Below are 55,008 nucleotides of genomic sequence, written 5' to 3'. Positions count from 1 at the left end.
GCTCTCTGGCGAAGTCGGGCCGCGCGCCCGTCATGTAGAACTGCAGCTCGTCGCGCACCGGACCGCCCAGCAGCGCGTGGACGGGCTCCTTGCGGACCTTGGCCAGCAGATCCCACAACGCAAGGTCCACGCCAGAGATGGTGTTGAGGACGATGCCCTTGCGGCCGTAGTAGAGCGTCGCGTTGAACATCTGGTCCCAGATCTTCTCGATGTCCGTCACCTTCTGGCCCTCGATGAAGCGGGCAAGGTGCTTCTCGACAATCCAGCAGCCAAGGTCGCCGCCAGTCGTGACCGAGAAGCCCACGGTGCCATCGCTCGCCTCGATCTCGACCACCAGCGTGCCAAGGACGTTGATGCCGAAACTCTGGCGGCTCTGCCGGTACTCGGGATACTTCGACATGGGCGTGGCGATGTGATCGTCGATCCAGTGACCATCGCCCTGGTCATGGTAGTCAGCGCCCGCGCCGCGCAGCGTGAAGGCGCGAACGTGCTTGATGGTAGGCATGGACATTTTGGGGACTCCTGCAAAAAGCTCGGATTGTTGGGTCGGAGATATTCGGGGCGAACCGCCTGGGTTCAGGCCGAGCGTGTTCCAGGATTCGCCACCGGAGCGGCAGCACCCGGGCTTCGGAGTTTCAGGAACAGCAGTGCGCCGATCGCGGTGGTCACGGCGAGAATGTTCAGTCCCGCACTCGGCGATGCAAAGGCATGCTCCGCCCACGTCTTGACGTTCGGCGCGACAAATCCGCCGAGCGCGCCGAGCGAATTGATCAGGGCGATGCCGCCAGCCGCCGCGGCACCACCGAGGTAGTTGGTCGGGAAGGTCCAGAACAGCGGCTGCACGCCGATGAAGCCAGCCGCCGCCAGACACAGGGCGAACAGCGCGACGACCGGAGATGCCGTATTGACGGAGAGCGCGATGCCGGCGGCGGCCACGGCCAGCGTGGCGAGTGCGATGCGCTCATGGTGGCCGTGCCGCTCGGCCATCCGGGGCAGGAAGTAGGCCGCCGCGAGCGCGCAGACCCAGGGGATCGCCGTGACCAGGCCGACTTCGAAGCCGACTTTCTTGCCCAGCAGCGCCGCCACTTGCGTCGGCAGATAGAACACCACGCCGTACACGCTGACCTGAATCAGGAAGTAGATGAGCGACAGGAACAGCACCCGGCCATTGCCCAACGCGCGCAATACCGTGCTCGGTCCGTGCGAGGACTTGATGTGCTCTTCGCTTTCGATGGCCGAAGCGAGGACCTCGCGCTCGGCGGGGGACAGCCATTTCGCATCGCGTGGAGCATTGTCGAGATACCAGTACGCCCACACGCCCACGATGCTCGCGAGCAGCCCTTCGACCATGAAAAGCCATTGCCAGCCCTTGAAGCCCAGCAAGCCATCGAGTTCGAGCAGCATGCCGGAGAGGGGGCTGCCGAAGATGAACGCCAGGGGCGCGCCGAAGTAGAACATCCCCATCACGCGGGTGCGTGCGCTCGCCGGAAACCACTTGGTCAGGAAGTAGATGACGCCGGGGAAGAATCCCGCCTCCGCAACCCCCAGGAGGAAGCGCAGCACATAGAAGGCGATCTCGCCGTGGACGAACATCAGGGCCGCGGAAACCATGCCCCACGTCACCATGATGCGGCACATCCAGATGCGGGCGCCCACGCGGTGCAGGATCAGATTGCTCGGCACTTCGAGCAACGCGTAGCCCAGGAAGAACACACCGGCACCGAGCGCGAACATGGCATCGGAGATGCCGGTGTCGAGCTGGAACGCCTTCTTTGCGAAGCCCACGTTGGCGCGGTCCAGAAAGGCAAGCACGTACATCAGCAGCAGAAATGGCACCAGGCGGACGATCGCCTTGGCGGTCACCGACTCAAGGGTCGGGCGATGGGCATTCATGATGGGTGTCTCCGGGGCGCGCGGGCCTTGCAGGCAGGCGCGCCCTTTTTATGATGTCGGGTCCGTGGCGTCGCGGCCTGTCTGATGCAGGCCTGCGTCCAGGCTCGGTAGTTGGCTCAGTACGTGGCGCGCCCGCCTGAGAGATCGAATACGGCGCCGGTGCTGAACGCGCAGTCTTCGGTGCCTAGCCAGGTGATCATCGAGGCCGCCTCGTCCACCTCGAGGAAGCGCCCCATGGGGATCTTGGACAGCATGAACTCGATGTGCTCGGCTTTCATCGAGTTGAAGATTGGCGTCCTGGCGGCGGCGGGCGTCACCGCGTTGACCAGTACGCCGCTCTTGGCCAACTCCTTGCCGAGCGACTTGGTCAGCCCGATCAGGCCAGCCTTGGAGGCGCTGTAGTGCGAGGCGTTGGGGTTGCCCTCCTTGCCGGCGACGGACGCGATGTTGACGATGCGTCCGTAGGCCTGCTTGATCATCTGGGGCACGACGGCGCGGCACGTCAGGTAGCTGCCGATCAGGTTCACCTCGATCACGCGGCGCCACACGTCGGGTTCCAGTTCCCACGTCGTGCCGTTGCCGCCCGTGATGCCGGCGCTGTTGACCAGCACATCGATGTGGCCGAGCTTGCTCAGCGTCGCTTTGGTGGCGGCGTCAACGGAAGCTTCGTCGGTCAGCTCCACCACTTCGGTGGTGACCTTGCCAAACTCGGCCAGGGCGCTGCGCGCCGTGGCGAGCTGGACTTCGTTGATATCCCACAGCGCCACCTCGGCGCCCGACCTGAGCATGCGTTCCGCCACGGCGTATCCGATGCCCTGTGCGCCGCCCGTGATGATGGCCACGCGACCTTTCATGTCGAGCTGGTTCATTGTGCGGCTCCCACGTTGGCCGGCACGGTGCGCTGGCGCTGCTCGCCGAGCCCGGTGATGCCGAGGCGCATGACCTGGCCCACGCCCAGATAGACCGGATGCGGCTTCTGGCCGAGACCCACGCCCGGCGGCGTGCCGGTGGAGATCACATCGCCCGGCTGCAGGCTCATGAACTGGCTGATATAGGACACCAGCGTCGGCACGTCGAAGATCATCGTGCTGGTGTTGCCGTTCTGGTAGCGCTTGCCGTCTACCTCCAGCCAGAGTGCGAGCGCCTGCGCGTCGGGGATTTCGTCCCGGGTCACCAGCCACGGGCCCAGCGGGCCGAAGGTGTCGCAACCCTTGCCTTTGTCCCACTGGCCACCGCGTTCAAGCTGGTAGGCGCGCTCCGAAACATCGTTCACGACGCAATAGCCGGCCACGTGGTCCAGCGCATCGGCCTTCGACACGTAGCCTGCGGTCTTTCCAATCACCACGCCGAGTTCCACTTCCCAGTCGACCTTCTCCGCGCGGGGCGGGATTTCGACGTCGTCATTGGGGCCGACGATTGCACTGGTGGCTTTCATGAACAGCACCGGCTCGGTCGGTATCGCCATATTGGATTCCGCCGCATGGTCGGAATAGTTCAGGCCCACGCAGATCATCTTGCCCACCGCGCCAACGCAGGCGCCGATGCGGGGCGAGCCTTCCACCAGCGGGAGCGTCGCCGGATCGATGGCGGCCAGGCGTGCCACCGATGCCGGGGAGAGGGTGTCGCCCGTGACATCGGGAATATGGGCGGAAAGGTCGCGGATGCGGCCCTCGGCATCGACCATCCCTGGCCGTTCCTGCCCTGCGGCGCCATAGCGGATCAGCTTCATCGTGTCTCCTGTCTTGTCTGTGTGGAATGCGTTGAACTGTATGCGGGCGCGCTATATCATTCCAATCAAAATTTACGAGGAAGCAATTCCATATTGGAATAGGAAGGGGGCTGGAAATGTCGCTGACGCCGCGTCTGGTGAACCGTCTCAAGCTCAAGCACTGGGCTTTGCTGAGTGCCTTAAGCGACACGCCGACGCTGAATCAGGCTGCGGCGCTCATCAATGTGACCCAGCCTTCCGCCACGAAAATGTTGGCGGATATCGAGCAAGCCTTTGGCTTCCCCATTTTCGAGCGTCACGCGCGCGGCATGCGGGCGACGCCGCTCGGGCAGGAAGTGGTGACGTATGCGCGGCAAACGCAGGCTGGCCTTTCCCGCTTTCTCGAAGATCTCGACACCAAGCGGCGGGGCGGGCATGGCCAGCTTGTTTTCGGCGCGATCATGGGGGCGGCCCCGGATCTCGTCGCCGCCGCGGTGGCGGATATCAAGCGCGAACGGCCCCGTTTGAATGTGCGAATCCTTGGCGAGACCAGCGACCAGATTGGCGTTCTGCTGGAGCGGCACGAGATCGAACTCGCCGTGGGCCGATTCACTGGCCCGCTGGATCACAACAAGTTCGACTTCTCGGCACTGTCCGACGAACCGCTACGCATCGTCGTACGCAATGGGCATCCGCTCGCGCAGAGGGAGCAACTGGATTGGGAAGAGCTGGTGCGCTGGCCGTGGGTGCTGCAGACGCTGACCAGCCCGGCGCGCCTGATGCTGGAAGGGCAGTTCGCGCAGGCGCACGTGTCGACGCCGGAAGACGTGATCGAGTGCTCTTCGATTTTTGCAACCTTGCAGCTCCTGCAGTCCGGTGACGCCGTCGCGATGTTGCCGGAGTCGGTCGTGCGGGATCACGTCAGGGCGAGCCTGCTGGTCACGCTGCCGATCGTCATCGGGCTGGACTTGCAGGCGTTCGGCATGCTGACCCGCAAGAACGAGCCACTGTCGGAAGTGGCGGAAAGTTTCATCTCGCATCTTCAACGCCGGGCGCAGTCGAAGGCGGCCGCGAGGGACCATGAGGGGCGAGGCGGGGCGCCGGCACCTGCAAGCGAGGATGCTCACCAGGCTCAGTGAATCTCCAGGGGCGGAGCGCCACCGGTAGTTGGAAAGACGCGGATTGGGCTCACGTCAGAACGTATAGCCGGCAGCCAGATAGATGAAGCTGGTGTTGTGCCCGCCGACGGCCCGCAGCAACTTGCTCTCGTCGACGTAGACGACGCCAGCATTGACCGCGACGTGACGGCTTGCCTGCCAGAAGATATCCAGTGAAATCTGGCTGCTGCTGTACTTGCCCGGTTGTCCCGCAGTACCTGCAACGGGAATGCCGACAGACGTGTAGACAGCGTCGTTGGTGGTCTCTCGCCAGATGAAGTCGCACGCAAGCGTCAGCCTGACGCTTGCAGCCGGATGCAAGGTCAGCGAAGGTTGGATGTCGATCACATTCGATGCCCCAATGAGGCCTGCCTGATTGAAGTAGGCCAGTTTCGGAAACAGCCCGTTGTAGGTGCCGACCGTGCCGTCATGGGGATCCTTGTCGCCACTACCGGCGGTGGCCTTGAAGCCGCCGCGGATCTTCCAGTCCGAGTTGGGGAGCGTATAGCCAGTATCCGTTGAAAATCCCCATGCCCGGATAGCCTGTTGTCCGAAGCTGCCGAATTGCACCAGGGTCTCCCAGTCCCAGTCGAAGCCGGCCGCCTGGCCAAAGACGCGGGTGCCGATGGAGTGGCGTCTTTCGACACCGCTGCTGGCACCAAAGAGTGCGTGACTGTTCTCGAATCCCAGATAGTAGAGGTCCATGCCGGAAGCGGGGATGATGCTTCTCGGCAAGGTGGCGTAGAGGCCCCAGAACCCTTGAGATTGGTTGGGCCGGTCATCGAAGTTCCCCGATTTCAGGAGGACCGGGCGCGTGGCGAATGCGTCGAGGCGAACCTGATCGACGGTGCCGCTCAGGCGAGCGCCATCGAATGCGCGGCGAACGTTAGGCGCGTCCCGGATCGAAACCACTCGCTGCGATCCGAATGCCATTTCCTGGCGGCCAAATCGCAAGACGGGGTCGGCGCTGGCGGGGTCGTTCAGCGGCATCCGCACGTCAAGAAAGGCTTGCTGCACGTCGACGCGATCGAGGTATGGGGGCGCCGCGGCGGTCTTTCCCGGGGCCAGCTGATTGCCGAGCTGGACGAATCCACGCAGATAGTCGCCGGCATGCAAATCGGCATGCAGGAGGATGCGATGCAGCAGGTAGCTGTCCGCCGATTTTCCCGGCACGCCGAAATTGGCGGCCGAGTAGTCCTCGAAGCGCTCTCGTACTTCCCCGCCAAGGTTCAGGAACCACCCATGCGGGCCTGCCGGAATGTGCTTGATGCGATCCGAGGCATCCTGCCTCTTCGAGGTGTCCTCCAGGTAGCTGTAGTCCTCGTCATAGCGCAGCAGCTTGTACGGTGGCGCGCTGCCAGCCGATGTCGGCGGCGATTGCGCGAGCGCATCGCTGCTGCCTGTCAACATTGCAAGGCAAACGAGCGATGATGGCGCAATGCAGCTAGCGGCCTTCCTGACCGGGAATCGGCGCGACTTGCCGATGAGGAGGGTGAGGGGCGCGGGAAGCATTGCAGGGGGCAGGGCCATCTTGAGGCGGTTGGCACGCTCGACACGACAGCGGCGTCCCACAGCGGACGACCGTCGGGAACGGGGGCAAAGCCCCGTTCCCGACGCAGATCGCCAGTTGCAGAGCGATTGGCGGGGTCTACTTGGCGGCCTTCGCCATCGTGTAGGCCGTTATCAGGTTCCGGTAGTCCGGGATATGGTTCGAGAACAGCGTACCGAGCCCTTCGATATCGTTACGCCAGTCGCGATGCAGCTCGCATGCCACGCCGAACCAGGTCATCAGTTGCGCACCGGCTTCGGCCATGCGGTTCCATGCGGAATGCCGCGTTACCTCATTGAACGTACCGGATGCGTCGGTCACCACGAACACGTCAAAGCCCTCGGCGATGGCCGACAGTGCGGGAAACGCAACGCAGACCTCGGTCACCACGCCGGCGATCAGCAGCTGCTTCTTGCCCGTGGCCTTGACCGCCTTGACGAAATCCTCGTTGTCCCACGCATTGATCTGGCCGGGCCGGGGAATAAACGGTGCCTGCGGAAAGATTGCCTTCAATTCCGGCACCAGCGGGCCATTCGGACCGTCTTCGAAACTGGTGGTCAGCACCGTGGGAAGCTTGAAGTACTTGGCCAGGTCAGCCAGTGCCAGCACGTTGTTCTTGAACTTGTCCGGCTCGATGTCCCGCACCAGCGAAAGCAATCCAGCCTGGTGGTCCACCATCAGGACGGCGACGTCGTTCTTGTCCAGTCGCTTGTAGGTCTTGGTCATCATCAACTCCTAGGGAAGGATCTTTTGATTAGCGTTGCGAGTCGAGAATCTCGTGATGAGTCACGACGTCCTGCGCTTTCGCGTAACTCTCGATCAGCAACTGGTAGGCGGGGAAGATCCGGGTATAGACATCCGCCCATTCCTGCGCGTCCGGCCGGTTCCAGGTCTGCTGCAATTCGGAGGCGACCGCGGCGGTGTCCATCGGCACCACCCCCGCCTGCACGACTCGGGCCAGCGTGATTTCCTGCGCCATCTTCGAGTATGTGCCGGAAGCATCCACCACGGCAAAGACCCGATAGCCATCCGCCACCGCGCTGATGGAGGGGAACGCCATGCAGACACTGGTAATCGTGCCGGCAATGATCAGCGACTTGCGGCCGGTCTCCCGGACCGCCGCGACGAACTCCGGGTTGTCCCAGGCATTGATCTCGCCCTTGCGTGCGACGTAGCGTGCGTGGGGCGCGTTCTCGTGGATCTCCGGAATCAGCGGGCCGTTGGGCCCTTGCGGCACCGACGCCGTGGTGATGACGGGGAGTTTGGACAAGGTGGCCATCTTGGCCAGTGCGGCGGCGCGTGCGCGCAACTCTGGCATGGGCATGTCGCCCACGGTCTGGAACAGACCGCTCTGGTGATCGATCAGCAGCATGGCGGTATCTGCAGGGTCGATCTTCGGAACCTTGCCGTTGAAGTTGACTGGAGCGCTCATGGTAAATCTCCTGGAACTGCGTTGTTTGGCATGCCGGAAACGGGCCGGCTGCCAGGTGATGGCGCGCGACGAGCCGCCGCGCGCCAGGACGTGGGTTGACCTCGGCGGCGATATCAGGCGATGCCGGCGGGAATGCGCCCGAACTGACCGCTGCGATAGTCCGACAGGGCCTGCTCGATCTCCTGCTGTGTGTTCATGACAAACGGCCCGTAGCTCACCACCGGTTCGGCGATCGGCTCACCGGAGAGCAGCAGGATCGTGGCGTCGCTGTCGGCTTCGAGCGTGAAACCGGTGCCCGCCTGTTCAAGCACGACCAACTGGGCCTCATGTGCCGACTGCGTGCCGTTGACCGTTACGTTGCCGTGCAGCACGGTCATCAGCGCGGTGCGCCCGGCCGGGACCGTGAACTCGGCACGACTCCCTTGCAGCAGGCGGACATCCCACACGTCGATCGGCGTGAACGTACGCGCTGGCCCGCGGGCGCCACCAAATTCGCCCGCAATCACTCGCACCGATCCCGCGCCGCGAGGCAGCGCAACTTGGGGGATGCTTGCGTCAAGCAGCGTCTGGTAGCCCGGATCGCTCATTTTTTCGCGCGCCGGCAGGTTGACCCAGAGCTGCACCATCTCAAGCGTGCCGCCCTGTCTTGCGAACGCCTCCGAGTGGAATTCCTCGTGAAGAATCCCTGCCGCGGCGGTCATCCATTGCACGTCGCCAGGGCCGATCTTTCCGCCTTGGCCGGTGGAGTCGCGGTGCTCCAGTTCGCCTTGATAAACAATGGTGACCGTCTCGAATCCGCGATGCGGATGCTCGCCGACACCGCGACGCGCGGCCGTCGGCGCAAAGTGAGCCGGGCCCGCGTAGTCCAGCATGAGGAAAGGGCTGGCGCGATTGCCGAGGTTTGCTTGCGAAAACAGCGTGCGTACGGGGAAGCCATCGCCGACCCAGTGGCCATGTGGACTGCTATAGATACCCAGAATCTTCTTCATCCGATGCTCCTGATTGGTCGGCCGGTTTGTCCGGTGGCGGTGATCAAAAGCATAGGCATGCAATGCGCATATCGGTAGACCGCGTCAGCTATCCTCTGTGTTCTATCCATAGGACGATGACGATGCCGCGATGCAACAGGACCTGAACGATCTCTTCTACTTTGCGCAGGTGGTGGACCATCAAGGCTTCGCGCCCGCCAGCCGCGCACTCGGCATCCCGAAGTCCAAGCTCAGCCGTCGCATTGCCCTGCTGGAGGAGCGACTCGGTGTGCGCCTGATCCAGCGCTCCACGCGGCGCTTTTCGGTGACCGAGATCGGGCGCAGTTACTACGGGCATTGCAAGGCGGTGCTGGTGGAAGCCGAAGCGGCACAGCAGGCGATCGACCAGACGCGATCGGAGCCAACGGGCATTGTCCGGGTCACCTGCCCCGTGGCGCTGCTTCACGCGAGAGTCGGCGACATGGTGGCGGAGTTCATGGCGGCGTGCCCCAAGGTGACTGTGCATCTCGAGGCCACGAACCGGCGCGTCGACGTGATTGCAGAGCGCATCGATGTGGCCATCCGGGTACGGGTGCCGCCGCTGGACGACAGCGATCTCGTGATGAAGGTGCTGGCCGAGCGGGCATGGTGCGTGGTGGCCGCCCCCAGCCTCCTCGCGGGCCAGGCCGATCTGCGGTCTCCGGCGGATCTGGCACACCTGCCCACGCTCGACCTGGGTCCGGCGCAGCCCAGCCACGTATGGCGACTGGAAGGCCCGGAAGGCGCCTCCGCCGAAGTGCGGCATGTACCCAGGCTTGTGACAGATGACATGCTCACGCTGCTTCGCGCGGCCATGGCGGGGGTCGGCACCGTGTGCTTGCCGTCCATGCTGATCACGGATCAGCTCAGGCAAGGAAGCCTTGTCCATCTCGTCCCCGCGTGGCAGCCGCGGGGTGGCGTCATCCATGCCGTGTATCCGTCGCGCCGCGGCCTCTTGCCGTCCGTTCGTGCGCTGATCGATTTCCTCGCCGCCCGCTTCCTCGAGATCGACGAGGCATAGTCGTGCGGCGCAACGCCGTGCGCGCAGACCCGAAGGCCAAGGGTGCCAACCGGCTATCGGGGTCTCCGGCCGAACCCGGGTGACGTGACGGCGTCAGGCGCGGACGGCGACGCGGGCTTGCGCGGTGGACTCTGTTGAGCGCGGTCCGTCGTCGGCCCCCTGGCGCTCGCCGAGGATCAGGTCGCGCGAGATTGCCTCGGTGCGCGTCACCCCGCACAGTTGCATCGTTCGCATGTATTCGTCCTGCAGGATCGTCAACGCACGGCGCGCACCTTCCTCGCCCGCTGCGGCCACGCCGTAGAGCGTGGCGCGGCCCACGAGCACGGCTTGCGCACCCAGCGCGCGCGCCTTGAGGATGTCGCTGCCGCGCCTGATGCCACCATCCAGCAGCACCGGCACGCAGCCCTTGACTGCCTGAACGACATGGGGCAATGCATCGATCGATGCCTGTACGCCGTCCAGCTGGCGCCCGCCGTGATTGGATACGACGATCGCATCGGCGCCCAGCGCTGCCGCACGCACGGCATCATCAGGTCGCAGAATGCCCTTGACGATCAGCTTGCGCGGCCAGCGGTCGCGCAGCGCGGCGAGCGCATCCCAGTCGAATGCGGGATCGTAGTTGCGGCCGACCGACGATGCCACGGCGCTGGCGCTCCGGGCTTCCGCCTCCAGGCCCTGCAGGTTCTCCATCACCGGCATGCCGTGCGCCAGCAGACTCATGGCCCAGCGTGGGCGCGTCGCGAAGTCGAGGAGGTTGCGCGGTGTGAAGCGGAACGGTACGCGGAAGTCGTTGCGGAAGTCCCGCTCGCGCTTGCCGCCCACGGGCAGATCCACCGTAATGACCAACGCCTCGTAGCCGGCCGCGTAGGCGCGGTCGATCCAGGCATGCAGGAACGGCTTGTTGCGCAGGATGTAGGCCTGGAACCAGAGCCGTCCCGGCGCCGCGTCGGCAATCCGCTCGATCGAGGCCGTGGCGGTGCTCGACAGCGTATAGGGCACACCGGCCGCCGCCGCCGCACGCGCGATGGCCACGTCGCCGCCGTGCCGGCCAAAGCCGACCGCGCCTGTCGGGGCGATGGCCAGCGGCATCGCCGCCGGGGCGCCCAGCACCGTGGTGCCGGTGTGGACCGAGGACACGTCGACGAGCGTGTGCGGCGCCAGGCGAATGCGCCGGAAAGCAGCCACGTTGTCATCCAGCGTGATTTCGTCCTCGGCGCCGCCATCGAAGAAATCGAAAATGGCGCGCGGCAGATACCTGCGCGCCGCCTCCCGCAGGTCACCAATCGAATAGGCGTTCATCGTGGCGTTCTTCGTCGCGCTCATCTTCGCGCTCACTCTGCCTTGATGCCGGCCGACTGGATCACACGCTGCCACCGCTGCTGATCCTGTTTCAGGTAGGCAGCGAACTGGGCCGGCGTGTCGCCAACCGGGATCGCGCCCAGGCTGCGCAGGCGCTCCTTCACCGCGGGCTTGGCCAGTGCCTTGACCATCGCATCATGGAGTTTGTCGACGGCCTCCCTGGGCGTGCCGGCCGGCGCGAGCAGTCCCACCCACGGTGCCGTTTCCTCGAAACCGGGAAAGCCGGATTCGGCCATCGTCGGCGCATCGGGAAACTCGGGCAGCCGTTTGGCGGTGCCGACGGCCAGTACGCGCAGGCGCTTCTGGTTCACGTAATCGGCGATGCCGATGATCGGGTAGAACGTGAACGATACGCGGCCGGCCATCACTTCGGTCAGCGCGGGACCATTGCCACGGAACGGCACGTGGGTCATATGCACTTTCGCCGTCGTCCCCAGCAGTTCAGCGGCCAGGTGTCCCGAGCCGCCGTTTCCGGCCGAACCGAAACTCACGACGCCGTCGCCAGTCTTGGCTGCCTTGATCAGTTCGGGCAGCGTCTGATAGGGCGAATTCGCCGCCGTGACCGCCACCAGCGGCAGCATCGCCGCGTTCGATACGGGCACGAAGTCCTTGAGCGGGTCGTAGCCGGCGCGCTCCTTCATCAGTAGCGCGTTGACGTTGTGCGAAAGCGAGGCGAACAGCACCGTGTAGCCGTCGGCGTCGGCGGCCTTGACTTCCTTGGTGGCGATCAGCGAGTTGGCGCCGGTCTTGTTATCGACCAGTACCGATTGCCCGAGTGTGGCGCTCATGTCCTGCGCCAGCACGCGAGCAATGACGTCGGTCGGGCCGCCGGCCGCGAAGCCCACGACCATGCGGATGGGCTTTGATGGATAGGTGCCGGCGGCGCCAGCAGGCGCGGTGCCGAACAGTGCGCCGACTGCGACGAGCGTGGCGGCCATTCGCTGCCAGGCGGCGATGTGCGGGGGGCATTTCATGGTTGTCTCCTTGGATGTCGTGCATGCGGCGTCTGGTGCGCCGGTTTGCTGCTGCTGCTTTTGCTGTTGTTGCTGCTGCTTTTGCTGTTGTTGCTGCTGATGCGCTGTGTCAGGCGATGCCGTGCTCCAGCACGCCCACGCCTGAAACCTCCAGGCGCAGCTTGTCGCCGGCGCGCAGGTAGCGTGGAGGATTGCGAAAGGCACCGCTGCCGGCGGGCGTACCGGTGGCCACCACATCGCCCGGTTCCAGCGTCATGAAGCGCGACAGGTAGGCAATCAGCGTGTTGACGGGAAACAGCATGTCCGAGGTGTGGCCATGCTGCATCGGCTCGCCATTGAGCCAGGCTTCTACCGTGAGCGCCTGGGGATCGGGCACCTCGTCGCGCGTGACCAGCCATGGGCCCATCGGCGCAAAGCCATCGTGGCTCTTGGCAAACGTGGTCTGCGGCGGCGACACGTCGAACTGGAACTCGCGCGCGCTCATGTCGTTGAGTACGGTATAGCCGGCGATGACCGCCGGGACGTCATCCGCCTCGATATGCCTTGCGTGCACGCCGATGACCACGGCCAGCTCGGCTTCGAAATCGAGCTTGGTCACGTCGGGCGGGCAGGGGATGGCCGTGCCCGGTGCCGCGACGCTCGAGGGCAGCTTGGCGATGATGCGCGGCTTCTCGAACGGCGCCACGCCGGTTTCCTTCGCATGGTCGGCATAGTTGCGCCCGATGGCGACGATCTTGCCGGGGCGCGGAACCGGCGCCAGCAGCGTCACGGCATCGCGAGAAATCATTCTGGCGTGGCCGGTTTCGCGCATGGCTTCCACATGCAGGGCCAGCGCGGCCAGCGCCGAGGGGCCAGCCTGCAGCAGCCGCAGCATGCCACCGGCCGCAGGTTCGATGCCAGCGGCGGCACAGCGTTGCGCGACGGCTTGCGTCACCTGCGTCTCGCGGATCCAGTCGGCCACCGGGAGCAGGCGGTCGTCCCCGGTCAAGACGCCGACGCCGGGCCTGCCGTCGTGCAGGTATGTCGCGATCTTCATGCGATGGCCTCCGGGAAAAAGCGGTTCGCCATGACCTGGCAACGCTTGATCAGCCGGCGCTCGTCGGGTCGGTAGTCGGCCACGGCGTTGTGGATCGTGCCCATGTTGTCCCACATCAGCACATCGCCGACGGTCCAGCGGTGGCGGTAGCGGTACTTGTCCTGCAGCTGGTGCGCGAACAGGTACGCCAGCATCTCGTCGCTTTGCTGCGGCGGCAGCTCATTGATACGTACCGAGTAGCCCGGGTTTGCATAGAGCACCTTGCGCCCCGTGATTGGGTGCGTCAGGAACACCGGATGCGACACCGGGGGCTTCGCGGCGCGTTGCGCCTCGGTGAGCGGCGGGCGCTGGCTGCCTTTCTCGCGCCGCATCATTTCCCAGAACTTGTTGAAGTCGTGCAGCACGGTCATGCCGTCGAGTCGCGCCTTGATGTCGGCCGGAAGATCGTCGTAGGCGGCGTGCATGTTGCAGAACTCGGTGCAGCCGAGTGGCTCGCCATCGCGATGCGGGATCTCGATGCCGTAGAGGATGTTGCAGAACGCGATCATGCGGCTGTACGACATGTCCGTATGCCAGTCCTGCCCGGCGTCGGCGAGCCCGATCGGCTTGCTGTCCTCGACAATGTTCGACAGGATCATCACCTCGGGTATGTCCGGTTCCTGGTATTTGCCGGCCACGTTGATCTCAAGCTCGCCGAAGCGCTCGCTGAAGGCCTTCAGGCTGGCGGCATCGAGCGACTGGTTCGGGAAGCTGACCACGCCATAGCGCCCGAGCACCTGTTCGACCTGCGTCTGGTCGGCGTCGGTCAGCGGCCGGGACAGGTCCAGGCCTTCGATGCGGGCGCCGAAGCCGTCGGCGTTGGGCACGATATTCATGAGGTGTGTCTCCATGTTGGGGCTTTTATGGGGGCCTTTAATTGGGGCCTATACGGGGCCTGTGTGGCAAGACGCCCTACCAGGCGGCCATCAGGATCGAAAGGACGTCGTCGGGGTCTGTCACCGGACGCGGGTTGAACGCCAGGCCGCGCTCGCCCATCACGTGATGGGCGACGGCGGGCAGGGCGTCGCGGGCGATACCGAGGTCGCGCAGACGTGCGGGCACACCGGTGTCCGCCTGCAGGGCCATCAGGCACGCCGGCAGGTCGTTGCCGCCGAGCGCGTGCGCGGCCGCATCGGTTTCGGCCTGCGCCGCCGGCGCGTTGAAGCGCACCGCGTGGGGCAGGATCACGGCATTCGCCGCGCCATGTGGCACGCCGAAGGTGGCGCCGAGCACATGGCAGATCGCGTGATGGAGACAGCTTCGCGCGCTGGCCAGCACCATGCCGGACATATGCGCAGCCAGCATCAGTTCCGCGCGCGCCGCTTCGCTTTGTGCGTCGCGCGCCAGGTCTCGCATTGCGCTGCCAAAGCGGCGTGTGGCATCGAGCGCCAGCACCGAAGCAATCGGCGAACGCGCCGTCGAGTAGAGGCCTTCGATGCAATGCGCCAGCCCGTTCATCGCCGTGCTCAGCAGCAGTGCCGCCGGGATATCGCGCGTGGCCGCCGGGTCGGCCAGCACGACGCGGCTGGCGAGCTGCGCGTCCCAGAACAGCAGCTTGGTGCCGGCATCGGTGCGGATGCCGAAGGACGGTGTCACTTCGGCGCCCGAAGCGGTGACCGGTATCGAGACGATCGGCAGCTTTGGCGCCAGCAGCGCGGGAATGATCACCTGGCGCGGCGGGATGAAGCGGCTGGCGTGGCGGGCCAGTTCGCCACCTTCGGCCAGCAGCAGCGTCACGGCCTTGGCCGTATCGCTGACGCTGCCGCCCCCGACGGCCACGACACCATCGATCTGCGCGCGGCGGGCGGCATCGGCAATACGGGTCGCCGTCTGCACCGACGAATGCGCCGGGATATCGCTGACCGAGAGTGCGACGCCATCCTGCAACAAGTCCTGCACGGTGGCATACAGCGCCGAAGTGGCGGTGCGCGGGCTGGTCAGCAGCAGGGGGCGCTTCACGCCAAGGCGGTCAAGCTCTTCGCGCAGCGCATGGACGGCGCCGGCGCGCAGCACCAGACGCGTGCGCAGGGACTGGTGGGCGAATTCGTGTGCGTTCATGGCCTCAGGCCGCCGCAACGAAGCGGAATTCGGGGGTGATGGTCAGCGCCGCCAACGTGGCATCGTCCGCGGCGAGCCGGATCGTGGCCTGCACGGCGTAGAGCTGTGACGGGCCGTCGATCGTCACCAGGCCGTCCTGCGGTTGGCCATTGTCGAAGCGATAGACCGCCATGTAGCCGCCCACCTCGGCGACGTGGTCGTCATGCCTGTGCACGAGGACATTGCTCAGCACATGGCGGATGCGCTGCGTCGTCGAACGTGTTCGCAGCGCTTCGGCCATCGCCGCGTGGCCGCGCAGCACCACCCCTTGCCGGTGCCAGATGCCGTCCGGATCGAACAGCGCGAGCAGGCCGTCGTAATCCGACTGGTCGAGACAGTGGAAGAAGCGGTGCAGCAGTTGCTGGCAAAGAGGCAGCAGGGCGTGGGGGCGCGACATCGATTGTTTTCGTGTTGGAAGCAAGCGAAAGCGCTCGCATCGGTGCCAAGACTACCGATCCCACTTGCGACCGGGAAGCACATGGACGAGAATTTGTTGTTTCCAGACTGGAAACAAAGAGGGTGATATGGACCGGTTGCGCTGTATCGAGGTCTTTCTGGAAGTCGCCAGGGGCCGAAGTTTCTCGGCGGCCGCCGAGCGGCTGGGCATGTCCAAGGGGAATGTGACCAAGCATGTGGCCTGGCTGGAAGAGTCGCTGGGCGCAAGGCTGCTGACGCGCACCACCAAGAGCGTGGCGCTGACCGATGCCGGACTGTCGCTGCTCGATGCCGGCACGGACCTGCTCGAACGCTACGACCAGGCACAGGCCGCGATCGAGGGATCGATCACATCGCCGCGCGGTGCCTTGCGGGTGGGGACGCCGCCGTCGTTCGGCGCGTTCCACCTGGTGCCGCTGCTGACTGAGTTCTCCACGCTGCACCCCGACGTGCAGGTGATCCTGCACCTGGACGATGGTCGGGTCGATCTGGTCAAGGATGGACTCGACCTCTCCGTCCGCATCGCGCCATCGCTGCGGGACACGAGCTATGTCGCGCAAAAGCTCGCCGTGGTGCCACAGATCCTGGTGGCGTCGGACCGCTATCTCGCCGCGCGCGGCCATCCCGCGACGCCGCAGGACCTGCTTCGGCACGATTGCCTCGTGCATGCGCTGAAGTCGCCGACCAATACCTGGGCTTTCAAGGGACCGGAGGGCAATACGTCAGTGCGCGTGACCGGCACGATTCGCGCGAACTTTGGGGAAGCGCTGCGGCATGCGGCGATCCTCGGGCACGGCATCGCCATGCACCCGATCTACATGGTCAGCGACGACCTGCGGGAAGGGCGGCTGCGGCATGTGATGCCCGACTACCAGCCCACCGTGCTGGACATCTTCGCGGTGTTCCCGAGCCGCCAGCATATGCCGACCCGCGTGAGGGTGTTCATCGATTTCCTGAAGACGCGCTTCAGCGATGTGTCGGGGTGGGGCTGAACCCGCCCGCCTCGCGCGCCAGCCTGGCGCGCCTTTCCACTTCCTTGGCGCTCGGCTCGTCCTGCGCGAACGATCCGAGCGGGACCTCGCCGGTCGGCACGTAGGTGCTCATCACGACGCCGGTGGTCGAGACTTGCGAAGCGACGAGCTGCAGCGCGCAGGGTGTCGCATCGGTTTCGAACAGCCGCTTGCCGCGCCCGAGCACGACGGGGAAGGTCCACACGTTGTATTCGTCGATCAGCGCCGCGGCCTGCAGCGTCTGGATCAGGTTCCCGCTGCCGATGATCTGCAGGTCGAGTCCCGCCTCTGACTTGAGCGCCGCGATAGCCGCGACAACGTCGCCGTGCAGGAGCGTCGAGTTGTGCCATTGCAGCGTCTTCAGCGTGTGGGAGGCGACGTGCTTCCTGGCCGCATTGAGCGTCTGCGCAATCGGGTGGTCGGCCGGCTGGTACGGCCAGTACGCCTCGAAGATCTCGTAGGTCCTGCGGCCGAGCACGAGCTCGCGGTCCTTGCCGTCAAAGCCGCTCATGGAGCGGCCCATGTTCCCGTCCCAGTAGTTGAACACCCAGCCGCCGAAGGCGAAACCGCCCGTGGGATCTTCCTCCGGGCCGCCCGGCGCCTGCATGACGCCATCGAGCGAGACGAAGGTGGATGCGATGAGCTTTCTCATGGAGCGACTCCGTGGGTTGGGCGCGGCAGGCGGGGAAACGGGAATGAGGGTGACCGGAGCGTCAGCCGTCCACCTCGGCAGGCGCAGTCTCCGGCGCCACGCCGCTGGTTTGCAACAGCGTCTTGCGGAATTGTTCCACCAGCGGCCGCAGGTTGATCCGGTGCCAGGCTGCCCATAGTGGCGTGCGGTAGGTGAACCAGGACAACTCGCGCAGTACCACGCCGTCCGGTGCCTGGTGACGCAGGCTTTGCTGGATTGTCGTGATGCCGAGTCCGGCGGCGACCAGTCCAAGCGCAGCGAGCGGTTCCGTGGCTTCCATCGTGATCGCTGGCGTGAAGCCGGCCTTCGCACAGGCCGCGATGAACGTGTCGTGCCGCAGCGCGCTCTCCTTGTGCATCACACCGATCCATTTCTGCGCCGCGAGGTCGTCCGGCGTGAGGGCCTTTGCGCTGGCAAGCGCGTGCCCCTTTGGTATGGCGAGCAGCATCGGGTCATTGAGGACCTGGGCGGCATCGAGGTCCGGATCGTCCGCGTGCGGGGGCTCGCACACGAGTGCGATATCGAGACTGCGTTGCCGCAAGCCTTCGAGCTGGACATCCGATTGCTGGTTGTACAAGGCGATATGCACCGCCGGGCGACCTTCCCGCAACTCGCGGAGTGCATTGGGCAACACGCCGGAGTGCATCGCGTACTCGAGATAGCCGATGCAGAGGCCACCCTCGTCGCCTCGGCCAAGGCGTCGCGCCAGCGACTCGAGCCGATTGCCGTGCGTCAGGAAGGCGCGGGTCTCGGCCAGGAAGGTACGGCCATCCCGCGTCAGGCGAATGCGTTGCTGGGAGCGCTCGAACAGCACCAGCCCGAGCTTTTCCTCGAGCTGGGCAATCTGTCGGCTAAGTGGCGATTGGGAGATATGGAGCCGCTCGGCAGCGCGCCCCACGTGCTCTTCCTCGGCGACCGCCACGAAATAGTGAAGTTGTCGGATATCTAACATTTCAGACCTCACGGGACTCAAGTCTTCCATATTCTGTCTTGGACAGACTCAATTCGCAACCCTAGACTGCGTTCAACCTCAACTCATTTCGATACGGAGCAGTTATGACCATCAAGGACAAACTCGCAGGCAACGTGCTGGGCTTCGGTACCGCCCCGCTGGGCAATATGTTCCGCGACATCCCGGAAGCGGAGGCGCAGGCCACCGTGGATGCGGCATGGGAGCAGGGCGTTCGCTACTACGATACAGCGCCGTTCTACGGTGCGGGCCTGGCCGAGATCCGGCTTGGCGACGCACTGAGCAAACACAAGCGCGACGACTATGTGCTCAGCACCAAGGTCGGCCGTCTGATTCTGGATGACGTGGAAAACGCCAGCGCGCGTGCGCTTGGCGAGAAGAGCGGCTTGTTCGCGACTGGCCGTCCGAACCGGATGGTCAATGACTACTCCGCCGACGCCACGCTGCGCTCGATCGAGGACAGCCTGAAGCGTTTGAAGACGGATCGCATCGACATCGTCTGGATCCACGACATTGCGCAGGATTTCTACGGTGACGAGTGGCTCTCCTACTTCGAGACCGCCCGCAAGGGCGCCTTCCGTGCCCTGACCCGCCTGCGCGAAGAGGGCGTGATCAAGGCCTGGGGCCTGGGCGTGAATCGCGTCGAGCCGATCGAGCTGACGCTGGACCTCGCCGAAGCGCAGCCCGACGGCTTCCTGTTGGCCGGCCGCTATTCGCTGCTCGATCACGAGCGTGCCCTGCAGCGCCTGATGCCCAAGGCAGCCGAGCGCAAGACCGAAATCGTGGTCGGTGGTCCCTACAGCTCCGGGATTCTCGCCGGGGGCGCGCACTTCGAGTACCAGAAGGCATCGCCCGCGATCATCGACAGGGTCGAGCGTATCAAGGCGGTTGCGCAACGCCACGGTGTGAGCGTCAAGGCCGCAGCCTTGCAGTTCGTGCTGGCGAATCCGGCCGTCGCCGCCGTGATTCCTGGCGCCAGCCGGCCCGAGCGCATCGCCGAAGACGTCGCGGCGCTGAAGGAAACCATTCCCGCCGACTTCTGGCGTGACCTGCGTGCGCAGGGCCTGGTGGCCGGAAACGCGCCACTGCCCGGCGATCGCATTTGAGGAGCCCGTCATGGCACAAGCATTTGCAACCCTGACACTGCCCGTTGCCCCGGACCGCGTATGGCAACTGATTGGCGGCTTCCATTCGCTACCCGACTGGCTGCCCTACATCCCGAAGAGTGAACCGAGCGAGGGCGGGCGCGTGCGCCGCCTCGTCAATCCGGACGGCGATGCCATCGTGGAGCGGCTGGAAGCCTTCGACAACAGCGGTCGCAGCTACAGCTACTCGATTCTCGAGGCACCGTTTCCGGTGACCGGCTACCGCTCGACGCTGCGTGTGGTGGGTATCGATGGCGATCAGGCATCGCGTGTCGAATGGTCTGGTGAGTTCACGCCGGCTGGCGTGAGCGATGAAGAGGCTTCGCGCCTGTTCGACGGAATTTATCGGGATGGACTGAAGGCCCTCGAAGCGTCGTTGGCGGGGAGCCGGCCATGAAAGGATTCATGGCTGCGTGGATCGCCCTTGCGATCCTGCTCGTTGCGCTGCCGGATACCGCTGCCGCGGTTGCCGGCCGACCCGGAGAAGGGCGCCTGCTATTCCCGTACGGCGAGTAAATCGACGGAACCCTGCCGTGGCCACCATGGCTGCGGCGGGGCATCGTTTCCTGATTTGGAGATTTCATCATGCAACATGGCAATCGTGCCTCGGCCTTGTTTCAGCCGCTGCAGCTCGGCGGCCTGACGCTGCCAAATCGCATCGTGATGGCGCCGCTGACGCGCCTGCGCGCAGCGGACCCGGTTCATGTACCCAACGCGCTGATGGCGCAGTACTACGCCCAGCGGGCATCCGCTGGCCTGCTGATTTCAGAAGGCATTCCGGTGAACGAGGAGGGTGTGGGTTATCCGAACGTGCCGGGTTTGTGGTCCGAGGCGCAGGTGGCGGGGTGGAAGCTGGTCACCGACGCCGTCCACCAGGCCGGCGGCCGTATCGTGGCGCAACTCTGGCACGTGGGTCGCATCTCCGACCCGGACCTGATCCAGGGCCGCCAACCGGTGGCACCGAGCGCGATCGCCGCCGAGGGCCATGTCAGCCTGTTGCGGCCGATGCGTCCCTATGCCGTACCACGTCCGCTGACGCGCGAGGATATCGCCGGCATCGTCGCCGCATTCCGGCAAGCCGCCGCCAATGCTCAGGCTGCGGGCTTCGATGGGGTGACGATCCACGGCGCCAATGGCTACCTGCTCGATCAGTTCCTGCAGGACGGCACCAATCGACGCACCGATGACTACGGCGGCCCGATTGAGAACCGGGCACGGCTGCTGCTGGAGGTGGCCGACGCGGTCACGACGGTATGGGAGCCCCATCGCGTCGGCGTGCACTTGTCGACGCGTGCCCCCATGAACTCGATGTCGGACAGTGAGCCGGAAGAAACCTTCGGCTACGCCGCCCGGGCGCTCGGCGCGCGCGGCATCGGCTTTCTGTTCTTGCGTGAGACGGCAGGCGAGGGCGCATTGTTGCCGCGACTCAAGCGCGAGTTTGGCGGCGTGATCATCGCGAACGACGGGTTCGATCTGGAGGCGGCCGAGCAGGTCATCGACGAAGGCCATGCCGATGCCGTCGCGTTCGGCCGTCCGTTCATCGCCAATCCGGATCTGGTCGACCGGTTGCGGAAGCGTGCCGAACTCAATCCAGTCGATACCTCGACGCTCTATCACATGGACGGTGCACCCGAGCGCGGATACACGGACTATCCAACGCTGGCGGCATGAGCCGTGGCTGGCGACCCACTTCGGGTCGCTCGCAGGCGTTCATAGGTGGCCATTTTTCGCAGGTATTCCGCGCTGTAGATGTCCGGTGTGCCATCGCCGCGCCATTCGTCGGCGAGGCCCGCACGCTGCCACGCTTCAAGGTCCGCACGCACTTCGGCGCGCGTCAAGGGATGGATCGGATCGTTGGCGTCGGCCGCGTGTGCGGCGCAAGAGAGGGTTGACGCCAGAAGCGCTGCGGCGAGCGAGGAGAGAGCGAGGAGTTTCATTCTGTGCATTTCTATGGGGATGCGCTGGGCGCCACGATTTCGACGCGCAGGACACCAGCACGACGGTGTGAGCGTCGTTATCGGAAGGATGAATCTGGATGGATGTTTGCCTGGGGTTGCCCGGGGGCTGATGTACCGGTGTTGTTGCGGTACAGGACTCAGTGTAGCGACGTCATTTTGATTCACAAAATGAATTAATCATCGCCAGACAAGTCGATTTTTTCATGCGCTAGGCTGCAAGTCTCGCCACGTTGCGATGCAGCTGAGCAGCGGCTGGCCGCCGTCGACTTGCCATGGGCCTCACGGACATCTTCGGGGCATCTGCGGGGAAATTGCGGGGAAATTGCGACTGCGAATCCGGTCTGGCAGCAACTCGACTTGGGGGAGCCAGAGTCGCTGCCTCACGCGTGGAGGGTTCAGGGCAGCAGGTGCGTATCGCCGGCGGCCTGCGGTGGCAACTTGATTGCCAGTGCCTTGAATTCGCCGCTGGTGGCGATCGAACCCGCGTGCGCGGCGCCCTTGGGAATGACAATCAGGTCACCGGGGCCGACCTCGCGCTGTTCGGTGCCCAGCCAGAATGTGCCTTTGCCCGAAATGACGTACTGGATCTCGTCGGCGCTGTTGTGGAAGTGCTTGGGAACGGGGCTAGGGCGGCGTCATCGCTGCGGCTCCTGTTCCTTGTCACCGCATGCGGCGCGCAGGTGCACGTCGCCGTCGTGACGATGGATGTGCAATTCGGCGTTCTCTCGCCTGGCTACGTCCCAACCGGCTGCGATTGCCGCTTCCATCGTTGGAAATTTCTGGGTCTTGATATCGAGGCCGCCGAACTCCAGTGCCCAACCACGTTCTGCGGGTAGAACACGAATGATCCGCGATTGCATAGAGCCCCCCTGAATGTCCCGCGACGTCATTCGACGTATTGCGGGCGTGGCGTACTGACGAGCAAAAACGCGTTACCGTGGACAAGCATGGCTGGGTAAGAGCCGGGATCTGCCGAAAGGAACCGCATCGAGGCTATGTGTCATGCAGCGCTGCCCCTGCGCCGGCAACAGCAGCGCTGCCGGTTCGTACACCCGTTTTATTGATCGCGCCCGCCGGCTTCCGGGCCGGAACGACTGTGGCCTGCGCGAGTGATGCGAGTCAGCGCGGCGTCCCAACTGTCGCCAAACAGCACGAACAAGACTGCTGCTGCATGGGCGGGCACCTTTCGGTGCCATACGAGCAGAAGACGCAGCAATCACCAGCCTTGGGCCTTAGCATCGCGTGGCAGCGCTCGCACTCATACCACCACTGGCAGGCATCGACGGGCATGGTTTCTTCTTTCGCATGCGCGCACGCGGGGCAGGTGATGATGGATTGCAGCTTGACGGCGCTCATCATGTCTCTTTACCTCACAGCCGATCGGCGGCAGACGGCAGGCGGCCACCATGGCTGGCGACCTGATCCCCGGCGTTGCCCATCGACATGCAATCCGTCCTTCCCTTATGCGCTGTTTACGCCTAGCCTAGGTCCGTACCCAGGTACGGAGTCAAGCGATGGAGCACACACTGACAATCGGGAAGCTGGCCAGTGCGGCTGGTGTTGGCGTGGAGACGGTGCGCTACTACCAGCGGTGCGGGTTGCTGCCGGTGCCGGAGCGCGCCTTTGGCGCCATTCGCCAGTATTCGGAACAGAGCCTGCAGCGGCTTCATTTCATTCGCCAGGCCCAGTCGCTCGGCTTCACCCTGGATGAAGTCCGAATACTGCTGCGACAGAACGATGGCAACACATGCGGCACGGCCCGCGCGCTGGCCGAACAAAAGCTCACGCTTGTGGAAGAGAGATTGAAGGATCTGCGGCGATTGCGCGCGGAACTGAAGACGCTCATCGGGCAATGCCACACCCATGGTAATGAGGCGTCTTGCCCCCTGATCGACACGTTGTCGGCCAATATGAGATCAGAGGGCTCGCATGAACCCTCCATGTCCGCGTCGGCAAACGCTCGTCAGTGTTGCGGTGAATGACCGCGATTCCACCGCCCGGGAATCATTGATGAAAGCTGGCGTCCGCGCCGCTCAAGCCGGCGCGCGCAGCGCGAGATTCAACTGGTCTACGGTCTCCACCCAGTCGGCATCCTCGATGAACTCATCGCGCAGCAGAGTCGCCTGGGCCGGCGTCCAGAATGGCGCCTCCCATAGATCAATGTCCTGCGAGAGCGGGGAGTGTTTGGCGATGAAGGCGCGAATGTCGGCTTCTTCGGATGGCAGGCCGAGCTGCGCGAACAGATCAGAGAAATGGTGGAAGGAAGTGTCCATCTGGAACTCCTGACAAGTCGACCGGGGTCGTGCGCGGGACGCTCTGGCAGCGTGGTGCCTGATTCTCGCTCCGCATCGATGCGCTATCAATCCCCGGCAGTGCCCTCGTTACGCGCGTGGCGACCAGACTCGTCCTGATGCGGATCTTTGCGCGACTGCGCGAAATCCGGGGCCATGTCCGTGGAGGGACGCATCATGCATACCGTTGTCAGAACTGATTGCGGAAGCGGCGCAAAGGAGCCATTCGACGCGCTGGAAAAGCACTCATTGCTTTTGCGATGCCCGCTCTCCATAGATGCGCTCGCACCAGCCTGGGCTCGCCCCGAGCATGCGTGACAGTTTGGTGGCGGCAACCAGCTGCACGCGCACGATTTCGGCGCGATCGGCAGCTTCCAGTCTCGAAGCCGGCCCCGAGAGCGCCAGCGCTGCCATGAACTTGTCGCCGGCGCCAAAAAGCGGCGTGGCGAACGCCGCCGTATAGACATCGCGCGCACCAGAGGTGAACCACGGGAGCGGGTCGGCTTTCTGCGCGGTTTCCTCGCCCTTGCCCCAGAACTTCAGCACCGACCCGATCGCGGTGTCATCGAGCGGAAGGATGGTGCCGGGCAGTCGCGTTTCGCGGAGGCCTTCACTCGGTTCGGCACGATACAGGCACATCCGCTGCTCGTCGCCGTGAAGCACATAGTAGGAGGCGCTCTCCTTCGTCGCGGCCGCGAGGTCCTGGAGAACGGGTTCGATGACCGAGCCGAGCTGGAACGACTGCTCGTACAGCTTGCCGAGGTACAGCACGCGTGGGCCGAGCGTATAGCGGCCGTCAGCCGCGCGCACCACGTAGCTCATCCGTTCCAGTGAATTCAACAGGCGGAAGACGGTCGTCTTGTGCATGCCGGACGCGGCGGACAGTTGCGCGAGTGACAGCATCTCGGCGCCCAGCCGGAAACAGTCGAGCAGGCCGAGCGCTTTCTCGACTGCAGCTACCCCGTGGTTACTCATAGATCGTTCCAGTGCAGGTTTTTTGCATTGTACGATGTACAACACCATTTTGTACCGTACACGGGTAAACGATAAATGGAATGGCAGCGTGAACGGATTATATTTGTCTCACGGAAATACAACGATGTTGTACAGAGTACAACGCAACACGGAGACAACGAATGCGTTCGACGCGATCCCTTCTTCTGGCGGCCTTCGCGGCCACATCGATGTCGGCCCATGCGGCCTGGCCGGACGACCGGCCCATCGAGGTTTATGTCGGCTTTGCGGCGGGTGGTGGTACTGACCTGCTGGCGCGTGCGATGGCGCCGTACCTGCAAAAACACCTGGGCGGCAAGGCGCGCATCGTCGTGGTGAACAAGCCCGGCGCGTCCGGCGAGATTGCCTATGTGGGGCTATCGCGCGCCGCCGCGGATGGCTACACGCTCGGGATCATTTCCACGCCGTCGTTCCTCACCATTCCCATCCAGCGCAAGCCGAAGTACGAACCCGCTGCGATCGTTCCGCTGGCCCGCGTGATCGATGACCCCGCGATGTTCGTGGTGGCGGGGGACAGCAAGCTGGCTTCCCTGGCCGACCTCGTGGCGAAGCTCAAGGCCAACCCTGAAGGCCTGTCGATGGGCAGCAACGGCATTGGCACCAACGGGCACATGGCGGCGCTGGCGCTGCAGCAGTCCACGGGCGCCAAGGTCAACCACATTCCGTTCGCCGGCACGTCGCAGACCAAGACCAGCCTGCTCGGTCATCACATCGACGTGATGGCCATGAGCACAACCGAATACACCGAGGCCGATCGCGCGTCGAAGGACGTGAAGATCCTGGCTCAGCTCGGCGAGGCGCGCCGTCAAAGCGTGGCCGATGTGCCGACCGCCCGCGAGCAGAAGCTCGACATCGTGATCTCTTCCGAACGTGGCTTCGCCGCGCCGCGCGGCTTGCCGCCGGACGTCAGCAAGCGTCTGCAGGCCGCCATCGAAGCCACGACCAGGGACCCCGAATTCCTGGCGCGCGCTGTCAATGAGGCGCGCGGCATCTCCTATCTGTCCGGCGCGGCGTGGAGCCAGCACATGGCCACGCAGCGCGGCAAGTTCGAAGGCCTGTGGAAGACCGCTTCCACCAAATAATCCCTGTTTCTGCAATATCTGGAGTCGTACATGAGCACCCAAGCCAAAGCATCTCCCGCGATTCGTCGCGAATATGAGCGCGTCTCGCCCGAACTGGTGGCGCGTGCGTCGCAATTCCAGGCCGCCATCCTGGCCGACGTCGTGGGCCGTCGCGGCACGCTGAATGCGCGCGTACAAGGCCTGTCGGCTTCGATGAAGATCGCCGGCCCCGCACTGACCGTGGAAGTCCGCCCGGGCGACAACCTCATGTTTCACGTGGCCCTGGCCATTGCAAAGCCGGGCGATGTGATCGTTGTCGACGGAAAGGGGGACCAGACTGCCGCCCTGTGCGGCGAGATCATGGCGACCCAGGCGCAGGAATCCGGTGTTGCGGGCTTTGTCATCGACGCGGCCGTGCGTGACTCCCATGAGCTGGCCCATGGCAAGTTCCCGGTCTTCTCCGCCGGCACCAACCCGTGCGGCCCGACCAAGGCCATTGGCGGCCTGGTGAACTGGCCCGCGTCGGTGGCCGGTGTGGCGATCAACCCCGGCGACCTGATTGTTGGCGACGCCGACGGGGTCGTGGTCATCCCGCGTGAAGACGTGCCCGCCATTCTCGAACTGGCGCAGAAGAAGGTGGATGCCGAAGCCCGACGCATCGCCGCCATCAAGGCCGGTGACCTGCGCCCGGGCTGGCTGGACGGCGAACTGCGCGCCGCAGGTGTCCTGGCCGAGGGGGAATCGCTGTGACCGGAACCAGGAAGCCCGCCGTCCTGGTCACGGGGAACGATCTCGCGCCGGAGGCCCTGCATCTGCTCGCCGACTTTGACGTCTGCTTCGCCGGCAAGCAGCCAGCCGAGGACGCCATCGAGTCGCTGGCGCGTGAAAAGGATCCCGTCGCCATCATCGTGCGCTACGGCAAGGTTGGCGCCGGCGTCATGGACGCGGCGCCGTCGCTCAAGGTGATTTCGAAGCACGGGAGCGGCATCGATGTGATCGACCAGCAGGCTGCGGCCGAGCGGGGCATTGCGGTGAAGGCAGCCGTTGGTGCGAATGCCGCCGCGGTGGCGGAGCATGCGTGGGCGCTGATCCTCGCGTGTGCCAAGGCCGTCCCCTTCCTGAACGACCGGATGCACGGCGGGCACTGGGACAAGGCGACCCACAAGACGATCGAGCTGAACGGACGCACGCTCGGCATTGTCGGGCTCGGCGAGATTGGCCGTCGCGCCGCGGTGATCGGCGTCGCCACCGGCATGCGCGTCATCGCCTTCGATCCCTATGCAAAGACGGCGCCGGACGGCGTGACGCTCGTGGACCTGCCGCAGTTGTACCGGGAATCGGACGTGGTGTCGCTGCACTGCCCGCTGACGGAAGAGAATCGCGGCATGCTGAACCGCGAGACGCTGGCGACGTTCAAGCATGGCGCGATCCTCGTCAACACGGCGCGCGGCGGCCTGATCGACGAACCGGCGCTGGTCGAGGCTCTGCAAAAGGGCCAGTTGTACGCCGCCGGGCTGGACAGCTTTGCCATCGAGCCGATGCCCGCGGTGCACGCGTTTCGCGAGATTCCCAACCTCATCCTGTCTCCTCATATCGGAGGCGTCAGCGACGCGGCCTACGTCAACATGGGGGTGGGCGCCGCACGGAACGTGCTTGCGGTCCTGCAGCACGCGAACCAGCTCGCGTAAGTGCCGCAGGGCGCATTCCGATAGTCAAAACAAGCGTGCCGCGGCAAGATAGACGCGTCTGCCGCGGCACCAGGGGACAACATCATGATTCACCGAACAGTTGCTTACGTCGCCATCATGGCGACGCTCTTGTGCACCGGCATGGCACCCGCCGCCGCGGCTTACCCCGACAAGCCGGTGCGGATCGTCGTGCCGAATCCTCCCGGCGGCGCCGTTGACGTGGTGACCCGCAAGATCGCCCAGAAGCTGACCGAGCAGACCGGGCAGAGTTTTGTGGTCGAGAACAAGCCGGGAGCATCGGGCACGATTGGGACGTCACAGGTCGTCAACGCGGTGGCCGACGGCTACACGCTGCTGGCGAACGACAATTCCTATACGACGCTGCCCTATGTCTTCAAGAAGCTGAACTGGGATCATCAGACGGCGCTGGTGCCGATCGCGCCGTTCGCGTTCTCGCCGGTCGTGCTCGGCGTCAAGGCCGATTCGCGTTTCAAGGACCTCGCCTCGCTGGTCAGCTACGCCAAGGCACATCCCGGAGAGGTGACATTTGGAACCGGCGGCCCGGGCAGTTCGCCGCATTTCGCCGCCGAGGCGTTCCAGCAGGCAGCGGGCATCAAGCTGATGCACGTTCCGTACAAGGGCGCGGGCGAAGCCATGGTCGGGCTGCTGTCCGGCAGCGTGGACCTGCTGGTTGTGTCGACGCCGACCGCGCTGGCGCCTGTGAAAGGCAAGCAGATGCGTCTGCTGGGCATCAGCGGAAAGAGCCGGGTGGATGTGTTTCCGGACGTTCCGACCTTTGCGGAAGCCGGCGTCCCCGCCTTCAGCCTGTTCAACTGGTCCGGCCTGGCCGCACCGAAGGGCACGCCAGCCGATGTCGTGACCCGGTTGCAAGCCGAGATTCACAAGGCGCTCCTGGCCCCCGACATGAAGTCATTCCTGGCGTCGATGGGCGCGCAGCCAGGCAATATGGACAGCCCCGCGTTTGCGCAACTGATCCAGCGGGAAACCGCGCAGTGGGCTCCCGTCGCGCAGCGGGCCCAGATCGAAAAGCAATAAGCCAGGAGCCAGCCATGTTTCTCGCCCAGCAACCCGTCGTGCGTGACGCCAAGGTGCTGACAACGCTTCCGGATTCATTCCGTCGGCACGACAAGGACAATGCGTGGGCGCACGCCAATCGCGGAGGGGCCACCATCGACTCGTTCCTCGAAGGGCCGGTGTGGGCCGAGGATCATCTCTGGGTGACCGATATTCCCTATGGCCGCGTGTTTCGCGTGTCGATGCAGGGCGACTGGGAACTCGTCGCGGAGTATGACGGCGAGCCGAATGGCATGAAGCGCCTGGCTGGCGGGGACTTCCTGATCACCGACTATCGCAACGGCCTGGTTCGCCTGGATATCAGGACGGGCAACGTGAGCCCTTTCCTCGAGCGCAGGAATTCGGAGCGGTTCCGTGGCGTCAACGATCTGACGTTCGATTCGGCGGGCAATCTCTATTTCACCGACCAGGGCCAGACCGGCATGCATGATCCTGCCGGTCGCGTGTATCGCCTGAGCCCGGGGGGCAAGCTCGACCTCCTTCTGGCCAATGCCCCCAGCCCGAATGGATTGGTGCTGTCGCCGGACGAAAAGGTGCTGTTTGTCGCGATGACACGCGGCAATTGCGTCTGGCGCGTGCCATTGCAGGCGGATGGTTCGGTGAGCAAGGTCGGCCAGTTCTTCACGTCCTACGGGCCGAGCGGCCCCGATGGCCTCGCCATGCGTTCCGACGGGCATCTGCTGGTGGCGAATCCCGGGCTCGGCTATGTCTGGGTTCTCAATCATCGTGCCGAGCCTGTGGAGGTGATTCGCAGTCCGACGGGCGCATCGCTGACCAACCTCTGCTTCGGCGGCGAAGACGGCAAGACGCTGCTCATGACCGAATCGACCACAGGCGCCATCCTGTGCATCGACATGCCGATGGGCGGTGCGCCCGTGCACGGAGGACGGCTCGCCTGAGCCAGCTTCGCGCCTGATTGACAGCGCCGTGACGGTGGTGGACAGTTGCCTCCATCGGTGCCGGAAGGAAATTGAGGCACTTTTGCTGGCATCGGCGCGCCAGGCCAGGGTTCAGCCCTGGCCTCCGCCTCGACTATAGGAGGATGTCATCATGATGCGCACGCCGATTGCCCTGGTATTCGCTGCCGTGCTCGCGCTGCCGGGCTGCACTTACTACGGATACCCGGCCCCGGCGGGGGCGCCGGCCAGCTACGACCGTTCGTTCTACGCGGCCGCGGATGCCATGCGGGATCAGGGCCTGACGGTCACCAATCAGGACCCCGGCAGCGGCATCGTCGTTGGCACGCAAGGCGGCGACACCGTGACGGCCAGTGTCCGCCAGCAGGGTGACGGCAGCGTGCGCGTGGAATTCAACGCTGCCAACCCGCGCGATTCCGGCCTGCTCGACCGCGTCTCACGCAGCTACGACCGCCGGATGGGACGCTGAAGCTGGACTCGCTCACCGGCTGATCGTGGTGTCGGCCACCGGCATATGGGCTGCGGTCTGGTCGAGCACCACTTCCGGCTCGTCGGCCTCGATGTCCGACTCGCCATCCAGCCTGCGGTGCATCCGCTCGACATCGAGGTCGCCAGTCCATTTCGCCACGACCACCGTGGCCACGCCGTTGCCGATCAGGTTGGTCAGCGCGCGCGCCTCCGACATGAAGCGGTCGATGCCGAGAATCAGGGCCAGCCCCGCCACCGGAACATGTCCCACCGCCGACAGCGTGGCCGCCAGCACGATGAAGCCACTCCCGGTGACGCCGGCGGCGCCCTTGGAGGTCAGCAGCAGCACGGCGAGCAGCGTGAGCTGCTGCGTCAGGGTCATGTCGGTGTTGGTTGCCTGGGCGATGAACACCGCCGCCATCGTCAGGTAGATGGAGGTGCCATCGAGGTTGAAGGAGTAGCCGGTCGGGATCACCAGTCCGACGACGGACTTGCGGGCGCCCAGGTTCTCCAGCTTGGCCATCATCCGCGGCAACACGGATTCCGACGACGACGTGCCCAGCACGATCAGCAACTCCTCCTTGATGTACTTGATGAATTTCCAGATCGAGAAGCCGTGCACCCGGGCGATGGTGCCCAGCACGACGAAGATGAAAAACAGGCAGGTGGCGTAGAAGGTCGCCATCAGCTCGCCAAGCTGCAGCAGCGAGCCCACGCCGTACTTGCCGATGGTGAAGGCCATGGCGCCGAAGGCACCAATCGGCGCGACCTTCATGATGTAGCCGACGATGGTGAACAGCACGTGCGAGAACTTCTCGATGAAGTCGAACACCAGCGTGCCGCGGCCGCCGAACCTGTGCAGCGCAAAGCCGAACATCACCGCGAACAGCAGCACCTGGAGGATCTCACCCTTGGCAAAGGCATCCACCACCGTGTTCGGGATGACGTGCAGCAGGAAATCGACCGTGCCTTCCAGTTTGCCGGGCCCCGTGTAGGCGGCGATGCCCTTCGTGTCGAGGGTGGATGCGTCGACGTTCATGCCGGCGCCGGGTTTGACGATGTTGATGATCAGCAGGCCGACCAGCAGGGCAATACTGCTCACGACCTCGAAGTACAGCAGCGCCAGCCCGCCGGTCTTGCCAACCTTCTTCATGTCCTCCATGCCGGCGATGCCCACCACGACCGTGCAGAAGATGATCGGCGCGATGATCATCTTGATCAGCTTGATGAAGCCATCCCCCAGCGGCTTCATCGCCTCGCCGGCGTGCGGATAGAAATGGCCGAGGATGACGCCGAGAATAATGGCGGTGATGACCTGGAAGTAGAGGGATTTGTAGAGCGGCTTCCGGTGATCGGCTTTGTCCATCATCGTCTCCATTGCTGGTTCACTGTCGGCATCCGGATGCCCAGCCGGGTCAATCGGTTGGACATGCCTGTGCGCGCTGCGCGTTGGCATCAGCCGTCGTCACCGCCGTCATCCTGGCGTTGCGGAGAACGGTCGAGGAAATGTCAGTATATGCACGGGGCGCACGGTGCCAAACCGTCGTTCGGCCGAGCGCTGCCGCGAGGGCGCCCGGCGGTAGCGGGATGCTTGTCTCTTTCGATCCGAAGCCGCCGTTGATCTTTCCATCCCGGCGCCGATCCGCGCCGCGTCCTCCCGTAACAATCTCCTTGACTTGTCGCTATCGGGCACCTTCAATACCGCGAACTATGCAGTGATTAGTTCAACGGGAGGCGGGCATGAGCGAAGAAAAAACAAGTGCGCCGGAGAGCATATGGTCGGTCGGCAACTTTGGGCCGGTGGCGCGGGAGATCGAGTCGTCCAGCCTGGTCATTCGTGGCGAACTGCCGCCAGCGCTCACGGGCACGCTGTTTCGCAATGGCCCCAATCCCCGTTTTCCGACGCCGGCGACGCACTGGTTTGGCGGCGACGGCATGATCCATGCCATTTCGCTGGCCAATGGTCGTGCCGCCTATCGCAACCGATGGGTCCGCACGCCGAAGTGGCGGGACGAGGACCGGGCCGGGCGCGCGCTGTTCCGGACGTTCGCCGGCAAGGTGCCGGACGCGCCCGAGTGGGTGGGCGATGACCGGGGCGTCGCCAACACGAATATCGTCTGGCACGCCAACCGGTTGCTGGCACTGGAAGAAGGGCACCGGCCCACCCTGATGGCGCCGCGCACGCTCGACACCCTCGGCTATGCGGACTATGGCGCGCAGCAGGGCCCCTTCACGGCCCACCCGAAGATCGATCCGCAGACCGGGGAAATGTTTTTCTTTGGCTACAACGCCGATGGGCCGCTCACGCGCGGCATCACGGTGGGCACGATCGGCCCCGACGGGCGCCTCGCGCGCTATGCGAAGTTCGATGCGCCGTATTGCAGCATGGTGCACGACTTCATGATGACGTCGCGGCATCTGCTGATACCGATCCTGCCCCTGACCGGCAGCCGCGAACGGGTGGAGAAGGGGCTGCCGGCCTATGCGTTCGAGGCCGGCCGCGCGGCGATGATCGGCGTCATGCGGCGCGACGCGCCTGCGGCGGACCTGCGCTGGTATGAAGGCCCCGCCTGCTATGTATTTCACGCGATGAACGCCTGGGAGACCGACCACGCGCTGGTGGCCGATGTGATGGTCTACGACGAAGTGCCGTTGTTTCCGCGCCCCGACGGATCGCCCGGCGACCCCTCGCGGCAACAGGCCTATCTGGCTCGCTGGACGTTCGACCTCGCCGACGGATGCGGCGCGTTCACAAGCGAGCGCCTGTGCGATATCCCCGGCGAATTTCCGCGCATCGACGAGCGCTTCGCGGGGCGTCGCTACCGGCATGGCTGGTTCGCGGCGTCCCGGCCCGGCGAAGAGGGGTTGAGCGGCATTGTCCATATCGACGTCTCGGCGGGTGCATCGCGCACCTGCTGGCTGCCATCGGACGACGCCACATCGGAACCGGTGTTCGTACCACGCGGCACCGAGGAAGGCGACGGCTGGATCCTGGCCGTGGTGTGGCGCGGCGCCTCAAATTCCAGCGAGCTGCTGGTTTTCGACGCGCGCGAGATGGAAGCCGGCCCGGTGGCGACGGTGGAGTTGCCACAGCGCGTGCCATTCGGCTTCCATGGCAATTGGGTGGAAGGAGAGTTCGCATGAGCCAGCTCTTGCGTGTGGCAAAGCCGGTCGTGTTCGATACGCTCGGCGTCCTGGTGTTTGCGGTGCTGATGGCACTGGGCGTGGATGTGCGGATCGCCACGCTGGCGGGGCTGGTGGTGGCGCTGGCTGTGGTGGGTCGGGAACTGATGCATCGGCGGCCGGTGGCGGTGCTTCAGTGGATCAGCCTGGCGTCGGTCGTGGTGTCGTCGGTGGCGACGTGGCTGACGTCGGACCCGCGTTTCGTGATGGCAAAGCCCAGCGTCTTGTTCCTGATCATCGGACTGGTCATGCTGCGCAAGGGTTGGATGAACCGCTACGTTCCGCCCGCCGTGGCCCCGCGCGTGCAGCCCGAGATGACGTTCTTCGGCTATGTCTGGGCGGCGCTGATGCTGGTGTCGGCCGCGCTCAATGTGGTCGTGGCGGTCTGGCATGCGGCGTCGTGGCCGGCCTTCATCGCGGTGTTTCCGGCGGCATCCAAGGGGCTGCTGTTCTGCGTGCAGTACGCCACCGTGAAGGCGGCGCTGCGCAGGCGTCCGGCGGCGCAGGCATCGGAGCCCGTGGATAGCCAGATCGCCATGTAAGATGGCGACCCTTGCTTTTCCTGTTCAGGCATGACCCAAGACTCCAACGCCGCCATGCGGCAACGCCGGTCACGCAAGGCGGCACCGGGCGGTGCGACCAAGCCGGAAGGGCAGTGGCACCATGGCGACCTGCGTGCGTCGCTGGTTGCCTGGGGTCTGCATCTGCTGGATACCGAAGGCATTCCCGCCATGAGCATGCGGACGGCAGCGAAGCTCGCGGGGGTGTCGCCCGGCGCGCCGTCCCATCATTTCCACGATCGCAATGGCCTGCTGGCCGCGATTGCGGCGCAGGCGTTTCGCGAACTCAAGGATTTCAAGAGCATCCGCGCGGCCAGGCTGCCGAACGCGACGCCGGCGGACCGGCTGCGAGGGCTGCTCGTGGGCTACGCCGAGTTTGCACAGGCATACCCTGCGCGCTTTCACCTGATGTTCGGCCCCACCATCGAACGGCGCAACGAATATCCGGAGTTGATCGAGGCGGCCGGCAACTCGTTCTCGCGCGTGCGGCACGCGGTGGAGGCATGCCTGGCGGGGCGGACGCCGGCCCACTTGTCGGAAGACAAACTCGCGTTCGCGGTGTGGATTGCCGCGCACGGCCTTGCCACGCTCACGGCCAGCAACGAGCGTGTGACGGCCATCTCCGCCGAACCGCTCGATGTCGACCAGATGGCCGAGGTCGTCGCCGAATTCTGCCTGCAGGCCTTGCGGGCATGCTCGGAAGCCGCGCGATGACGCGCACCGTGAGCCGGCGGACGCCGGCCACCGAACAAGCCCGCCCGAGCGATCGTTATTCCGGCTGGATTCCCGCTTCCTTGACGACCTTCCCCCACTTCGCCAAATCTGACTTGATCTGCGCCGCATAAGCTTGCGCAGTGCCGCCCTGGACCTCGATGCCGGCCGCCTCCAGCTTGGCGCGTACCTCGGGCAGCTTCAACGCGGCATTGATCTCGGTGTTGAGTTTGGCCGCGATGTCTTTCGGCGTGCCCGCAGGCGCCAGGAAGCCGCCATTGGTGCTGGCGTCATAGCCCTTGAGACCTTGTTCTTCGGCGGTCGGGACATTGGGCAAGGTCTTGGATCGGTTTCGGCTCGATACCGCGACGGCGCGGACGTTGCCGGCCTTGACCTGTTCCTGGATGGCGCTGATGGTGTCGATGTAGAGCACCGTGCGGCCTGCCACCAGGTCGGGCTGGGCGGCGGACGAGCCCTTGTAGGGAATCAGCAGCATGGGCACGCCGCTCACCATGCGGAACATTTCCGCAGCCATCTCCTGGGCGCTGCCGCGGCCGGAGGTGGCAACCTTGGCCTCGGCGGGATTGGCCTTCATCCAGTTGACGAGTTCGGGCATCGTCTTGACCGGAAGTTTCGGATAGATCGCAAACACCAGCGGGATTTCGTGGGTGTAGACGATCGGCTCGAAGCTCTTTTCCGGATCCCAGCCAAGGTTCTTGAAGAGGAATTTATTGATGTTGTGGCTGCCGCCCACGATGCCGATGGTGTAGCCATCGGGTTTGGCGTTGGCCAGCACTGCGGTACCCAGGTTGTTGGATGCACCCGGACGGTTCTCGACGATAAAGGGCTGCCCAAGCTTGACCGACAGTTTTTCGCCGACGACGCGGGCGATCAGGTCGATGCCGCCTCCGGCCGGTGCCGGGACGATGATGGTGACGGGTCGCGTCGGGTAGTTCTGTGCCGACGCCAGGCCTGCCGCCATCATCAGGGCAGCAGGGACGGCCAGGGTCTTGATCAGCGTGGTGAATTGCATCGTTGTCTCCTTTTATGTTCTGGGTGGCTATGTCTCAAGTCCGACGCCCCCGCCGATGCCAGGCGGCTCGGGGGCGCGATATCCGGTGTCAGCCGCGCCCGACGAATGGCATGGCGCTGGCCATGACCGTCATCGTTAGCACATTGGCGTCGAGCGGGAGTGAAGCCATATGGCGCACGGCATTGGCAACGTGGCTGGCATCCATCATCGGCTCAGGCGCGATGGTGCCGTTGGCCTGCAGGACGCCGCGCGTCATGCGTTCCGACAGTTCGGTCAGCGCGTTGCCAATGTCGATCTGGCTGGCAACGATGTTGAACGCGCGGCCGTCCAGCGCCAGTGCCTTGGTGAGGCCGGTGACGGCGTGCTTGCTGGCGGTGTAGGGCGCCGTGTAGGGGCGCGGGGTGTGCGCGGAGATGGAGCCGTTGTTGATGATGCGTCCGCCCTGCGGCGACTGACGTCGCATGAGTCCGAACGCCGCTCGTGCGCAGAGAAAGACGCCGGTGACGTTGGTGTTGATGACGTTGAACCATTTGTCCAGCGGCAGCTCGTCCATCGGCACGGCGGGGGCATTGACGCCGGCGTTGTTGAACAGCAGGTCCAGCCGCCCGAACTCGCGTTCGATGGTGTCGAACAAGGCTTGCACGCTATCCGGGTCGGTGACGTCGGCGGGCACGGCCACTGCGGTCTGGCCGCGCGCGGCGGCCTCGGCGGCCAGCGCTTGCAAGGGTTCGACGCGCCGGCCGGCCAGCACGACCGTCCAGCCGTCGTCGAGCAAGGCCGTTGCGGTGCGGCGGCCAACGCCGCTGCCTGCACCGGTGACGAGGGCAATTTTTCGGGAAGCGTTCAAGAGGGGTCTCCTGTGGCGATGTGAGGTCGAAAGGCAGGAACGAGGGGACGTCCTGCAGTCAGTGAGTGACGGTGAGTGAGAATTCGCCGATGCCGGCCACGCTGGCGCTGACGACGTCGCCGCGCTGCAAGGGGCCTACGCCGGCCGGCGTGCCGGTAAAGATGAGGTCGCCGGGCATCAGCGTCACGGAGCGCGACAGCATGGCGACCAGTTCCGGCACCGGCCATATCAGGCCGGACAAGTCGGCATGCTGGCGTTCGGCGGCGTTGACCGTCAGCCGTATCGACCCTTCCCGAGGGTGGCCGCAGATGGCCGCGGGCACGACAGGACTGCAGGGCGCCGAGTGGTCAAAGGCCTTGGCGGGTTCCCAGGGGCCGCCCACGCGTTTGGCTTGCTGTTGCAGGTCACGTCGCGTCAGGTCCAGCCCGACGGCATAGCCCCAGACATGGTCGGCCTCGGCGTGCGCCGGATCGATGTCGCGCCCGCCACGGCCAATGGCGACGACCAGTTCGACCTCGTGGCAAAAGTCTTCCGTGCCAGGCGGATAGGGCAATAAGCCCTCGGCCGGCACGACGGCTGTGGCGGGCTTCATGAACCAGGCTGGCATTTCCCGGGGCGCTGGCTCGTCCGGGGCCCAACGGTAATTGCGCCCGATACAGAAGACCCTGCCGATGGGAAACCGACCCGTACCGCCAGTGACGGGCAGCGAGCGCGGCGCAGCGGGTGGGAAAACGAAATCCGTCATGGTGACCACGCGCTCAGGTGGTCAGGCTCATGGTCGGACGGTCGCCGGCCAAGGCCTGGGCGACGCTGTCGAGCACCATTCGCGCCATGGCGGCACGGGTTTCCCAGGTCGCGCTGGCGCGGTGGGCCTGCAGCGTCGTGCGGTCGGACTGGCGCAACGTCAACGGCACGCGCGGCTCGTCGACGAACACGTCGAGGCCCGCGCCCGCAATGCGGCCGGCCGCAATGGCTTCGGCCAGATCGGCCTCGTTGACGAGTCGGCCGCGTGCCACGTTGACAAGAAAACCGCGTGGGCCGAGCGCATCCAGCACGGCGGCATCGACGATGCCTTCGGCCTTGTCAGCCGCCGCGCACAGCACCAGCGCGTCACTGTTACGCGCAAGGTCTTGCAGGGTCGCCACGAATTCATAGGGCAAATCATCCATGCGGTGCAGGTCGGTATAGCGGATGGGGCAGCCAAAGGCCGACGCCCGCGTCGCCACCGCCCGGCCGACCCGCCCCATGCCCACGATGCCGACGCGCATGCCACTGAACCGGCGGGCAAGCGGGATGGCACTGGGCTGGGGATGCAGTTCCCACTGGCCATCGCGCACAAAGCGGTCGCCGGCGCAGATATTGCGGCAGGCCGCGATCAGCAAGCCAATGGCTAGGTCAGCCACGTCCTCGGTCAGCGCGCCAAGGGTGGCGGTGACCGGCAGGCCCCGGCTGCGGCAGTACGCCAGGTCCACCGCGTCCGTCCCCACGCCATTGATGGCCACCACCTTCAGGGCAGGCAACCGTTCCAGCATCTCCCGCGAGATTCCGGTGTGACCGCCGGTAATCACGGCCTCGATCGACGCGCCATGTTGCTGAAGCCACGCCGCCTGGTCTGTGATCTCGAAGTGCTTGTGAACCTCGTAAAGAGCGGCGAGTTCGTCATTTATCGCCGGGATCAGGATGGGATTGAGTTGCAGGATCTGGGTCTTCATGTCCGGGGAAGAGGGGCGCGTTAAAGATTGATTGCATGGTAGTAATGATTGATTGACAAGAAAATATTGATATATAAAATCAACATAAAAACTTGTAACAAGACACCATGGCATCCTGGATAACGATGGACGAGGTGTGCAGCCGCCTCGGCGTGCGGCCGCAGACGATCTACGCCTACGTCAGCCGAGGCAAGCTGGAAGCGGTTTCCGATCCGGCCGACACGCGCCGCAGCCTCTACCGCGCCGACGACGTCGCCAACCTGGCCAAGCGCAAGCAGGCCGGGCGCAAGCACGAGACCCTCGCGACCAATACGCTGTTTGGCGCGGAGCCCAGCATCCCGACTGCGCTTTCCACATTCCTGCGCGAGCGGCTTTACTACCGCGGGCAGGACGCGGTGACGCTGGCCGGATCGGCCAGCCTGGAAGAGGTGGCGCAGTTGCTGTGGAATGCCGAGCAAGCCGTCGACTTTTCATCCTCGGCGCGCATCGCCAAGCCCGGGCGCGTGGCGGCGTTCACGGGGCTGGCCGCGCTGGCCGCTACCGGACACTCCACGCATGGACGCATGACGCGCGTCTTGCATCTCGAATGTCAGAGCCTGGTGGGCCAACTGGCCAATGCCTTCGGCGCGCACACGGGGCAGCAGCCCCTGCACCTGCGCTTTGCGCAAGGTTGGAAGCAATCCCCGCAGGTGGCGGATCTGTTGCGGACCGCCATGGTGCTGCTGGTCGACCACGAGCTGACAAGCTCGGCCTTTGCCGCGCGCATCGCGGCATCCACTGGCGCATCGTTGCCGGCCTGCCTCCTGTCCGGCCTGACCACGCTGTCCGGGCCATTGCATGGCGATGCCTCGGGTCGCGTCAAGGCGCTATTCAATGAACTGGAGCGGCAAGGCGAGGATCAGGTGATCGCCCACCATCTGTCCACCGGCTTGCCGTTGGCCGGTTTCGGACATCACCTCTATCCTGAGGGCGATCCTCGCGCGACAACCCTTCTCGCCCTGTTCGATCCACCGGAAGTCATCGCGCGCTTTATCGAGAAGGCGACCCGCCTGACCGGCTTGCAGCCCAATATCGACGTGGCGCTGGCGGCCCTCGTCACCCATTGCGGGCTACCCGAGGACGCCGCGTTCGGGATGTTTGCCACGGCACGCAGCATCGGGCTGCTGGCGCACAGCCTGGAGCAACTGGGGGTGGGGCAGGTGATACGTCCGAGGGGACGTTATGTCGGAGAAATGCCGGAGCGGGCTGGCGAGCGTTGAGTCGCCATGATCCCGCCCTGAGAGTCAGACGACGGCGGAAGCCGCGATAGCCTGCGCCAATTCGAGGCGATTGCCACCCAGCGATTTCGCGCGGTACAACGCCTGGTCCGCGGCGGCAAGTCCGTCGGCAAGCGCAGGCACGTCATTGTCGAACTGCGCCAGACCAATGCTGACCGTTGTCGGTATCCCGATACCGTCGATCTGGTTGGGGATGGTCTCGGCGAAACGCTTCGCGACGGTTTCGCCCAGCGCCTTGGCGCGGCGTGCATCGTCGCCTGACAGCAGCGCGGCGAACTCTTCGCCGCCGATACGCGCGAGGATCGCGTCGGGCCCCACCACGCCGCGGGCGATTTCCGCAAACGACTTCAGCACCTTGTCACCGGTCTGGTGACCATATCGATCATTGATGGCCTTGAAGCGATCGAGGTCGAACGCGAGCACCGAAACTGGCCCGCATCCTCCCATGCCGCCAATGATGCGTGCGCCCTGTTCAAAGAACCATCGGCGATTGCCCAGGCGGGTCAGATAATCGGTCTGGGATTCCCGCAAGAGCTGGCCGTGGGTCTCCTCGCGAATGAGCTTCAGCAGGGTCATCGGCAAGATGACCGAATACAGGACGCCCTCGTACATCGTGATCTTGCTGGCGAGCGACTGTATCGGCTGCCCGTACGCCGCCACCAGCCAGGGCAGCACAAATGCCCTCGCGGCATAGAGCAGGGTATGGATGCCCGTCACCACCACGACGATATGCCGCGAATGCAGCGGCTTCATCGCGTCACACCGCCACATCTCGCGAGCCGTCATCGCGCTCACCACAGCGATCGGAATCGCGCTGACGTAGTTCCACACGACGTCCTGCCATCGCGCGCCCAGGGCCGCCCACACCAGCGCCATCCCAATGAGCACACCGGCCGAAGCGGCGCGATACCGCCGGCCGCTCAACGACGCGACGCCGTTGAGGACCAGTAGATAGCCGCTGAGAATGACGAGATTGCTGATGGCGGAGCCCACCGCTCCGGGCAGGTTGCGCCGGAACAGCACCGTTGCGCAGCCGATCGCCAGCGTTGCGAAGCCTGCCGCCAGAATCCGCAGCGACTTGCTGCGCGTGGGATGGGTCAGATGCTCCCAGAACGTCATGCCGGCACTGGCGAGAAGCGTTCCGATCGCAAGGAAGTAAAGAGTCAGAAGATCGACGTACATCTCAAATGTAAAGACATTGCGCCGATGCATCGCGGCCGGCAGCTGAATTCTACGTTGGAAATTCGACGGAGAGAGGGAGCGATTTGGCTGCGGGACGTTGTTCTGCACCGGGCTAAATGATTTGCGCCGCCGTGTCGATAGTACGGCGGTCGACATACGAGTGAGCAGCCGGTGCCCGGCCGCTCCGCCCATCCCCAATGAGCGGCAATCCACCTGCGTGCAGGCCTATGACGGTGAGGAAGATCACGCCGCGCGTCACGGCACTCGCGGTCGTGCTGGGCGCGGCCAGCGCCGCGTGGGCTGGCGGTGACGTACCGCCGGCCACCCAGGCCCCGATGGCCTTCGGATCTCTCGCGCCGAGGATGAGCGTCCCGGAGCCAAGCTACAGGGACGGGTCCGGTCACCTGGCATTGTTCAGGTCGGTCAACGCCTTGCGCCTGAGCCTGGGAGTTGGCCTGCTCGCGCAGGACGTGGCGCTCGACGCCGCGGCCCAGGCGCAACAATGCGGCCTTCCTGCTGCCACTCTCCCCATTGGCCGCGCGTGAGACCTACACCGCGACGTTCTCCGGGACGCGGGCCGGGAAGCCGGTGAGCTTTTCCTGGTCGTTCAAGACGGCTGCGCTGCCAGGGGGATGACGCCGAGCCCGCTCCGCCATCAGGTATCCTTTTGTCGTGATACCTCGAAAATCAACCAGAGTCATGCGCCAGGTTCTTCTTATCGTCGACGTGCAGGCCACTTTCTCGCCGCCGGATTGGCTGATCGAAGGCATCGGCAATCTGGCAAAACGCGTACCGTCGGTGGCAACGGTCGAATTGCATGACGAGACGCGGACGCCTTTCCTGAGTCAGCTAGGCTGGTGCCCCGCCATCGAGGACCGGAGCCTCGTTGAGGCGGACCAGGTTTTCGTCAAGCATGGGTATGCGCCGTCGCCGGCAACGATCGAGTATCTGAGGCAAATGAATCCGGAGCGCGTGCTGGTCTGCGGAATCCAGACCGAGACTTGCGTGCTTGCAGCGGGTTTCGCCCTGTTCGACGCAGGGCTGTATCCGACACTCGTTGCCGATCTCACCGTCGGCTCGTCGCTCGACAGGTCGGGGCAACTCGGGATCAATCTGTGGAAGCATCATTTCCGCCAAACCACCACCAAAACCGAGTTGTTGGCCGCCTTGTGAGCCTGATGCACGTGAAGCCGGGCGGCGTATCCGATAGCGACTGATAGCGGCAGGACGCAGCGACAATCGCAAGTTTCTATACCAACGCGGACTCACCCTGCACGGCCGTTGCAGCGGCTTCGGAGGCACTGGGCAGCGTGTAGCCGATCATGAACAGCGCCGCTTCCAGTGCTCGCAATCTTTCGCGTCGCGCTCCGATCTTTGTGAATTGGCTGTCCTGCGCGCCGGAATGGTCGAGGACGGCGGCGAGCAGCCAGCTTGCGCGCAGATTCCATTCGGCGTGCAGCGGACCGGACCTCAACCGGCGGAAGGTCAGCGATCCTTCGCTGGGATTCCGACGCTTCGGGTTCTTCTCCCCGATGCCTTCCTTGGCCGGCGCCCATGGAAAACCCAGTCCGTCGGGCACGGCGGCTTTGCCTGTAGCCTGACAGAATTTCGACACCGCCCACCCGAGTGCCGCAGCGACCCGGCTGTCGTAGATCACGAGATCGTCGCAGACGAGCGCGTAGACCTTGGTCATGCCTGCATTGAAGCGCAGCCCGCGGGACGCGAGAAGCGGGTGATACATGTCGCCTTCGTTCAACACGTTCCGCACATCGACAATGCGTTGCGCAAGGCCTGCCTGATTCGAATGCAGCCAACGCACGTTGCCTCCAGTCACGCCGCCCCATTTCATGACGTCGACCGCAGCGAGGCAAACGCCAGCGTCATCGGCAGGCTCGCCGAGGGATCGAAGCAGATCTTGTCGAAGGGCTTCCCGCGCGGCGAAGTTCGATTGAAACGTCCGACCAGCCACCACCCCGAGGCGTGCAATGGCAGGGTGGTTCCATTCGTATCTGGCAAACGCATCGTACAAGCTGTCGCACCGCCACTGCTGTCCGGATTGTCGATGGGGGTACGCGTGTCGAAACATGGCGGTGTCGAGATGCTGGCTCATCCACGCGACAAATTCCCGCACGTCGCTGTTCGATACCGAAGCGCGCGTCGTGGGCGCGAACGTTTCATTCATCATCTGTCGATCTGCAAGACATCGAACGCGCTCAACAATGCGCGTACCTTGGGCGGCACGAGTCTGCGCGCCGGTGTCAGCGCATAGACCTTGAGTGGAGACGAGAGAACGGAGGGAAACAGGCGAACCAGCTCCCCACGCCTGATATGGTCTTCGACGTACCTTGGCAGCAGCCTGACAACGCCCAGGCCTTCCATGGCGGCGCGCACCCGAATCTCGACATTCGGCGTCCTGATGCTCGGGCGTACCGCGATCCGCGCGATCTCGCGCCCATCTTCGAATGCATCCCAGAAGCTGTCATCGGTATCGACCATCATCGGCCAGGCTTCGATATCTTGCAGTTGTCGCGGCAACCCCCGTTTGGCGATCATTTCCGGCGCGGCATAGAAGGCGCGCTCCATCGCCACAACGTATTTGCTGACTAACGAACTGTCAGGCAGTCCGGCGTCGGTCTTGACGAACGCAATGTCGTATCGCTGCTCGAGGAGATCGGGAATCTCCCGCGTATCGTCGATCTCGACCTTCAACTCCGGATAAGCCTTGAGGAGCTTCACCAGCGCGGGCGCCAGATGAAGCCAGCCTGTCTCGTAGGGCGTCGCCAGGCGCAAGGTGCCAGACACCTCCTGCTGGGTCGACTTCGCATCGTTGTCCGTTTCGCGAAGCTCATTCAGCAACGGTGCGATCCGCGCATACAGCGTCTGGCCCAGATCCGTTACCCGGACCCTGCGTGTAGTGCGGTCAAGCAGCCGGTTGCCCAGCCGCGCTTCCAGACGGGCGAGCGACAAACTGATCGATTGCTTGGGAATGCCGGCACGATCGCCGGCAGCCGTAAAGCTCCCGGCCTCCACAACCCGGCAAAAATTTTCCCAATCTCCCCAGTTCGCGCTTTCATCAGCTTTGTTGTGCAACATGATTTCCACCAGACGTGGTGTCTTCAATCTCCAGGGCGCCGTGACAGATCAGGGCGCGGCATCTTCGGACAAACGGCTTGATCCGGCACCATCGCAACGGAATCCGCAACGGAAACCGCAGCGGAGGCGCCCGGATCTCTCGTTAGCGCTCAGCCTGCTGGCTGGCGAAGGTCGACTCCCAGCCGCCGCCGAGCACCTTGCACAGCGTAATGAGGTTGGCGGCAGCGGTTGCCCGGCTTTGCTCAAGATTGCGCTGCGCTTCGAGCAACTGCTTTTGCACGTTCAGGACGTTGAGGTAATCCACCGCGCCAGCCTTGTACCGTTGCTGCGCGATCGAAAGCGCACGCTGGTTCAGCTTCACGACTTCCGTGAGCCGTTCGTGCCGACGCTGTTCGGCGCCGTAGGTGACCAGCGCATCGTCAACCTCGCGCCATGCATCCAGCACGGTGTGCCGGTAGACAATCGCGGCTTCCTGTTGTTGCGCCTCCCGCAAGTGCAGCATTCCCTTGAGGCGACCGCCCTCGAAGATGGGCAGCGTAATCGACGGTCCAACCACGAATTGACCGGACGCCCAGTTCGCGAGGTTCGAGAGCTGGAGACTCTGGAACCCGGCGCTGCCATTCAGCGTGATGCGGGGATAGAAGTCGGCCTTCGCCATGCCAATCGACGCCGTGGCCGCGTGCAGTTGCGCCTCCGCCCGCCGGATATCTGGTCTGCGCTGAAGCAGTTCCGAGGCGAAGCCGATGGGCACCTGCTTGGGGAGCTCGGGAATATCACCCGGCTCGCCAAGGGCTTGCCGCAGCGCGCCCGGTTCCTGGGCCAGCAACAGGCCAATCGCGTTGATCATGCCCTCGCGACGCGCTTCAAGCGTCGGAATCAGACTTTCGATCGATGCCACCTGTGCGGAAGCGTTGGCGACGTCCAGATCCGTCGTGACGCCCTCGCGCACGCGAACCTGCGTGAGCTTCGTGCTGTCACGGGCAATGTCGAGGTTCTGCCTCGCGATTTCCAGAAGGGACTGCGTGTCACGCAACTCGATATAGTCTCGCGCGAGTTCGGCGCGGGCGGACAAGAGCACCGCGTTCCGGTCTTCGAACGAGGCGGCGGTCAAGGCGGTCGCCGCTTCGACACCGCGTCGTACGCGGCCCCAGATATCGACCTCCCACGACGCATCGAAGCCGAACTGGTACACGTCAAAGGCAGGGGAACCCTTCGAACCCGGCAATGGCGCGACACCGAGCGGCGCGGCGCCCGATGCCGATTGGGGCTGGGCACCTGTCGGGCTGACGCCGAGCAACGAGAGAATGCCGTTTGGACTCCCTCGCTCACGGTTATAGGATGCGGCGCCCTCCAGCGTCGGATACTCGGCGGCACCCGCCACCCGTTGCGTAGCCCGGCTTTGCCGCAGCCGCGCCGACGCGGCGGCCACGTCCAGATTTGCGTCGGCGAGTTGCGCCTCGAGCGAATTCAGCAGGGGATCATTGAACAGTGTCCACCATTCCGAATTGAAGTTGGCTTCGACGGTCTTGCTCGGTGCTTCCGCAGGCTGGGTGCGTTCGAAGATGTCGGGCGGCGTGGTGGTGCCCGGACGTTCGAAGTCCGGCCCGACGGCGCAGCCCGCCATCGCGAGGCTCGCCAGTATCGCCAGCGCCGACGCGCGGATAGAGAGTTCGCTCGTGTTCATGTTCTGTTCACCCCCTTGGCCAGCGCGCCGCCACGGTGGCCAACGGCCACATCGGCATCGACGGAAAGTCCCACGCTCAATTCAGACGCGGCCTGTTGCCCATGGTCGATGGTGATCTTGACCGGCACACGCTGCACGACCTTGGTGAAGTTGCCCGTGGCGTTGTCGGGGGCGATCGGCGAGAAGCTCAGCCCGGTCGCAGGGGCGAGGCTATCGATATGGCCTTGGATCACGACGCCAGGAAAGCTGTCGACCTTGATTCGCACGCTGTCGCCAGGCCGCATGTGGGTGATCTGGTTCTCCTGGAAGTTGGCGACGATATAGGCGTCGGAGATCGGCACAATCGCGAGCACCGGTGCGCCAGGCGTCACGAATGCGCCGACCCGCGCCGAGCGTCTGCCAACCTTGCCGTCTACTGGCGCGTGGATCTCCGTATAGGACAGATTGAGTCTGGCCTGCTCCTGTGCCGCTTCGGCGTGCGCCAACGTGCTGGCCGCCTTGTCGCGTTGGGTGCGCAGCACGTCGAGGTTCTGCTCGGTCGTACTCAACACGGCGCGATCGTGGGATTGCTGCGCAAGCTTTTCAGCGAGCGCGGTCGATGCGTGCTGTTGCTCCTGCGTGGTTCCGGCGCCGGCGTCGGAGAGATTCTGGTAGCGCGAAGCGTTCGCCTTTGCAAACGCGATCGACGCCTCGTCGGATCGAAGCGTGGCGCGAGCCTGTTCGACGAGCGAGGGGTGCCGTGCAATCTCGGCGTCGTAGTTGGCGACGGATGCCCTGGCTGCCGCCACGTCCGCCTGCGCGCTCAGCAACGCCGCCCGGAAATCGCGGTCATCGATACGCACCATCAATTGGCCGGCTTTGACCCACTGATTGTCACTGACCAATACTTCGGATACCTGGCCGGCGATACGTGGTGCGACGAGCGTGAAATCAGCCGTGACGTAGGCGTCGTTCGTCGATTCGGTATCCGAATTGCCGAGAAGCTTGAAACAAGCCCAGACAGCGATGCCGGCGGCAACGATGATCGCGGTGGCGCGAGCGATTTTGAGAGGAGATCGGGTGGCGGAAGACATGATAATCGTCCCTTAATGAGAAGAGGGCGGCGTAGTGCACCATGGCGGATAGATACGCACGGGTAATATCGGCACAAGAACCAGCGTGGCGACGGCAACACCTGCCATCACGCGATAGAGATCCGCGGAGGTCAGCACCACGACCTGCTCGTGAATGCGGTGGGCGAGTTGACCGAGACTGTGCGCGGCATTAACGCTATAGCTCGTCACGAGCGCGTGGTTACCCAACTGGTCCACCAACATGTTCGAATGAAAGTGCTCGCGGCTCGTGCTCAATCCTTCGATCAGGCCAGTGGCCGCAGCCGCGGAGAAGGTCTTGAGCGAGTTGAACATCGCCGATGCAAACGGGCCTTCGGTTGGCGGCAAGCCAGTTGTCACGCCCATCAGGATCGACATGATCACCATCGGTTGCGCGGCGATCTGCAAGGACTGGAGCAGGTAGAAATTCTCGCGAACCCATTCGGCGGTCATGAAGCTACCCATCAGGCAGGTCGTGACCATGAGAGACAGCCCAATGGCCAGGACCCATCGATAATCGACGCGCCGGAGATTCAGGACCGCCGCCGTCAAAGGAAGCGCAACCAGTAGCGGAATTGCAACCAGCAATGACAGGGGCGCCGTTTGAAGCGGCCGGTAGGTGTGAATCTTGGCGAGATACTGGCCGGGGATGGCCGCCACGCCCACCAGCAATGTGACCGCGCCGGCGAGTGTCAGCAGCCCGTGCGAGAAATTCCGTCGCGACAGCAGCTGGAGCTTGAAGAAAGGTGTCGGCTGAAACCATTCGTTGACGAGGAATGCGGCGAACAGGAGCACCCCGCCACCAAACATCACGCGAATGAACTCGGAATTCAGCCAGTCAAGACGATCACCTTGCAGGAGTCCGATCACGAGCATGGCCACCGCCGGGAATCCCGTCAGGAATCCGGTCCAGTTGAAGGAGCGGAGTCGCTCGAGCTTGAGCGGGTCCGCCGGAAGCCCCAGCTGGATGGCCACGCAGCTCACGATGCCGAGCGGGACGATTTGCCAGAAGACCATTTTCCAGCTGACATATTCGGTCCACAGCGCTGCGAGCGGGGTGCCGACCGCTGGTCCGAAGGTCGCGGTGAGTGCATATCCGGCGAGCCCGTACAGCTTGACCTTCGGCGGGAGATAACGCAGCGCGACGATAATCAGCATCGGCGGCAGGCATCCGCCAGCGATTCCCTGGAGGACGCGCAGCAGATAAAGCGTCGGGAGATTCGGCGCGAAGGGGCAAAGGACCCCGAAGAACATCGTGGCCAGCACGGCGCCAATCGTGAATCGCTTCAGCGTGAAGGTGATCCCGAACCACGGCGCAATTACCATCGTGGCGACGTTTGCTGCTTCGAACAATGTGGTCAGCCAGGTCCCGTCGTCACGTCCGATGGAGAAGACGCCGCGAATATCGGCCAGTGCCAGCGCGGTGACCTGTTCGTTAAGAATGGCCAGCAAGGACGCCAGCAGCATCCCAATCAAGCCGGAAGCAAGGCGAAGGGATAGCGCGGCTTGGGCGGGCGTTGCCTGTGCGGGAGTCGCTGCCTCCCGCATGGAAGCCGGCGCCGCCGGTTGCGCGACCGTCGGCGCTTCCGTTCGAGCTGTCAAAGGGTTGGCGGTGGTCATAAGGGTTCTACTTGCTACTCGTGTTCATCAGGTCATCGCATCTGGAAGCGCTGTTCATTGCCGTTTCGCATTCGAGCGGCTGGTGCGTTCAAATGTACGAGATGGCCAGTCTTTATTGAAGCCAAACCACGTCAGGTATTGGGCCAATGCGTTCGCGAATTTTGCCAAGGCAACTGTGAATACCTCGACTACCCACGTCTGCTGAAAGAGTCCCTTGCGATTTACCCAATAATGCGATGCTCACGAATGACGACGAATCACGTGCAGCCGCCTTATGTCGCCGCGAAGAAAAAGAGGGCGGCTTAGGTCAACCTGATTCTGTTTTGAGCCAATCGAAGACGGGCACGATCACCGTGCCGGACGCGCTGCCTACAATCGCGAGGTGGATTTACGTGATTCGGATTGGAGTCGAAATGGACAAGTTGCGCGAGATGGAGATCTTCGTGGCGATCGTCGATCGGGGTAGCCTTACCGCCGCGTCGGAAAAGCTCGGAATGTCGACTCCTGCCGTCTTGCGGGCGCTGAATTCGCTCGAAGCGCGCCTCGGCGCCCAGTTGCTGGTGCGGACCCCGCGCGCCGTCAGGCTGACGGAAGCAGCGACGTCATACCTTGAAGCCTGCCGCAGGATACTGGTCGCCGTGACGGCTGCGGAAGACTGCGTCACCGAGAGTTTTCGCAAGAACCCGCACCTTCAAAGCGTGGACGCCTGAAGTCAATCCACAAATTCCGCGCACGCCGCGAAGTGACGAAACCCATCGCGAGACGTCGTATCCGGTAAATGATCCTTGCGTCGGTGTAATAAGGCCCGGATCGAGCGGTGCCCGATGCGCAACGTCGTCGCCGCGATGTGATCCGCGGCGATACCCGTGACGTGACGTGGCCAGAATCGTGCAGCGAATGGCCAGTCAATGCGCCATGTGCGTGTTTCCGCTGCGGTGTCGGCTTACTAGACTCAATCTCAAGAATGCGGCTGGGAACAAAACCCACGCGTGCCAGGAAATCGCAAGAGCCCTGGTTGCACTCTGGGGTAGCCGGGATGGGGCTACAGCCGCCTCACCATACGTCGCGATTGAAGTCGAGACCGGACACCAAGCAAGGATGGATTCATCATGTTGATCCAGGAACGTCAGACCTCTTTTCTCTTCGGGGGAAATGCCCCTTATGTCGAGGAACAATATGAGCTCTACCTGACCGACCCCACATCGGTCACGGACGGGTGGCGCGCATATTTCGATGCGTTGCGGGAAACCCCCGCGATCGATGGCAGCGACCGCGACGACCAGCGGCACGCACCGGTAGTTTCCAGCTTCGTCGAACTGACCAGACGGCCGGCCGGCGCAGTCATGCGGCGCGATGACGGCCTTGGCCTGGCCAGAAAGCAGGTGGCAGTCCAGTCGCTGATCGCCGCATTCCGGATGGTCGGCTCGCGCGTGGCCAATCTGGACCCCCTGCTGTGGAGCCCCCCGCAAGCGCTGGTGGAGCTGACGCCCGCGTACTACGGCTTGTCGGACGCAGACATGTCGACGCGATTCAGCACAGCCGACACGTCCTTGTTTGATGACGATGCGTCGCTGCGCGAGATCGTCTCCGCGCTCAAGAAGACCTATACCGGCACGCTGGGCGCCGAATTCATGCATTTGTCCGATGCCGACGAGCGGCGGTGGTGGCAGATGCGGCTCGAATCCACGCGAGCCAAGCCATCGCTCTCGTCAGAGGAGAAGCGCCGGATTCTAGAGCGTCTGACGGCAGCTGAAGGTCTGGAGAAATACCTTCACACACGCTTTGTCGGGCAGAAACGGTTCTCGCTCGAAGGCGGGGAATCGCTGATCGTGCTGCTGGACGAACTCGTCCGCTACGGTGCATCGATGAAAGTGCGTTCGGTCGTGATGGGCATGGCGCACCGCGGCCGCCTGAACGTGCTGGTGAATATTGCCGGCAAGCCGGTGCATTCGCTGTTCGGTGAATTCGACGGCAAGTACACCGAGGATCTTCCCGCCGGTGACGTCAAGTACCACAAGGGTTTCAGCAGCATCACGCAAACCAGCGACGGGCCAGTCGACGTCGTGCTGGCGTTCAATCCCTCGCACCTGGAAATCGTGAATCCCGTGGTGGAGGGCATCGCCCGCGCCAAGGCGGAGACCTTGCCGGCCGGTGATGGCAGTGATGTGCTGCCGGTCGAGATTCATGGCGATGCGGCGATGTCCGGGCAGGGCATCGTGATGGAAACCTTGAGCCTTTCGTATACCCGCGGGCACGGGACAGGCGGCACCGTCCACGTGGTCGTCAACAACCAGATCGGATTCACGACTTCGGATCCGCGCGACACGCGCTCGTCGTTCTACGCGACGGACGTCGCCAAGATGATCGAGGCCCCGGTTCTGCACGTCAATGGCGATGACCCCGAAGCGGTGGCGATGGCGGTGCGCCTCGCGCTCGACTATCGCAAGGCGTTCAGGCGCAGCGTCGTGATCGACCTGGTTTGCTTCCGCAAGTATGGGCATCAGGAGCAGGACACACCGAGCATCACACAGCCTTTGATGTATCGCGCGATCGCGGCGCATCCGGGTGTGCGTACGCTCTTCGCCAGAAAGCTGATCGAGCAGGGCGTGATGACGCCGGAGCAGGTTGATGGCTATGTCAGCGCAAGCCGCGACAGTCTTGAGCATGCGCACAACGGTGATACCGCCGAGGCATCAGATCCATCGCAAGACACGGCGGCGGTGGCCAACCTTGCCGAAGACGCCGCCGGCAAGGCCAGCTACAGCCCGCCGTCGCCCGAGCAACTGCGCGGCCTGGCACAACAGATTTCCAGTGTGCCGGACGGCTTCGACCTGCATCCGTTGGTCGGCAAGATGATGGCGTCTCGCCGCGAGATGGCGGCCGGAAGGAAGCCGCTCGATTGGGGGATGGGCGAGCATCTCGCATTCGCATCCCTGCTCGACGCGGGAGTCGATGTCCGGCTGAGTGGTCAGGACAGCGCGAGAGGGACGTTCAATCACCGTCACGCGGTGCTGCACAATCAAAAGCGGACGAGCCGCTTGGACGGCGTGCTGATTCCGCTTGATCATGTCAGCGAAACGCAAGGCCGGTTTTCCGTCACAAACTCGATTCTCTCTGAGGCGGCTGTGCTGGCTTTCGAATACGGTTACTCGACGGTGAACCAGAATGCGCTCGTGGTGTGGGAAGCGCAGTTTGGTGACTTCGCGAATGGGGCGCAGGTGGTGATCGACCAGTTCATCGCCGCAGGCGCCGCAAAGTGGGGGCAACGCAGCGGATTGACGATGTTCCTGCCTCACGGGCAGGAGGGGCAGGGGCCGGAACACGCATCGGCCAGGCTCGAGCGATACCTCCAGCTTAGCGCGCAAGACAATATGCGCGTGGCCCAACCGACCACGCCTGCGCAGCTGTTTCATTTGCTGAGAATGCAGGCGCTCTCGTTCGATCGCCGGCCGCTGATCGTGATGACACCCAAGTCGCTGTTGCGGCACGCCGAAGCGGTGAGCACGCTCGACGAGCTGGCCGACGGCGTGTTCCATGAAATCCTGGTGGACGCACCGGCCGAGCCGTCGCGGGATGCGAAAGTCGAACGCGTCATTGTGACGTCGGGCAAGGTCTACTACGAGCTGCTTGAGCATCGCCGGACGTCGGGCATTGCCGACACGCCGATCATCCGCGTGGAACAGCTGTACCCGTTTGCGTCCGAGGAACTGGCTGCCGAGCTTGCGCGCCATCCCAACCTGAAGACCGTTGTGTGGAGCCAGGAGGAGGCACGTAACCAGGGTGCATGGAGCTTCATCGAGCCGCAGTTGCGTGAGGTCGTGCCTTCGGGCGCAACGCTGCGGTACGCGGGGTCGCCTGAATCCGCGTCGACGGCGCCGGGTTCCCACGCAGCGCATGCGGCGAGGCAGGCGGCAATTGTTTCCAGTGCGTTCGCGGAGTAACGGCGCATGCGTGTTGCGATGATGTTGTATGCCGGTTTTCAGTTACTCGACGTGACCGGCCCGATGGATGTGTTTCACCAGGCGAACCGCTTGTGCGGCGGTACGTTCTACGAACAGCATCTCGTCGGGCCGTCGCCCGGGTCTGTCGTGTGCTCGAACGGCGCGGCGGTGAGGGCGCCCGAGTGCCGGCTGGATGTGCATACGCCGTTCGACATCATCGTGGTGCCCGGTTCGCCGGACATCGGCGCCGGGGGACATCATCAGGAACTGGTGGACTGGCTCAGCGATGCCGGCCGTCATACACAAAAGCTGGCATCCGTGTGCAATGGCGCCTTTCTGGTCGCGCGTGCCGGGCTGGCCGACCATCGCTGGCTCACCACGCCCTTGCGCTACGCACAACGCCTGGCGGCTGAACATCCCTCTGTGCACGTCTTGCCCAATCTGAGCTGCCTGAAGGACGGTAACGTCTATTCAGCCGGCGGCGCGAGCGCGGGCATCCGTCTGGCCCTGGCGCTGGTCCGGGAAGATCTCGGCGAACAGGTCGGCAGAAGCATTGCCGAACGGTTGTTGACGCCGAACCATTGAACGCTGCGGCGATGACCGATCGTCGCCCAGCACCGTGGCCCAGGAATGGCCTATTTTGGCCAGTGACCAGCCTCCTTGAGCCGGCGCGCGGTCCGGATCGTAGGCACAATGGTTAGCACCAACCCCCTCACAATTCTCCCAGAAGCACATCAAGAAAGTGCTGGATGGACCGGGCTAGTACGGAGAACCCGTCGAAGCGAGCGTCCATAAGCTGGTGTCGAACATACGCTGTTCTCGAGTTGGAAGGGAAACCTCCCTTTGATGTTGCCGCTGATCCTGTCAGTGGCGGTTTCCATGCGAGCCAGCCGTGACCCGAAATCCAAAGTCTGCTTCCCCCGCCACCCTGCAACCCGCGCCTGCGAGCGAGTCGATGTCGGGTGCCGACATCATCCTGCGTGTTCTCAGCGAACAAGGCGTCGATACCGTGTTCGGATATAGCGGCGGCGCCATTTTGCCGACGTATGACGCGGTCTTTCGCTTCAACGAGATGCACGCGGACAACCCCGAGCGCCAGATCAGGCTCGTTGTGCCGGCCAATGAACAGGCCGCGGGTTTCATGGCTGCCGGTTACGCGCGCGCCAGCGGAAAGGTCGGCGTGTTCATGGTGACGTCCGGCCCGGGTGCGACAAACGCGGTGACCCCGATTGCCGACTGTAACGGCGATTCGGTTCCCGTGGTTCTGATCTGCGGCCAAGTGCCTCGCGCCGCGATCGGCACCGATGCCTTCCAGGAAGCACCGGTCTTCAACATCATGTCGGCGTGTGCAAAACAGGTCTTCCTGGTGACGGATCCGGCGAAACTGGAACAGACGCTGCGGACGGCGTTTGAAGTCGCCCGGAGCGGCCGTCCCGGTCCGGTTGTCGTGGACGTGCCGAAGGACATCCAGAACTGGACGGGTCCCTATTATGGGCAAGGTACGCTGGTGTTTCGAGGTTATTCCGATCGTCTTCGCATGGTTGCCAATCGCGCGCATCTCAAGGAAGACAAACGGGCGGAGTTCTTCCGTCTTCTGGGCCGGAGCAAGCGACCGCTGCTGTATGTCGGTGGCGGCGTGATCACGGCCGCCGCAACGGCCGAACTGCGTCAATTCAGCGAGCGGTACCGGATCCCCGTCGTGACGACGCTGATGGGCCTTGGCGCCATGCCGGCGAAACACGAGCTGAATCTGGGTATGCTCGGCATGCACGGTGCCGCGTGCGCGAATTATGCCGTCGAGGATTGCGATTTCCTGATCGCAGTGGGCGCGCGATTCGATGACCGCGTCGCCGGCGGACGCCCCGAAACATTTGCGCCCGGTGCGCGGTATGTCGCGCACATCGACATCGACGAAGCAGAGATCAACAAGGTCAAACGCACGCAGTGGAGTCATATCGGCGATGCAAAGAGCGCGCTGCTGTCATTGATGGAGCATGGCCCGGTTGCGTTGTCGCATTCGGAATGGCTCGACCAGGTGATTGCGCTGAAGCAGACCTACGGGATGAATTACAACCGAAACAGCCCGCTTATCCAGCCGCAGTTCGTGATCGAGAAACTCGGCGAGATAACCGGCGGGCGCGCCATTATCACCACGGGCGTCGGCCAGCATCAGATGTGGGCTGCGCAGTTCTTCGACTTCGTCGAGCCTCGCAGTTTCCTGACGTCGGGCAGCATGGGAACGATGGGTTTTGGACTGCCCGCGGCGATTGGTGCACAAATGGCGCGGCCGGACGCGCTTGTCATCGATATCGACGGTGACGGCAGCATCCGGATGAATATTGGCGACCTGGAGACTGCAACCACATACGGGGCGCCCGTCAAAGTGCTGCTGCTCAACAATCGCGGAGACGGGATGATCCGGCAGTGGCAGCGTCTCTATTTCGAGGGACGGTTTTGCGTGAGTGACAAGGCGCTGCATCGCAAGGATTTCATCATGGCGGCACAAGCCGACGGCTTTGAATTTGCCCGTCGCGTGGAAGCGATCAGCGAGCTTGAGGACAGCCTCAGGGCTTTCGTGGAGTTTGACGGACCCGCCTTCCTCGAAGTGATGATTGACGAGAATGCTGACGTGTTTCCGATGGTGGGGCCAGGCCAAAGCTATTCGAGCATGATCACCGGACCGTTTATCCCGTCGCGCTCAGGGCAAGGCGCGGGGGATCAGGGAGCGGTTGGCCAGCCTGCTGCGGATATGTTCTAGCCATCATCCGTTCTCGCGTGGCATCGCGCGCCACGCGGGGAGCTCTTCTGAATTCAAGAAGAGTCTATTCTTTGGCGGCCTGTTTTTCAGATGCCTTGCAGCGGCTAGGATGCCTGTAAGAGATTGATTTGGTATCGACATGAACCTGCAGTCGATCTCGATGTTTTGTTATCGTTTCGGAGTCTGTGATGAAAACCTCCATCCTGTCTGTTCTTGGTCGAGTGATCGTGCCCCTGTCGGCCGCAATCACGCCACTTCTGGCAACCGCTGCAGTCGCTGAACTTCCAGCCGCCAACGTTCC

The 55,008-nt window shown here is 64.1% G+C and carries 57 protein-coding genes and 1 pseudogene (2 of these 58 running past the window's edge); 25 read left to right on the top strand and 33 right to left on the bottom strand.

Annotated elements, in window-relative coordinates; translation table 11 throughout:
- The 4 genes from rhmD to BLR29_RS16090 form a co-directional block, all read right to left on the bottom strand.
- Positions 1-511: the 5' end (the start) of an L-rhamnonate dehydratase gene (gene rhmD / locus BLR29_RS16105; protein ID WP_092138014.1), read on the bottom strand. The gene continues 677 nt to the left of window position 1, outside the view; 511 of the gene's 1,188 nt are visible here — the first part of the coding sequence; the start codon lies at positions 509-511; its stop codon lies beyond the left edge, outside the window.
- A gap of 65 nt (positions 512-576) precedes the next feature.
- Positions 577-1,893, bottom strand: coding sequence for an MFS transporter (locus tag BLR29_RS16100; RefSeq protein WP_092138013.1), 1,317 nt, complete (start codon positions 1,891-1,893; stop codon positions 577-579).
- Positions 1,894-2,009: 116 nt separating this feature from the next.
- Positions 2,010-2,762 carry an SDR family NAD(P)-dependent oxidoreductase gene (locus BLR29_RS16095; protein WP_092138012.1) on the bottom strand — a complete coding sequence of 251 codons (753 nt, stop codon included), beginning with the start codon at positions 2,760-2,762 and terminating at the stop codon, positions 2,010-2,012.
- Complete coding sequence (locus BLR29_RS16090) at positions 2,759-3,622, bottom strand: ureidoglycolate lyase (protein ID WP_092138011.1); 864 nt, start codon at positions 3,620-3,622, stop codon at positions 2,759-2,761. Before BLR29_RS16090 ends, BLR29_RS16095 begins: the two co-directional genes overlap by 4 nt.
- 116 nt (positions 3,623-3,738) lie before the next feature.
- On the opposite strand from BLR29_RS16090, the gene BLR29_RS16085 reads away from it, so the two are divergent.
- A complete protein-coding gene (locus BLR29_RS16085; protein WP_092138010.1) occupies positions 3,739-4,740 on the top strand; it encodes a LysR family transcriptional regulator in 1,002 nt (333 codons plus the stop codon).
- A gap of 54 nt (positions 4,741-4,794) precedes the next feature.
- Here BLR29_RS16085 and BLR29_RS16080 read toward each other — a convergent pair whose 3' ends face one another.
- From BLR29_RS16080 to BLR29_RS16065, 4 genes are all read right to left on the bottom strand, one after another.
- Positions 4,795-6,168 carry an alginate export family protein gene (locus tag BLR29_RS16080; RefSeq protein WP_092138009.1) on the bottom strand — a complete coding sequence of 458 codons (1,374 nt, stop codon included), beginning with the start codon at positions 6,166-6,168 and terminating at the stop codon, positions 4,795-4,797.
- A 238-nt stretch (positions 6,169-6,406) separates the two neighbouring features.
- On the bottom strand, positions 6,407-7,033 hold the full coding sequence (gene ycaC, locus BLR29_RS16075) for an isochorismate family cysteine hydrolase YcaC (protein ID WP_092138008.1): 627 nt from the start codon (positions 7,031-7,033) through the stop codon (positions 6,407-6,409).
- 28 nt (positions 7,034-7,061) lie between these two features.
- Positions 7,062-7,739: an isochorismatase family protein gene (locus tag BLR29_RS16070; protein ID WP_092138007.1), complete on the bottom strand. Its 678-nt coding sequence runs from the start codon at positions 7,737-7,739 to the stop codon at positions 7,062-7,064.
- 113 nt (positions 7,740-7,852) lie between these two features.
- A complete protein-coding gene (locus tag BLR29_RS16065) occupies positions 7,853-8,728 on the bottom strand; it encodes a pirin family protein (protein ID WP_092138006.1) in 876 nt (291 codons plus the stop codon).
- Between the two features lie 130 nt (positions 8,729-8,858).
- On the opposite strand from BLR29_RS16065, the gene BLR29_RS16060 reads away from it, so the two are divergent.
- A complete protein-coding gene (locus tag BLR29_RS16060) occupies positions 8,859-9,767 on the top strand; it encodes a LysR family transcriptional regulator (protein WP_092138005.1) in 909 nt (302 codons plus the stop codon).
- Positions 9,768-9,860: 93 nt separating this feature from the next.
- Here the strand turns inward: BLR29_RS16060 and BLR29_RS16055 are convergent, their stop codons facing one another.
- From BLR29_RS16055 to BLR29_RS16030, 6 genes are all read right to left on the bottom strand, one after another.
- Positions 9,861-11,090, bottom strand: a complete 1,230-nt coding sequence (locus BLR29_RS16055) for an alpha-hydroxy acid oxidase (RefSeq protein WP_092138257.1) — start codon at positions 11,088-11,090, stop codon at positions 9,861-9,863.
- A gap of 8 nt (positions 11,091-11,098) precedes the next feature.
- A complete protein-coding gene (locus tag BLR29_RS16050) occupies positions 11,099-12,100 on the bottom strand; it encodes a Bug family tripartite tricarboxylate transporter substrate binding protein (protein WP_255371278.1) in 1,002 nt (333 codons plus the stop codon).
- Positions 12,101-12,209: 109 nt separating this feature from the next.
- Positions 12,210-13,136 carry a fumarylacetoacetate hydrolase family protein gene (locus BLR29_RS16045; protein WP_092138004.1) on the bottom strand — a complete coding sequence of 309 codons (927 nt, stop codon included), beginning with the start codon at positions 13,134-13,136 and terminating at the stop codon, positions 12,210-12,212.
- A complete protein-coding gene (locus tag BLR29_RS16040; RefSeq protein ID WP_092138003.1) occupies positions 13,133-14,011 on the bottom strand; it encodes a TauD/TfdA dioxygenase family protein in 879 nt (292 codons plus the stop codon). The genes BLR29_RS16045 and BLR29_RS16040 overlap by 4 nt, the downstream gene beginning before the upstream one ends.
- Positions 14,012-14,087: 76 nt before the next feature.
- Positions 14,088-15,233 (bottom strand): iron-containing alcohol dehydrogenase family protein, encoded by a 1,146-nt coding sequence (locus BLR29_RS16035; RefSeq protein WP_092138002.1) that lies wholly within the window; start codon positions 15,231-15,233, stop codon positions 14,088-14,090.
- Positions 15,234-15,237: 4 nt separating this feature from the next.
- The gene (locus tag BLR29_RS16030) at positions 15,238-15,669 is read right to left on the bottom strand and encodes a nuclear transport factor 2 family protein (RefSeq protein WP_092138001.1); all 432 of its coding nucleotides are present in this window, start codon (positions 15,667-15,669) and stop codon (positions 15,238-15,240) included.
- Positions 15,670-15,796: 127 nt separating this feature from the next.
- Between BLR29_RS16030 and BLR29_RS16025 the strand changes: the two genes are divergently transcribed.
- A complete protein-coding gene (locus tag BLR29_RS16025; RefSeq protein WP_092138000.1) occupies positions 15,797-16,699 on the top strand; it encodes a LysR family transcriptional regulator in 903 nt (300 codons plus the stop codon).
- On the opposite strand, the gene BLR29_RS16020 is transcribed toward BLR29_RS16025, so the two are convergent.
- Complete coding sequence (locus BLR29_RS16020; protein WP_092137999.1) at positions 16,674-17,369, bottom strand: dihydrofolate reductase family protein; 696 nt, start codon at positions 17,367-17,369, stop codon at positions 16,674-16,676. The genes BLR29_RS16025 and BLR29_RS16020 overlap by 26 nt on opposite strands.
- A 61-nt stretch (positions 17,370-17,430) precedes the next feature.
- Entirely contained in the window at positions 17,431-18,360 is a 930-nt protein-coding gene (locus BLR29_RS16015) for a LysR substrate-binding domain-containing protein (RefSeq protein WP_092137998.1), read from the bottom strand.
- 104 nt (positions 18,361-18,464) lie between these two features.
- Here BLR29_RS16015 and BLR29_RS16010 point away from each other — a divergent pair, with 104 nt between their 5' ends.
- The 4 genes from BLR29_RS16010 to BLR29_RS16000 all read left to right on the top strand — a co-directional run bounded on the left by BLR29_RS16010 (position 18,465) and on the right by BLR29_RS16000 (position 21,194).
- The gene (locus BLR29_RS16010; protein WP_092137997.1) at positions 18,465-19,484 is read left to right on the top strand and encodes an aldo/keto reductase; all 1,020 of its coding nucleotides are present in this window, start codon (positions 18,465-18,467) and stop codon (positions 19,482-19,484) included.
- 10 nt (positions 19,485-19,494) lie between these two features.
- Entirely contained in the window at positions 19,495-19,920 is a 426-nt protein-coding gene (locus tag BLR29_RS16005; protein WP_092137996.1) for an SRPBCC family protein, read from the top strand.
- Entirely contained in the window at positions 19,917-20,039 is a 123-nt protein-coding gene (locus BLR29_RS32880; RefSeq protein WP_255371277.1) for a hypothetical protein, read from the top strand. The genes BLR29_RS16005 and BLR29_RS32880 overlap by 4 nt, the downstream gene beginning before the upstream one ends.
- A gap of 69 nt (positions 20,040-20,108) precedes the next feature.
- The gene (locus BLR29_RS16000; RefSeq protein ID WP_092137995.1) at positions 20,109-21,194 is read left to right on the top strand and encodes an alkene reductase; all 1,086 of its coding nucleotides are present in this window, start codon (positions 20,109-20,111) and stop codon (positions 21,192-21,194) included.
- On the opposite strand, the gene BLR29_RS15995 is transcribed toward BLR29_RS16000, so the two are convergent.
- The 4 genes and pseudogenes from BLR29_RS15995 to BLR29_RS32875 form a co-directional block, all read right to left on the bottom strand.
- The gene (locus BLR29_RS15995) at positions 21,173-21,460 is read right to left on the bottom strand and encodes a DUF4148 domain-containing protein (RefSeq protein WP_255371276.1); all 288 of its coding nucleotides are present in this window, start codon (positions 21,458-21,460) and stop codon (positions 21,173-21,175) included. The two genes, BLR29_RS16000 and BLR29_RS15995, sit on opposite strands and share 22 nt — an antisense overlap.
- Before the next feature lie 416 nt (positions 21,461-21,876).
- Positions 21,877-22,101, bottom strand: a pseudogene (locus tag BLR29_RS15990) (cupin domain-containing protein); the annotation flags it as partial.
- Positions 22,102-22,116: 15 nt separating this feature from the next.
- Positions 22,117-22,341 carry a DUF2188 domain-containing protein gene (locus BLR29_RS15985; protein ID WP_092138255.1) on the bottom strand — a complete coding sequence of 75 codons (225 nt, stop codon included), beginning with the start codon at positions 22,339-22,341 and terminating at the stop codon, positions 22,117-22,119.
- A 259-nt stretch (positions 22,342-22,600) separates the two neighbouring features.
- Complete coding sequence (locus BLR29_RS32875) at positions 22,601-22,837, bottom strand: GDCCVxC domain-containing (seleno)protein (protein WP_092138254.1); 237 nt, start codon at positions 22,835-22,837, stop codon at positions 22,601-22,603.
- Positions 22,838-22,995: 158 nt separating this feature from the next.
- Here BLR29_RS32875 and BLR29_RS15975 point away from each other — a divergent pair, with 158 nt between their 5' ends.
- Complete coding sequence (locus BLR29_RS15975) at positions 22,996-23,463, top strand: MerR family transcriptional regulator (protein WP_092137993.1); 468 nt, start codon at positions 22,996-22,998, stop codon at positions 23,461-23,463.
- 51 nt (positions 23,464-23,514) lie between these two features.
- Here BLR29_RS15975 and BLR29_RS15970 read toward each other — a convergent pair whose 3' ends face one another.
- Positions 23,515-23,754, bottom strand: a complete 240-nt coding sequence (locus BLR29_RS15970; protein WP_092137992.1) for a DUF2789 domain-containing protein — start codon at positions 23,752-23,754, stop codon at positions 23,515-23,517.
- Positions 23,755-24,018: 264 nt separating this feature from the next.
- Positions 24,019-24,747 (bottom strand): IclR family transcriptional regulator, encoded by a 729-nt coding sequence (locus tag BLR29_RS15965; protein WP_092137991.1) that lies wholly within the window; start codon positions 24,745-24,747, stop codon positions 24,019-24,021.
- A 161-nt stretch (positions 24,748-24,908) separates the two neighbouring features.
- On the opposite strand from BLR29_RS15965, the gene BLR29_RS15960 reads away from it, so the two are divergent.
- The 6 genes from BLR29_RS15960 to BLR29_RS15935 all read left to right on the top strand — a co-directional run bounded on the left by BLR29_RS15960 (position 24,909) and on the right by BLR29_RS15935 (position 30,016).
- Positions 24,909-25,868 carry a tripartite tricarboxylate transporter substrate binding protein gene (locus tag BLR29_RS15960; protein ID WP_092137990.1) on the top strand — a complete coding sequence of 320 codons (960 nt, stop codon included), beginning with the start codon at positions 24,909-24,911 and terminating at the stop codon, positions 25,866-25,868.
- Positions 25,869-25,898: 30 nt separating this feature from the next.
- On the top strand, positions 25,899-26,597 hold the full coding sequence (locus BLR29_RS15955; RefSeq protein WP_092137989.1) for an RraA family protein: 699 nt from the start codon (positions 25,899-25,901) through the stop codon (positions 26,595-26,597).
- The gene (locus tag BLR29_RS15950) at positions 26,594-27,535 is read left to right on the top strand and encodes an NAD(P)-dependent oxidoreductase (RefSeq protein WP_092137988.1); all 942 of its coding nucleotides are present in this window, start codon (positions 26,594-26,596) and stop codon (positions 27,533-27,535) included. The genes BLR29_RS15955 and BLR29_RS15950 overlap by 4 nt, the downstream gene beginning before the upstream one ends.
- A gap of 84 nt (positions 27,536-27,619) precedes the next feature.
- Positions 27,620-28,591, top strand: coding sequence for a Bug family tripartite tricarboxylate transporter substrate binding protein (locus BLR29_RS15945; protein ID WP_092137987.1), 972 nt, complete (start codon positions 27,620-27,622; stop codon positions 28,589-28,591).
- A gap of 14 nt (positions 28,592-28,605) precedes the next feature.
- Entirely contained in the window at positions 28,606-29,529 is a 924-nt protein-coding gene (locus BLR29_RS15940; protein WP_092137986.1) for an SMP-30/gluconolactonase/LRE family protein, read from the top strand.
- Between the two features lie 154 nt (positions 29,530-29,683).
- On the top strand, positions 29,684-30,016 hold the full coding sequence (locus tag BLR29_RS15935) for a hypothetical protein (RefSeq protein WP_092138253.1): 333 nt from the start codon (positions 29,684-29,686) through the stop codon (positions 30,014-30,016).
- Between the two features lie 12 nt (positions 30,017-30,028).
- Here the strand turns inward: BLR29_RS15935 and BLR29_RS15930 are convergent, their stop codons facing one another.
- The gene (locus BLR29_RS15930) at positions 30,029-31,381 is read right to left on the bottom strand and encodes a dicarboxylate/amino acid:cation symporter (protein ID WP_092137985.1); all 1,353 of its coding nucleotides are present in this window, start codon (positions 31,379-31,381) and stop codon (positions 30,029-30,031) included.
- A gap of 374 nt (positions 31,382-31,755) precedes the next feature.
- Between BLR29_RS15930 and BLR29_RS15925 the strand changes: the two genes are divergently transcribed.
- Genes BLR29_RS15925 through BLR29_RS15915 form a run of 3 tightly spaced genes read left to right on the top strand, consistent with a single transcriptional unit; the run spans position 31,756 to position 34,472 of the window.
- The gene (locus BLR29_RS15925) at positions 31,756-33,159 is read left to right on the top strand and encodes a carotenoid oxygenase family protein (protein ID WP_092137984.1); all 1,404 of its coding nucleotides are present in this window, start codon (positions 31,756-31,758) and stop codon (positions 33,157-33,159) included.
- On the top strand, positions 33,156-33,740 hold the full coding sequence (locus BLR29_RS15920) for a septation protein IspZ (protein ID WP_092137983.1): 585 nt from the start codon (positions 33,156-33,158) through the stop codon (positions 33,738-33,740). Before BLR29_RS15925 ends, BLR29_RS15920 begins: the two co-directional genes overlap by 4 nt.
- Before the next feature lie 30 nt (positions 33,741-33,770).
- Positions 33,771-34,472 carry a TetR/AcrR family transcriptional regulator gene (locus BLR29_RS15915; RefSeq protein WP_092137982.1) on the top strand — a complete coding sequence of 234 codons (702 nt, stop codon included), beginning with the start codon at positions 33,771-33,773 and terminating at the stop codon, positions 34,470-34,472.
- 55 nt (positions 34,473-34,527) lie between these two features.
- Here BLR29_RS15915 and BLR29_RS15910 read toward each other — a convergent pair whose 3' ends face one another.
- The 4 genes from BLR29_RS15910 to BLR29_RS15895 form a co-directional block, all read right to left on the bottom strand.
- A complete protein-coding gene (locus BLR29_RS15910; RefSeq protein WP_092137981.1) occupies positions 34,528-35,502 on the bottom strand; it encodes a Bug family tripartite tricarboxylate transporter substrate binding protein in 975 nt (324 codons plus the stop codon).
- A gap of 88 nt (positions 35,503-35,590) precedes the next feature.
- Positions 35,591-36,349 (bottom strand): SDR family oxidoreductase, encoded by a 759-nt coding sequence (locus tag BLR29_RS15905; protein ID WP_092137980.1) that lies wholly within the window; start codon positions 36,347-36,349, stop codon positions 35,591-35,593.
- 58 nt (positions 36,350-36,407) lie between these two features.
- On the bottom strand, positions 36,408-37,094 hold the full coding sequence (locus BLR29_RS15900; protein WP_092137979.1) for a fumarylacetoacetate hydrolase family protein: 687 nt from the start codon (positions 37,092-37,094) through the stop codon (positions 36,408-36,410).
- A gap of 13 nt (positions 37,095-37,107) precedes the next feature.
- A complete protein-coding gene (locus tag BLR29_RS15895; RefSeq protein ID WP_092137978.1) occupies positions 37,108-38,061 on the bottom strand; it encodes a 2-hydroxyacid dehydrogenase in 954 nt (317 codons plus the stop codon).
- A 107-nt stretch (positions 38,062-38,168) separates the two neighbouring features.
- Between BLR29_RS15895 and BLR29_RS15890 the strand changes: the two genes are divergently transcribed.
- Entirely contained in the window at positions 38,169-39,320 is a 1,152-nt protein-coding gene (locus BLR29_RS15890; protein WP_092137977.1) for a citrate/2-methylcitrate synthase, read from the top strand.
- A gap of 24 nt (positions 39,321-39,344) precedes the next feature.
- Here BLR29_RS15890 and BLR29_RS15885 read toward each other — a convergent pair whose 3' ends face one another.
- Entirely contained in the window at positions 39,345-40,520 is a 1,176-nt protein-coding gene (locus tag BLR29_RS15885; RefSeq protein ID WP_092138252.1) for a GGDEF domain-containing protein, read from the bottom strand.
- Between the two features lie 227 nt (positions 40,521-40,747).
- Here BLR29_RS15885 and BLR29_RS32465 point away from each other — a divergent pair, with 227 nt between their 5' ends.
- Both BLR29_RS32465 and BLR29_RS15875 read left to right on the top strand, forming a co-directional pair.
- Positions 40,748-41,065 (top strand): hypothetical protein, encoded by a 318-nt coding sequence (locus BLR29_RS32465; RefSeq protein ID WP_092137976.1) that lies wholly within the window; start codon positions 40,748-40,750, stop codon positions 41,063-41,065.
- A gap of 154 nt (positions 41,066-41,219) precedes the next feature.
- Positions 41,220-41,693, top strand: coding sequence for an isochorismatase family protein (locus BLR29_RS15875; RefSeq protein ID WP_092137975.1), 474 nt, complete (start codon positions 41,220-41,222; stop codon positions 41,691-41,693).
- A gap of 76 nt (positions 41,694-41,769) precedes the next feature.
- Here BLR29_RS15875 and BLR29_RS15870 read toward each other — a convergent pair whose 3' ends face one another.
- The 5 genes from BLR29_RS15870 to BLR29_RS15850 form a co-directional block, all read right to left on the bottom strand.
- Positions 41,770-42,705: a hypothetical protein gene (locus BLR29_RS15870; protein WP_218132702.1), complete on the bottom strand. Its 936-nt coding sequence runs from the start codon at positions 42,703-42,705 to the stop codon at positions 41,770-41,772.
- Positions 42,702-43,613 (bottom strand): LysR family transcriptional regulator, encoded by a 912-nt coding sequence (locus BLR29_RS15865; RefSeq protein ID WP_092138250.1) that lies wholly within the window; start codon positions 43,611-43,613, stop codon positions 42,702-42,704. Before BLR29_RS15865 ends, BLR29_RS15870 begins: the two co-directional genes overlap by 4 nt.
- Positions 43,614-43,755: 142 nt before the next feature.
- Positions 43,756-45,297, bottom strand: a complete 1,542-nt coding sequence (locus BLR29_RS15860; protein ID WP_092137974.1) for an efflux transporter outer membrane subunit — start codon at positions 45,295-45,297, stop codon at positions 43,756-43,758.
- The gene (locus tag BLR29_RS15855; protein WP_092137973.1) at positions 45,294-46,370 is read right to left on the bottom strand and encodes an HlyD family secretion protein; all 1,077 of its coding nucleotides are present in this window, start codon (positions 46,368-46,370) and stop codon (positions 45,294-45,296) included. Before BLR29_RS15855 ends, BLR29_RS15860 begins: the two co-directional genes overlap by 4 nt.
- A 12-nt stretch (positions 46,371-46,382) precedes the next feature.
- Positions 46,383-48,008 (bottom strand): MFS transporter, encoded by a 1,626-nt coding sequence (locus tag BLR29_RS15850; RefSeq protein ID WP_092137972.1) that lies wholly within the window; start codon positions 48,006-48,008, stop codon positions 46,383-46,385.
- A 236-nt stretch (positions 48,009-48,244) separates the two neighbouring features.
- Between BLR29_RS15850 and BLR29_RS32870 the strand changes: the two genes are divergently transcribed.
- From BLR29_RS32870 to BLR29_RS15825, 5 genes are all read left to right on the top strand, one after another.
- The gene (locus BLR29_RS32870) at positions 48,245-48,718 is read left to right on the top strand and encodes a LysR family transcriptional regulator (RefSeq protein ID WP_255371275.1); all 474 of its coding nucleotides are present in this window, start codon (positions 48,245-48,247) and stop codon (positions 48,716-48,718) included.
- 399 nt (positions 48,719-49,117) lie between these two features.
- Entirely contained in the window at positions 49,118-51,949 is a 2,832-nt protein-coding gene (locus BLR29_RS15840; protein ID WP_092137971.1) for a 2-oxoglutarate dehydrogenase E1 component, read from the top strand.
- Between the two features lie 6 nt (positions 51,950-51,955).
- Positions 51,956-52,534, top strand: coding sequence for an AraC family transcriptional regulator (locus BLR29_RS15835; protein ID WP_092137970.1), 579 nt, complete (start codon positions 51,956-51,958; stop codon positions 52,532-52,534).
- A 307-nt stretch (positions 52,535-52,841) separates the two neighbouring features.
- Positions 52,842-54,707 (top strand): biosynthetic-type acetolactate synthase large subunit, encoded by a 1,866-nt coding sequence (ilvB, locus tag BLR29_RS15830; protein WP_369804626.1) that lies wholly within the window; start codon positions 52,842-52,844, stop codon positions 54,705-54,707.
- Between the two features lie 188 nt (positions 54,708-54,895).
- Positions 54,896-55,008, top strand: partial view of a hypothetical protein gene (locus BLR29_RS15825; protein ID WP_255371274.1) — the 5' end (the start) only. It continues 241 nt past the right edge of the window; 113 of the gene's 354 nt are visible here — the first part of the coding sequence; its start codon is at positions 54,896-54,898; the stop codon falls past the right edge of the window.

The sequence above is a fragment of the Cupriavidus sp. YR651 genome (assembly GCF_900101625.1).
Classification (GTDB): Bacteria; Pseudomonadota; Gammaproteobacteria; order Burkholderiales; family Burkholderiaceae; genus Cupriavidus.
This window is presented reverse-complemented; position numbering and strand designations above follow the sequence as displayed.

Bases quoted from the DNA above. Each gene is read 5' to 3' on its own strand.
- BLR29_RS16065 (WP_092138006.1), bottom strand. From the start codon at position 8,728: ATGAAGAAGATTCTGGGTATCTATAGCAGTCCACATGGCCACTGGGTC.
- BLR29_RS15935 (WP_092138253.1), top strand. From the start codon at position 29,684: ATGCGCACGCCGATTGCCCTGGTATTCGCTGCCGTGCTCGCGCTGCCG.
- BLR29_RS16055 (WP_092138257.1), bottom strand. From the start codon at position 11,090: ATGAGCGCGACGAAGAACGCCACGATGAACGCCTATTCGATTGGTGAC.
- BLR29_RS15860 (WP_092137974.1), bottom strand. From the start codon at position 45,297: ATGAACACGAGCGAACTCTCTATCCGCGCGTCGGCGCTGGCGATACTG.
- BLR29_RS15870 (WP_218132702.1), bottom strand. From the start codon at position 42,705: ATGATGAATGAAACGTTCGCGCCCACGACGCGCGCTTCGGTATCGAAC.
- BLR29_RS16000 (WP_092137995.1), top strand. From the start codon at position 20,109: ATGCAACATGGCAATCGTGCCTCGGCCTTGTTTCAGCCGCTGCAGCTC.
- BLR29_RS15970 (WP_092137992.1), bottom strand. From the start codon at position 23,754: ATGGACACTTCCTTCCACCATTTCTCTGATCTGTTCGCGCAGCTCGGC.
- BLR29_RS16070 (WP_092138007.1), bottom strand. From the start codon at position 7,739: ATGAGCGCTCCAGTCAACTTCAACGGCAAGGTTCCGAAGATCGACCCT.
- BLR29_RS15915 (WP_092137982.1), top strand. From the start codon at position 33,771: ATGACCCAAGACTCCAACGCCGCCATGCGGCAACGCCGGTCACGCAAG.
- BLR29_RS32875 (WP_092138254.1), bottom strand. From the start codon at position 22,837: ATGAGCGCCGTCAAGCTGCAATCCATCATCACCTGCCCCGCGTGCGCG.
- BLR29_RS15855 (WP_092137973.1), bottom strand. From the start codon at position 46,370: ATGTCTTCCGCCACCCGATCTCCTCTCAAAATCGCTCGCGCCACCGCG.
- BLR29_RS16005 (WP_092137996.1), top strand. From the start codon at position 19,495: ATGGCACAAGCATTTGCAACCCTGACACTGCCCGTTGCCCCGGACCGC.
- BLR29_RS15995 (WP_255371276.1), bottom strand. From the start codon at position 21,460: ATGAAACTCCTCGCTCTCTCCTCGCTCGCCGCAGCGCTTCTGGCGTCA.
- BLR29_RS15975 (WP_092137993.1), top strand. From the start codon at position 22,996: ATGGAGCACACACTGACAATCGGGAAGCTGGCCAGTGCGGCTGGTGTT.
- BLR29_RS15945 (WP_092137987.1), top strand. From the start codon at position 27,620: ATGATTCACCGAACAGTTGCTTACGTCGCCATCATGGCGACGCTCTTG.
- BLR29_RS15955 (WP_092137989.1), top strand. From the start codon at position 25,899: ATGAGCACCCAAGCCAAAGCATCTCCCGCGATTCGTCGCGAATATGAG.
- BLR29_RS15835 (WP_092137970.1), top strand. From the start codon at position 51,956: ATGCGTGTTGCGATGATGTTGTATGCCGGTTTTCAGTTACTCGACGTG.
- BLR29_RS15910 (WP_092137981.1), bottom strand. From the start codon at position 35,502: ATGCAATTCACCACGCTGATCAAGACCCTGGCCGTCCCTGCTGCCCTG.
- BLR29_RS16010 (WP_092137997.1), top strand. From the start codon at position 18,465: ATGACCATCAAGGACAAACTCGCAGGCAACGTGCTGGGCTTCGGTACC.
- BLR29_RS15925 (WP_092137984.1), top strand. From the start codon at position 31,756: ATGAGCGAAGAAAAAACAAGTGCGCCGGAGAGCATATGGTCGGTCGGC.
- BLR29_RS16050 (WP_255371278.1), bottom strand. From the start codon at position 12,100: ATGAAATGCCCCCCGCACATCGCCGCCTGGCAGCGAATGGCCGCCACG.
- BLR29_RS16040 (WP_092138003.1), bottom strand. From the start codon at position 14,011: ATGAATATCGTGCCCAACGCCGACGGCTTCGGCGCCCGCATCGAAGGC.
- BLR29_RS15875 (WP_092137975.1), top strand. From the start codon at position 41,220: ATGCGCCAGGTTCTTCTTATCGTCGACGTGCAGGCCACTTTCTCGCCG.
- BLR29_RS15890 (WP_092137977.1), top strand. From the start codon at position 38,169: ATGGCATCCTGGATAACGATGGACGAGGTGTGCAGCCGCCTCGGCGTG.
- BLR29_RS16045 (WP_092138004.1), bottom strand. From the start codon at position 13,136: ATGAAGATCGCGACATACCTGCACGACGGCAGGCCCGGCGTCGGCGTC.
- BLR29_RS15865 (WP_092138250.1), bottom strand. From the start codon at position 43,613: ATGTTGCACAACAAAGCTGATGAAAGCGCGAACTGGGGAGATTGGGAA.
- BLR29_RS16100 (WP_092138013.1), bottom strand. From the start codon at position 1,893: ATGAATGCCCATCGCCCGACCCTTGAGTCGGTGACCGCCAAGGCGATC.
- BLR29_RS16095 (WP_092138012.1), bottom strand. From the start codon at position 2,762: ATGAACCAGCTCGACATGAAAGGTCGCGTGGCCATCATCACGGGCGGC.
- BLR29_RS15850 (WP_092137972.1), bottom strand. From the start codon at position 48,008: ATGACCACCGCCAACCCTTTGACAGCTCGAACGGAAGCGCCGACGGTC.
- ycaC (WP_092138008.1), bottom strand. From the start codon at position 7,033: ATGACCAAGACCTACAAGCGACTGGACAAGAACGACGTCGCCGTCCTG.
- BLR29_RS15840 (WP_092137971.1), top strand. From the start codon at position 49,118: ATGTTGATCCAGGAACGTCAGACCTCTTTTCTCTTCGGGGGAAATGCC.
- BLR29_RS15920 (WP_092137983.1), top strand. From the start codon at position 33,156: ATGAGCCAGCTCTTGCGTGTGGCAAAGCCGGTCGTGTTCGATACGCTC.
- BLR29_RS15900 (WP_092137979.1), bottom strand. From the start codon at position 37,094: ATGACGGATTTCGTTTTCCCACCCGCTGCGCCGCGCTCGCTGCCCGTC.
- BLR29_RS16020 (WP_092137999.1), bottom strand. From the start codon at position 17,369: ATGAGAAAGCTCATCGCATCCACCTTCGTCTCGCTCGATGGCGTCATG.
- BLR29_RS15985 (WP_092138255.1), bottom strand. From the start codon at position 22,341: ATGCAATCGCGGATCATTCGTGTTCTACCCGCAGAACGTGGTTGGGCA.
- BLR29_RS16015 (WP_092137998.1), bottom strand. From the start codon at position 18,360: ATGTTAGATATCCGACAACTTCACTATTTCGTGGCGGTCGCCGAGGAA.
- BLR29_RS15965 (WP_092137991.1), bottom strand. From the start codon at position 24,747: ATGAGTAACCACGGGGTAGCTGCAGTCGAGAAAGCGCTCGGCCTGCTC.
- BLR29_RS15895 (WP_092137978.1), bottom strand. From the start codon at position 38,061: ATGAAGACCCAGATCCTGCAACTCAATCCCATCCTGATCCCGGCGATA.
- BLR29_RS32880 (WP_255371277.1), top strand. From the start codon at position 19,917: ATGAAAGGATTCATGGCTGCGTGGATCGCCCTTGCGATCCTGCTCGTT.
- BLR29_RS15885 (WP_092138252.1), bottom strand. From the start codon at position 40,520: ATGTACGTCGATCTTCTGACTCTTTACTTCCTTGCGATCGGAACGCTT.
- BLR29_RS16060 (WP_092138005.1), top strand. From the start codon at position 8,859: ATGCAACAGGACCTGAACGATCTCTTCTACTTTGCGCAGGTGGTGGAC.
- BLR29_RS32870 (WP_255371275.1), top strand. From the start codon at position 48,245: ATGCTCACGAATGACGACGAATCACGTGCAGCCGCCTTATGTCGCCGC.
- BLR29_RS16085 (WP_092138010.1), top strand. From the start codon at position 3,739: ATGTCGCTGACGCCGCGTCTGGTGAACCGTCTCAAGCTCAAGCACTGG.
- BLR29_RS15930 (WP_092137985.1), bottom strand. From the start codon at position 31,381: ATGGACAAAGCCGATCACCGGAAGCCGCTCTACAAATCCCTCTACTTC.
- BLR29_RS16030 (WP_092138001.1), bottom strand. From the start codon at position 15,669: ATGTCGCGCCCCCACGCCCTGCTGCCTCTTTGCCAGCAACTGCTGCAC.
- BLR29_RS16080 (WP_092138009.1), bottom strand. From the start codon at position 6,168: ATGTTGACAGGCAGCAGCGATGCGCTCGCGCAATCGCCGCCGACATCG.
- BLR29_RS16090 (WP_092138011.1), bottom strand. From the start codon at position 3,622: ATGAAGCTGATCCGCTATGGCGCCGCAGGGCAGGAACGGCCAGGGATG.
- BLR29_RS16025 (WP_092138000.1), top strand. From the start codon at position 15,797: ATGGACCGGTTGCGCTGTATCGAGGTCTTTCTGGAAGTCGCCAGGGGC.
- BLR29_RS32465 (WP_092137976.1), top strand. From the start codon at position 40,748: ATGACGGTGAGGAAGATCACGCCGCGCGTCACGGCACTCGCGGTCGTG.
- BLR29_RS15940 (WP_092137986.1), top strand. From the start codon at position 28,606: ATGTTTCTCGCCCAGCAACCCGTCGTGCGTGACGCCAAGGTGCTGACA.
- BLR29_RS16035 (WP_092138002.1), bottom strand. From the start codon at position 15,233: ATGAACGCACACGAATTCGCCCACCAGTCCCTGCGCACGCGTCTGGTG.
- BLR29_RS15960 (WP_092137990.1), top strand. From the start codon at position 24,909: ATGCGTTCGACGCGATCCCTTCTTCTGGCGGCCTTCGCGGCCACATCG.